This window comes from Nostoc sp. (assembly GCF_036917675.1).
GTDB lineage: Bacteria > Cyanobacteriota > Cyanobacteriia > Cyanobacteriales > Nostocaceae > Nostoc.
In genome coordinates, this window is sequence record NZ_JBALCT010000046.1 from 1 (window position 1) to 57671 (window position 57671).

The 57671-nt window shown below is 42.9% G+C and carries 55 protein-coding genes and 2 pseudogenes (1 of these 57 running past the window's edge); 24 read left to right on the forward strand and 33 right to left on the reverse strand.

The window, feature by feature from the left end:
• Nucleotides 1-390: 390 nt before the first annotated feature.
• Nucleotides 391-978 (reverse strand): ribosome maturation factor RimM, encoded by a 588-nt coding sequence (gene rimM / locus V7K31_RS15780; protein ID WP_335095248.1) that lies wholly within the window; start codon nt 976-978, stop codon nt 391-393.
• A 70-nt stretch (nt 979-1048) separates the two neighbouring features.
• Complete coding sequence (locus V7K31_RS15785; RefSeq protein WP_335095250.1) at nt 1049-2350, reverse strand: valine--pyruvate transaminase; 1302 nt, start codon at nt 2348-2350, stop codon at nt 1049-1051.
• Nucleotides 2351-2633: 283 nt separating this feature from the next.
• On the opposite strand from V7K31_RS15785, the gene V7K31_RS15790 reads away from it, so the two are divergent.
• Nucleotides 2634-3743 carry an S-(hydroxymethyl)glutathione dehydrogenase/class III alcohol dehydrogenase gene (locus tag V7K31_RS15790; RefSeq protein WP_335095251.1) on the forward strand — a complete coding sequence of 370 codons (1110 nt, stop codon included), beginning with the start codon at nt 2634-2636 and terminating at the stop codon, nt 3741-3743.
• Between the two features lie 688 nt (nt 3744-4431).
• Here the strand turns inward: V7K31_RS15790 and V7K31_RS15795 are convergent.
• Nucleotides 4432-6351, reverse strand: a complete 1920-nt coding sequence (locus V7K31_RS15795; RefSeq protein ID WP_335095252.1) for a GTPase family protein — start codon at nt 6349-6351, stop codon at nt 4432-4434.
• A 181-nt stretch (nt 6352-6532) separates the two neighbouring features.
• Between V7K31_RS15795 and V7K31_RS31890 the strand changes: the two are divergent.
• From V7K31_RS31890 to V7K31_RS15825, 7 genes and pseudogenes are all read left to right on the forward strand, one after another.
• Nucleotides 6533-6631 (forward strand): annotated as a pseudogene (locus V7K31_RS31890) (transposase); the annotation flags it as partial.
• A gap of 90 nt (nt 6632-6721) precedes the next feature.
• Nucleotides 6722-6910, forward strand: a complete 189-nt coding sequence (locus tag V7K31_RS15800; RefSeq protein ID WP_335095315.1) for a hypothetical protein — start codon at nt 6722-6724, stop codon at nt 6908-6910.
• Nucleotides 6911-7066: 156 nt separating this feature from the next.
• The gene (uvrA, locus tag V7K31_RS15805) at nt 7067-9955 is read left to right on the forward strand and encodes an excinuclease ABC subunit UvrA (RefSeq protein ID WP_335095253.1); all 2889 of its coding nucleotides are present in this window, start codon (nt 7067-7069) and stop codon (nt 9953-9955) included.
• A 76-nt stretch (nt 9956-10031) separates the two neighbouring features.
• A complete protein-coding gene (locus V7K31_RS15810) occupies nt 10032-10364 on the forward strand; it encodes a DUF6883 domain-containing protein (RefSeq protein ID WP_335095255.1) in 333 nt (110 codons plus the stop codon).
• A 17-nt stretch (nt 10365-10381) separates the two neighbouring features.
• A complete protein-coding gene (locus V7K31_RS15815) occupies nt 10382-10600 on the forward strand; it encodes a DUF4926 domain-containing protein (RefSeq protein ID WP_335095257.1) in 219 nt (72 codons plus the stop codon).
• Entirely contained in the window at nt 10578-10790 is a 213-nt protein-coding gene (locus V7K31_RS15820; RefSeq protein WP_335095259.1) for a type I restriction enzyme endonuclease domain-containing protein, read from the forward strand. The genes V7K31_RS15815 and V7K31_RS15820 overlap by 23 nt, the downstream gene beginning before the upstream one ends.
• A 221-nt stretch (nt 10791-11011) precedes the next feature.
• Nucleotides 11012-11230 (forward strand): hypothetical protein, encoded by a 219-nt coding sequence (locus tag V7K31_RS15825; RefSeq protein WP_335095260.1) that lies wholly within the window; start codon nt 11012-11014, stop codon nt 11228-11230.
• Between the two features lie 210 nt (nt 11231-11440).
• On the opposite strand, the gene V7K31_RS15830 is transcribed toward V7K31_RS15825, so the two are convergent.
• Nucleotides 11441-11593 carry a hypothetical protein gene (locus V7K31_RS15830; protein WP_335095261.1) on the reverse strand — a complete coding sequence of 51 codons (153 nt, stop codon included), beginning with the start codon at nt 11591-11593 and terminating at the stop codon, nt 11441-11443.
• A 384-nt stretch (nt 11594-11977) separates the two neighbouring features.
• Between V7K31_RS15830 and V7K31_RS15835 the strand changes: the two genes are divergently transcribed.
• Nucleotides 11978-13903 (forward strand): alkaline phosphatase family protein, encoded by a 1926-nt coding sequence (locus tag V7K31_RS15835; RefSeq protein ID WP_442941294.1) that lies wholly within the window; start codon nt 11978-11980, stop codon nt 13901-13903.
• 374 nt (nt 13904-14277) lie between these two features.
• Here V7K31_RS15835 and V7K31_RS15840 read toward each other — a convergent pair whose 3' ends face one another.
• From V7K31_RS15840 to V7K31_RS15855, 4 genes are all read right to left on the reverse strand, one after another.
• Nucleotides 14278-14520 (reverse strand): hypothetical protein, encoded by a 243-nt coding sequence (locus tag V7K31_RS15840; protein WP_335095262.1) that lies wholly within the window; start codon nt 14518-14520, stop codon nt 14278-14280.
• Between the two features lie 118 nt (nt 14521-14638).
• A complete protein-coding gene (locus tag V7K31_RS31895; RefSeq protein ID WP_442941295.1) occupies nt 14639-14779 on the reverse strand; it encodes a BrnT family toxin in 141 nt (46 codons plus the stop codon).
• 901 nt (nt 14780-15680) lie between these two features.
• Nucleotides 15681-17420 (reverse strand): diflavin flavoprotein, encoded by a 1740-nt coding sequence (locus V7K31_RS15850; protein ID WP_335095264.1) that lies wholly within the window; start codon nt 17418-17420, stop codon nt 15681-15683.
• A gap of 313 nt (nt 17421-17733) precedes the next feature.
• The gene (locus V7K31_RS15855; protein ID WP_335095266.1) at nt 17734-19458 is read right to left on the reverse strand and encodes a diflavin flavoprotein; all 1725 of its coding nucleotides are present in this window, start codon (nt 19456-19458) and stop codon (nt 17734-17736) included.
• A 109-nt stretch (nt 19459-19567) separates the two neighbouring features.
• Here V7K31_RS15855 and V7K31_RS15860 point away from each other — a divergent pair, with 109 nt between their 5' ends.
• Together V7K31_RS15860 and V7K31_RS31900 are read left to right on the forward strand one after the other, a co-directional pair.
• Nucleotides 19568-20380, forward strand: a complete 813-nt coding sequence (locus tag V7K31_RS15860; protein WP_335095267.1) for a pantothenate kinase — start codon at nt 19568-19570, stop codon at nt 20378-20380.
• Nucleotides 20381-20482: 102 nt separating this feature from the next.
• Nucleotides 20483-20710 (forward strand): annotated as a pseudogene (locus V7K31_RS31900) (hypothetical protein); the annotation flags it as partial.
• Nucleotides 20711-20749: 39 nt separating this feature from the next.
• Here V7K31_RS31900 and V7K31_RS15865 read toward each other — a convergent pair.
• Together V7K31_RS15865 and V7K31_RS15870 are read right to left on the reverse strand one after the other, a co-directional pair.
• Nucleotides 20750-21592 (reverse strand): alpha/beta fold hydrolase, encoded by an 843-nt coding sequence (locus tag V7K31_RS15865; RefSeq protein WP_335095268.1) that lies wholly within the window; start codon nt 21590-21592, stop codon nt 20750-20752.
• Between the two features lie 91 nt (nt 21593-21683).
• Complete coding sequence (locus V7K31_RS15870) at nt 21684-22178, reverse strand: NUDIX hydrolase (protein WP_335095269.1); 495 nt, start codon at nt 22176-22178, stop codon at nt 21684-21686.
• Nucleotides 22179-22935: 757 nt separating this feature from the next.
• Here V7K31_RS15870 and V7K31_RS15875 point away from each other — a divergent pair.
• Nucleotides 22936-23103 carry a hypothetical protein gene (locus V7K31_RS15875; protein WP_012412073.1) on the forward strand — a complete coding sequence of 56 codons (168 nt, stop codon included), beginning with the start codon at nt 22936-22938 and terminating at the stop codon, nt 23101-23103.
• A gap of 200 nt (nt 23104-23303) precedes the next feature.
• On the opposite strand, the gene argH is transcribed toward V7K31_RS15875, so the two are convergent.
• The 11 genes from argH to trmD all read right to left on the reverse strand — a co-directional run bounded on the left by argH (nt 23304) and on the right by trmD (nt 32339).
• Nucleotides 23304-24692, reverse strand: coding sequence for an argininosuccinate lyase (gene argH, locus V7K31_RS15880; protein WP_335095270.1), 1389 nt, complete (start codon nt 24690-24692; stop codon nt 23304-23306).
• 90 nt (nt 24693-24782) lie between these two features.
• On the reverse strand, nt 24783-24989 hold the full coding sequence (locus V7K31_RS15885; RefSeq protein WP_335095271.1) for a hypothetical protein: 207 nt from the start codon (nt 24987-24989) through the stop codon (nt 24783-24785).
• A gap of 107 nt (nt 24990-25096) precedes the next feature.
• A complete protein-coding gene (gene larB, locus V7K31_RS15890) occupies nt 25097-25885 on the reverse strand; it encodes a nickel pincer cofactor biosynthesis protein LarB (protein ID WP_335095272.1) in 789 nt (262 codons plus the stop codon).
• A 94-nt stretch (nt 25886-25979) separates the two neighbouring features.
• Entirely contained in the window at nt 25980-27770 is a 1791-nt protein-coding gene (locus V7K31_RS15895) for an ABC transporter substrate-binding protein (RefSeq protein ID WP_335095274.1), read from the reverse strand.
• 25 nt (nt 27771-27795) lie between these two features.
• Entirely contained in the window at nt 27796-27936 is a 141-nt protein-coding gene (locus tag V7K31_RS15900; RefSeq protein ID WP_335095275.1) for a hypothetical protein, read from the reverse strand.
• Between the two features lie 165 nt (nt 27937-28101).
• A complete protein-coding gene (locus tag V7K31_RS15905) occupies nt 28102-29859 on the reverse strand; it encodes an ABC transporter substrate-binding protein (protein WP_442941296.1) in 1758 nt (585 codons plus the stop codon).
• Between the two features lie 48 nt (nt 29860-29907).
• Nucleotides 29908-30165 carry a hypothetical protein gene (locus tag V7K31_RS15910; protein WP_335095277.1) on the reverse strand — a complete coding sequence of 86 codons (258 nt, stop codon included), beginning with the start codon at nt 30163-30165 and terminating at the stop codon, nt 29908-29910.
• Entirely contained in the window at nt 30122-30469 is a 348-nt protein-coding gene (locus V7K31_RS15915) for a hypothetical protein (protein WP_335095278.1), read from the reverse strand. Before V7K31_RS15915 ends, V7K31_RS15910 begins: the two co-directional genes overlap by 44 nt.
• A 40-nt stretch (nt 30470-30509) precedes the next feature.
• On the reverse strand, nt 30510-31022 hold the full coding sequence (locus V7K31_RS15920) for a hypothetical protein (RefSeq protein ID WP_335095279.1): 513 nt from the start codon (nt 31020-31022) through the stop codon (nt 30510-30512).
• Between the two features lie 53 nt (nt 31023-31075).
• Nucleotides 31076-31561, reverse strand: a complete 486-nt coding sequence (gene ispF, locus V7K31_RS15925) for a 2-C-methyl-D-erythritol 2,4-cyclodiphosphate synthase (RefSeq protein WP_335095280.1) — start codon at nt 31559-31561, stop codon at nt 31076-31078.
• A 52-nt stretch (nt 31562-31613) separates the two neighbouring features.
• Entirely contained in the window at nt 31614-32339 is a 726-nt protein-coding gene (trmD, locus tag V7K31_RS15930) for a tRNA (guanosine(37)-N1)-methyltransferase TrmD (RefSeq protein WP_335095281.1), read from the reverse strand.
• Nucleotides 32340-32866: 527 nt separating this feature from the next.
• On the opposite strand from trmD, the gene V7K31_RS15935 reads away from it, so the two are divergent.
• Together V7K31_RS15935 and cphA are read left to right on the forward strand one after the other, a co-directional pair.
• On the forward strand, nt 32867-33730 hold the full coding sequence (locus tag V7K31_RS15935) for a cyanophycinase (protein WP_334999133.1): 864 nt from the start codon (nt 32867-32869) through the stop codon (nt 33728-33730).
• 177 nt (nt 33731-33907) lie between these two features.
• On the forward strand, nt 33908-36613 hold the full coding sequence (cphA, locus tag V7K31_RS15940) for a cyanophycin synthetase (protein WP_335095311.1): 2706 nt from the start codon (nt 33908-33910) through the stop codon (nt 36611-36613).
• A gap of 258 nt (nt 36614-36871) precedes the next feature.
• Here cphA and tatA read toward each other — a convergent pair whose 3' ends face one another.
• From tatA to V7K31_RS15955, 3 genes are all read right to left on the reverse strand, one after another.
• Nucleotides 36872-37045 (reverse strand): twin-arginine translocase TatA/TatE family subunit, encoded by a 174-nt coding sequence (tatA, locus tag V7K31_RS15945; protein ID WP_335095312.1) that lies wholly within the window; start codon nt 37043-37045, stop codon nt 36872-36874.
• A gap of 546 nt (nt 37046-37591) precedes the next feature.
• On the reverse strand, nt 37592-38677 hold the full coding sequence (locus V7K31_RS15950) for a DNA-methyltransferase (RefSeq protein WP_335095282.1): 1086 nt from the start codon (nt 38675-38677) through the stop codon (nt 37592-37594).
• Nucleotides 38678-38952: 275 nt separating this feature from the next.
• Nucleotides 38953-40383 carry a serine/threonine protein kinase gene (locus V7K31_RS15955; RefSeq protein ID WP_335095283.1) on the reverse strand — a complete coding sequence of 477 codons (1431 nt, stop codon included), beginning with the start codon at nt 40381-40383 and terminating at the stop codon, nt 38953-38955.
• Nucleotides 40384-40477: 94 nt separating this feature from the next.
• Between V7K31_RS15955 and cbiT the strand changes: the two genes are divergently transcribed.
• On the forward strand, nt 40478-41080 hold the full coding sequence (cbiT, locus tag V7K31_RS15960) for a precorrin-6Y C5,15-methyltransferase subunit CbiT (RefSeq protein ID WP_334942835.1): 603 nt from the start codon (nt 40478-40480) through the stop codon (nt 41078-41080).
• 278 nt (nt 41081-41358) lie between these two features.
• Nucleotides 41359-42255: a phosphatidate cytidylyltransferase gene (locus V7K31_RS15965; RefSeq protein ID WP_335095313.1), complete on the forward strand. Its 897-nt coding sequence runs from the start codon at nt 41359-41361 to the stop codon at nt 42253-42255.
• A gap of 227 nt (nt 42256-42482) precedes the next feature.
• Here V7K31_RS15965 and V7K31_RS15970 read toward each other — a convergent pair whose 3' ends face one another.
• Both V7K31_RS15970 and V7K31_RS15975 read right to left on the reverse strand, forming a co-directional pair.
• Nucleotides 42483-42659, reverse strand: a complete 177-nt coding sequence (locus V7K31_RS15970) for a DUF6887 family protein (protein WP_335095284.1) — start codon at nt 42657-42659, stop codon at nt 42483-42485.
• A 156-nt stretch (nt 42660-42815) separates the two neighbouring features.
• Entirely contained in the window at nt 42816-43529 is a 714-nt protein-coding gene (locus V7K31_RS15975) for an LmeA family phospholipid-binding protein (protein WP_335095285.1), read from the reverse strand.
• A gap of 99 nt (nt 43530-43628) precedes the next feature.
• On the opposite strand from V7K31_RS15975, the gene V7K31_RS15980 reads away from it, so the two are divergent.
• Together V7K31_RS15980 and V7K31_RS15985 are read left to right on the forward strand one after the other, a co-directional pair.
• The gene (locus tag V7K31_RS15980; RefSeq protein WP_335095286.1) at nt 43629-44387 is read left to right on the forward strand and encodes a pseudouridine synthase; all 759 of its coding nucleotides are present in this window, start codon (nt 43629-43631) and stop codon (nt 44385-44387) included.
• 29 nt (nt 44388-44416) lie between these two features.
• Nucleotides 44417-45229, forward strand: coding sequence for a helix-turn-helix domain-containing protein (locus tag V7K31_RS15985; RefSeq protein ID WP_335095287.1), 813 nt, complete (start codon nt 44417-44419; stop codon nt 45227-45229).
• A 181-nt stretch (nt 45230-45410) separates the two neighbouring features.
• Here the strand turns inward: V7K31_RS15985 and malQ are convergent, their stop codons facing one another.
• A complete protein-coding gene (malQ, locus tag V7K31_RS15990; protein ID WP_335095288.1) occupies nt 45411-46919 on the reverse strand; it encodes a 4-alpha-glucanotransferase in 1509 nt (502 codons plus the stop codon).
• A gap of 148 nt (nt 46920-47067) precedes the next feature.
• On the opposite strand from malQ, the gene V7K31_RS15995 reads away from it, so the two are divergent.
• Nucleotides 47068-47499 carry an NUDIX hydrolase gene (locus V7K31_RS15995; RefSeq protein WP_335095289.1) on the forward strand — a complete coding sequence of 144 codons (432 nt, stop codon included), beginning with the start codon at nt 47068-47070 and terminating at the stop codon, nt 47497-47499.
• A 109-nt stretch (nt 47500-47608) separates the two neighbouring features.
• Nucleotides 47609-49024 carry a Rid family detoxifying hydrolase gene (locus V7K31_RS16000; RefSeq protein WP_335095290.1) on the forward strand — a complete coding sequence of 472 codons (1416 nt, stop codon included), beginning with the start codon at nt 47609-47611 and terminating at the stop codon, nt 49022-49024.
• Between the two features lie 40 nt (nt 49025-49064).
• Here V7K31_RS16000 and tumA read toward each other — a convergent pair whose 3' ends face one another.
• A complete protein-coding gene (gene tumA, locus V7K31_RS31905; protein WP_442941297.1) occupies nt 49065-49439 on the reverse strand; it encodes an antitoxin TumA in 375 nt (124 codons plus the stop codon).
• A gap of 201 nt (nt 49440-49640) precedes the next feature.
• Between tumA and V7K31_RS16010 the strand changes: the two genes are divergently transcribed.
• The gene (locus V7K31_RS16010) at nt 49641-50114 is read left to right on the forward strand and encodes a hypothetical protein (RefSeq protein ID WP_335095291.1); all 474 of its coding nucleotides are present in this window, start codon (nt 49641-49643) and stop codon (nt 50112-50114) included.
• 698 nt (nt 50115-50812) lie between these two features.
• On the opposite strand, the gene V7K31_RS16015 is transcribed toward V7K31_RS16010, so the two are convergent.
• Complete coding sequence (locus tag V7K31_RS16015) at nt 50813-52507, reverse strand: multicopper oxidase family protein (protein ID WP_335095292.1); 1695 nt, start codon at nt 52505-52507, stop codon at nt 50813-50815.
• Nucleotides 52508-52792: 285 nt separating this feature from the next.
• Here V7K31_RS16015 and V7K31_RS16020 point away from each other — a divergent pair, with 285 nt between their 5' ends.
• A complete protein-coding gene (locus V7K31_RS16020) occupies nt 52793-53017 on the forward strand; it encodes a hypothetical protein (protein ID WP_335095293.1) in 225 nt (74 codons plus the stop codon).
• Nucleotides 53018-53421: 404 nt separating this feature from the next.
• Here V7K31_RS16020 and V7K31_RS16025 read toward each other — a convergent pair whose 3' ends face one another.
• The 3 genes from V7K31_RS16025 to V7K31_RS16035 form a co-directional block, all read right to left on the reverse strand.
• Nucleotides 53422-53790, reverse strand: a complete 369-nt coding sequence (locus tag V7K31_RS16025) for a hypothetical protein (protein WP_335095294.1) — start codon at nt 53788-53790, stop codon at nt 53422-53424.
• A gap of 351 nt (nt 53791-54141) precedes the next feature.
• Nucleotides 54142-54807: a (2Fe-2S) ferredoxin domain-containing protein gene (locus V7K31_RS16030; RefSeq protein ID WP_335095295.1), complete on the reverse strand. Its 666-nt coding sequence runs from the start codon at nt 54805-54807 to the stop codon at nt 54142-54144.
• Nucleotides 54808-54870: 63 nt separating this feature from the next.
• Nucleotides 54871-55128, reverse strand: coding sequence for an Asr1405/Asl0597 family protein (locus tag V7K31_RS16035; RefSeq protein ID WP_335095296.1), 258 nt, complete (start codon nt 55126-55128; stop codon nt 54871-54873).
• A gap of 456 nt (nt 55129-55584) precedes the next feature.
• On the opposite strand from V7K31_RS16035, the gene V7K31_RS16040 reads away from it, so the two are divergent.
• A complete protein-coding gene (locus V7K31_RS16040) occupies nt 55585-56139 on the forward strand; it encodes a Dps family protein (protein WP_292766430.1) in 555 nt (184 codons plus the stop codon).
• A 317-nt stretch (nt 56140-56456) separates the two neighbouring features.
• Here the strand turns inward: V7K31_RS16040 and V7K31_RS16045 are convergent, their stop codons facing one another.
• Nucleotides 56457-56591: a hypothetical protein gene (locus tag V7K31_RS16045; RefSeq protein WP_335095297.1), complete on the reverse strand. Its 135-nt coding sequence runs from the start codon at nt 56589-56591 to the stop codon at nt 56457-56459.
• A 116-nt stretch (nt 56592-56707) separates the two neighbouring features.
• On the opposite strand from V7K31_RS16045, the gene carB reads away from it, so the two are divergent.
• Nucleotides 56708-57671: the beginning of a carbamoyl-phosphate synthase large subunit gene (carB, locus tag V7K31_RS16050; protein ID WP_335095298.1), read on the forward strand. It continues 2303 nt past the right edge of the window; only the first 964 of its 3267 coding nucleotides appear in the window; its start codon is at nt 56708-56710; its stop codon lies off the right edge, out of view.

Below are 57671 nucleotides of genomic sequence, written 5' to 3' on the forward strand. Positions count from 1 at the left end.
TGCCTGTGAGTTCAACGGTCCAGAGAGAAAAACTTTTCTCTCTCGACAATTAATCCACCCTGCCTCCCCGCAAGCGATGAGGGGGCTATGATGTATAGCAACCGCCAAGATGGTTAGGACAACGATAAATTCACAATGTATCCTGTTGAACGCGTCTACCGCCAACTTGTCCTAACGGCTTTGGCGACTGCTATATCTCATTTGATTAGGAAAAGCTATAAGTAGGTAGGTGTAATTAAATATAAGATAAAACCTCACCCTCAATCCCTCTCCGTGAGTTCGGAGAGGGAAGCCGGAGGCAGGGTGAGGTTTTATATTTAATTTGACCCACTTACTTGTTCTAATTTTCTCATGCCTTAAGCATAATTACTAATTATGAATTATTTTGACCTAATTATTAATTTCCAACAACCCAGGCGGTGGTGTAATTTCAATGCGACCAGATTTCAAGTCTACTACTGGTGCGATCGCTAGCACAAATGGAATCAAAACAGTCTTTTGCTTTTTGTGATTTGTCATTTGTTGTTTATCAGTAGCAAATGATTCATGCAACTTGACTTCTAACAAATCATTCCCAGCAGAGATGATATCTACCACCGTCCCAACGAGTTCGCCAGATGCTTGCATAAAGACTTCCAAGCCAATCAAATCGAGGACATGATATTCATCTTCGCCTAATTGGGGGCGATCGCTTGCTGGCACCATTAACTTACAACCGCGTAACGCCTCCGCTTGATCGCAATTTTCCACACCAGCTAATTTGATCACATACAAGTTTTTGTTACTGATATAACGTCCTGCCAATAATTGGATTGGTTGTGGTTCTGTGTCACCTGAACGCAACAACCAACGTTTTCCCGGCACCTGAAATCTTTCAGGGAAGTCAGATACAGGATAAACCCGTAATTCCCCAGATAATCCTTGGGGGGAAACAATTTTACCAATTTCTAGCCAATTATCTGATTTATCATTTGTCATTGGGCATTAGGGTTGGGGGAGAATAATAACTTATAACAGACGCGATTAATCGCGTCTCTACTCCTAACTCCTAACTCCTAACTCCTAACTGTTCACTCCCCACTCCCCACTGATAAACTTCTTCAGCCACTTTTGCTAAACGTTGCATAGCAGTGGTAATTTCCTCATCGCTTCCTGTAAGGCTGATGCGGAAACATTGGTGCTTGTGCGCCCATTCTTCCTCTAAACCGGGGAAGAAGCTAGTTCCAGGGACAATAATCACACCTACTTGCTTGACTCGCTGGTAAAATTCCCAATCACTGATGGGTAAATCCTCTAACCACAACCAAGCAAAAATTGCTCCTTCACCGCGATGGAGAAACCAAGGTAAATTCTTGGGCATTGCTTGTTCTAAACTGGTTTCTAAAACGGTAAACTTATTTTGGTAAAAGGGACGGATGACAGTGTGAGAAATTTCCACTAAAGCACCAGAATTGATTGCAAAAGCTGCGATCGCTTGGCCGTAACGTGAAGAATGGAGACTCATATTTGCCTGAAAACACTCCAGCACTTCAATCCACTTTTCATCCCCAATGGCAATCCCAATCCTTTCTCCTGGTAATCCGGCTTTCGATAAACTCATGCAGTGGAGGATGTTATCACCAAACACTGGTGTCATTTCGGTGAAGTTCAATGCTGGGAAGGGAGGTGCATAAGCCGAGTCAATTAACACGGGTACATTGTAAGGCGCAGCCAGGGCAGCAATCTTTTTCACTTCATCATCAGTGAGGACATTACCAGTCGGATTACAGGGGCGAGAAAAGAGGACACAACCCGTGTTTTCGGTAATCGAAAGTTGACTGAAGTCGGGGCGATATTTAAATCGGTGGGCAGCTGTATCGATATCGAGAGTCGGTTTGTAGGCGGTTAAGGCTTTTGGAACTAAGCAGATACCCCCGTAACCCGTGTAGTCAGGACTGAGGGGCAAAACGATTTGTTTTAACTCGCCGCTAGAGGTGTAGCCACCGAAGCTATTCACGGCGTAGAAGTAGAGGGTTTGACTACCAGGGGTAATAAGAATATTGCGATCGCTCAAGTTTAACCCGTAGCGTTTGTTAAAATCATTAGCGATCGCTTCAATAAATGGTGCATAGCCCTGACTTGAGCCGTAGCGACAAACTACCTCACCATATTCTGGACTAGCGAGAAGCTGTGCAGTACAATCCCGCCATAATTGCTCTACCTCTGGCAAAATCAAAGGATTACCAGCACTCAAATTAATAAACTGCTGCCCTGCACTTGTTCGTAATGTCTCGATAATATCCTTCATGATTGCTCTGACGCCAGTCAGGTTAGACATTTGAGCGCCAATTTGAGTGAGGGCAGGGTTCATAAGCTGTGACAAAATATATAAATTGAGGGGTGGACAAATTATTTGGGGGTTGCTGCTGACATCAAGTTTACATCGTTGCCAAAACAGCTGTTGCCGCCTTTAACCAATTTAGCTACAGAATGATATTTTAACAAAGTGATATTTATCGTTATAGGAGCGATTGTGCTTACTAAATACGATGAAGTGATACAAAAGTGTATCATGCGCTCAATGTGTTTAAGTGAAAGAATTCCGTGCTTCAGCATTGGAGAGAACCTCAAAAAATTATACAGGAGGGCTGACATTGCAAGTTAAAGCAGCAGTAGCTTACAGCGCAGGTAAGCCGTTGACGATTGAAACCGTTCAACTATCGGGGCCACAAGCCGGGGAAGTGTTAGTTGAGGTGAAAGCCTCCGGGATTTGTCATACCGACGCCTTTACCTTATCTGGTGACGATCCCGAAGGTTTGTTTCCGGCAATTTTGGGACATGAAGGCGCTGGTGTGGTAGTGGAGGTAGGCGCTGGTGTCACCAGTCTCAAACCAGGGGATCATGTAATTCCCCTCTACACTCCCGAATGCCGCCAGTGCGAATATTGTCTGAGTTTCAAAACTAATCTCTGTCAAGCCATTCGCTTAACTCAAGCACGCGGTGTCATGCCCGATGGTACCAGTCGCTTTAGTCTCGATGGGCAGATGATTCATCATTATATGGGTACATCCACTTTTGCCAACTATACGGTGTTGCCGGAAATCGCCGTGGCAAAAATTCGGGAAGACGCCCCATTTGATAAGGTTTGTTACATTGGCTGTGGTGTGACTACTGGTATTGGTGCAGTCATCAACACTGCGAAGGTGGAACCAGGAGCGAATGTCGTGGTTTTCGGTTTGGGTGGTATTGGCTTAAATGTCATCCAGGCGGCGCGGATGGTAGGGGCGAATATGATTGTCGGGGTGGATCTTAATCCCAACAAACGCGCTTTGGCAGAAAAGTTTGGCATGACGCACTTTGTCAATCCCCAGGAAGTAGAGGGTGATTTAGTTCCCTATCTGGTTGATTTAACCAAAGGCGGTGCTGATTACAGTTTTGAATGTATCGGTAATGTCAAAATTATGCGTCAAGCATTAGAATGCTGCCACAAAGGTTGGGGCGTAAGTGTGGTTATTGGTGTTGCTGGTGCTGGACAAGAAATTAGTACTCGTCCTTTTCAATTAGTAACTGGACGCGTTTGGAAAGGTTCAGCATTTGGTGGCGCTAAAGGACGTACAGATGTGCCGAAAATTGTTGATTGGTATATGCAAGGTAAGATAAATATTGATGATTTGATTACCCATGTAATGCCTATTGAGCAAATTAATGATGCCTTTGAATTGATGCACAAAGGTGAATCAATTCGCAGTGTGGTGACTTTTTAATTCGTAATTAGTAATTCGTAATTCGTAATTAAAAAGGCTTTGTACTTAATGCTTATGTAGACAGTCATGTTTCAAATAAGGTTTAAATCTCTATCTGAAACATAATTATGAATTAAGTAAGTGGGTCAAATTAAATATAAAACCTCACCCTGCCTCCGGCTTCCCTCTCCGAACTCACGGAGAGGGATTGAGGGTGAGGTTTGATATAAATATTTAATTACGCCTACCTACTTATAAATTTTTAAATTATGTAGACACTACAAGGTATGATAATTAAGTACAAACAAAGCCGAAAATGCTGGTTGTACACTGAACCTAGACAATCTAGAATATGGGGTTCCATTCAAGAATAGACATTTTTTGTCATCTCCGTGAATGGGTAAAATTCTAGCGGTACGAAGGTAGAACATACTTTTTGGTACTTGTTCAAAGTCTGCGGAGGGGCATCTCGTGGACTCAAAATAAAGCTCAGTTAATGTCCGACGGGATACCGGGAGTCACTGAGAAGCCTACATTCTATGCTTGCATCAGTGTAGGAGTATGTCACCATCAGGAGAAACAAATCTGCCACTCTCAACTTTTCCCAAGCAATGTTTATATCCTTTTGAATAAATTCTGAGCGATCGCTTTTATCCGGGTGAGCCTGCCACAGATGATTTAATCGAATAAAAGCGATAAAGCAGACAAATTATTTAGAAATCGATAGATAATACTCAAATCGCTCCCGCAGTTGTTCAACCGTCAAATTTTGAGTCCAGTATTCCACTAGGGCGTGACCAAATGCCCAGGCGTTGCGATCGGGTGAAGCGGAGTTTTCCAGCAGTAGCGGCCAGAGCGATCGCAATTCAAAGTTGAGTGAGTTATGGTTGCCTGTATTCAAGAGCGAGAAAAGCTCATATCCCATTTGAAGTTTGCCAATCACAATCGGCAACTGTTCCACAGGAATTTGCTCCGCCAACATATATGCTAGGGCTGGAGATCCGGTTGAGAGGGTAGAAACAAACTGGAGGACGGGACTTTTAAGTAATGCGGTTAGTCCCTGTGTTGTCGTCATCTGGAAAGTATAGTGGTCGATGATTTTGGCTGCGGCGATAGTGCGGGCTTCTAGGTTACGCAAAAAGCGGGCGAGACGGAGTTGCTTGGTAGGCGCGATCGCATCCACTAATCCCAACGATAGCGCCTCCACTCCCCAGGCGATTCGACTTGTTTTGCTGTCACCTGTAACCACAGGTAGAACTAGATTACAGAAGTTTCCTAGCAGTTTGGCGCGATACTCGGTGGCTTCTCGAATCGCAATTTCTTTGGGGCGATTGCCCCATTCCCAATCATAGGGTGGTTGCCATTCGCGGAGCGGACGCAAACGATCTACTTGAGTAACGATCGCAATCGCTGGTAAATCTGCAACTTCTGCCTTGATATCTTCCAAAAAGTCTACATCCATTTGCAGGGCAGGATCGAGGGCAGGGGTAGCTAACAGCAGCAAATCTGCATTGATGGCATAATCAAGCACCAGATTTCGCAGATCAGCACGGTTGACTTGTTCATAACCAGGTGTATCCCAAAGCGTCAGGGTTTCGCCACTTTGACTCTGCCATTGATAATTCTGAATGCGATCGGTACTGGGTAAAACATCAACGGCTGCGAGATCCGCCTGAAATAGTGTGTTAATCAAGCTACTTTTTCCTGACCCTGTGCGCCCCACCACCAGAATATTCACAGGCTTTTGCTCAACCGCCTCGGCTGGTTGAGCTTGAGTCAGGATTTCTCGGAGTGTTTGGGTTTTTGCTTTAGGTAAAGTTGGTGTGGATACTACGGTTGCTGAAACTGGTAATGTGCTACGTCCGTAGAGTGCGATCGCCTGTCGGCATAAGTTTCTGAGTGCAGCTTCCCGGAATAACTGACTCAAATTCCCCAATAATTGCTGAGTTGCTTGGTTACTGTAACCCTGACTAGCTTGTTTTGCCACCGCCGCCACCGGATTTAAAACCCACTGTGCCCAGTTCCAAGCTTTCCAGAATTTCCGAGCCGATGGTTCCAACTTCCGGTAGACCTCATATCCTTGGTATGCTTGTCCAACCGTTACCTGATTGAGGACTGGGGATAACTTTTGCATCCACTGATCCATATCATCTACCGTTCCGCGAATCAGCCCGTAAGCTTGGGGGACGTAAATGTTCAGCAGGGGATATTGAATTTGAGGATTGTAGATATGAGCGATCGCTACCACCAAATCCTGGCATCGCGTCCAAAAAGTTGGCCAGTCTTCCCAAATCGGGCGATCGCTCTGTGCCGCTTGCAGAATCTCTTGGAGTGCGGTTTCTGCAACCTTTGTGGTATCACTTCCCACTGGTGGTCTTACTATATCCTCTGCTGTCGATTCTAATTCTTCTTGGACTTGGGCTAATACAGCTTCCACCTCGTTGACAGCAGGTAGAGTCCATTTCACCAATAGCCAACGCCAACCAACGAATAAAAGGGTGAACACACCCCAGATCCAACTAATACCCCACGCATGAATTTGCGAACCGGCGGATACTAGTAAGAAAATGATGATAAAAGCGATCGGGATTGCTAAGACGACCCACTGCCACGGTTTTAATCGCACCATTGCCCGATACCTGCCTTGCTTATACTTCTATTGTCAATCTAATACTTCTTTGAAGAATGGTAAATTGCTGGACTCTTTCCTGGGGGTAATACAACGAGAAAGCGTATTAAACATCTATGGGAAGTCCAATAGTAGTTAAAAGTACATCAGGTTAGAGAACTATACAGCACTTCCGTCTGTTATGATTGAAGCTGTCGGTGCTTGAGTTATATGTTTATCACCATACTCACCAGATTTTAACCCAATTGAGTTATGGTGGTCACAACTTAAGTCAATATACGGATGTTTTCACCGATCACAACAAAAATGGTAGATCAAATCATTTCAGTTGCACTTGACTTAATAAATCCTCAACATTTAAGAAACTGGTTTGCTAATTGCTGCTACTGTACCTCATAGCAGCCGGAAATGCTGTATTCTGTTTTATTTCTACAATCCAGCCAAATTGTATGGTATTATTAGCCACTGGTTGTCCGTCACTATCTGGGTAGATGACCTCTGGCTGGGTCGGCGGTTGGATTTGCCATACCATAGCTTCGCCCAAGAGAAGGATATTTAATAGGGATGCTTCCAAATTAGCAGACTCTTAAGGATGTCTGCGGGATGAATTTGGAACGATAACTAACCAAAACAGTACTATTGTTCTATTATAAACCGATTTAAAGATAGTATTATTAAGGACTGTTTCATCAGAAACTCCTTCTTTGCCGCCAATATGTCAGACCAACACCTAGCCGCATCCTTGAACGGACATCTTCCTAACCCCAGCCACAACAGCCAGAATACCATTCGGATTCGGGGTGCTAGGCAGCATAATCTGAAAAATATTGACTTGGAATTGCCGCGCGATCGCCTGATTGTGTTTACTGGCGTTTCTGGTTCTGGTAAGTCTTCCCTGGCTTTTGATACGATTTTCGCTGAAGGGCAGCGTCGTTATGTGGAATCCCTCAGCGCCTACGCACGGCAATTTTTAGGACAGTTGGATAAGCCGGATGTGGAGGCGATTGAAGGCTTAAGTCCAGCAATTTCCATTGACCAAAAATCAACGTCTCATAACCCCCGTTCCACTGTGGGTACGGTGACGGAGATTTACGACTATTTGCGGCTGTTGTTTGGCCGGGCTGGCGAACCCCATTGTCCGATATGCGATCGCTGTATTGCACCCCAGACAATCGATGAGATGTGCGATCGGATTATGGAATTAAGCGATCGCACCCGCTTTCAAATTCTTGCACCCGTTGTTCGGGGTAAAAAAGGCACACATCGTAAGCTTTTGTCAAGTCTGGCATCTCAAGGTTTTGTTCGCGTGCGGATCAATGGCGAAGTACGCGAACTCTCAGATTCCATTGAATTGGATAAAAATTTTACCCACACCATCGAAGTGGTAATTGACCGCCTGGTGAAAAAGCCTGATATTCAAGAGCGTTTGGTTGATTCCTTGTCTACGTGTCTCAAGCAATCGGATGGTATTGCGACCATTCTTGTGAGTCTGCTTGGTGACGACGGACAAGAAAAAGAAGAAGAATTAGTATTTTCGGAAAATTTTGCTTGTCCAGAACATGGGGCGGTAATGGATGAACTATCGCCGCGATTGTTCTCGTTTAACTCACCTTATGGTGCTTGTCCACACTGTCATGGAATCGGGACTTTAAGGAGATTTGCGCCAGATTTGATCGTACCTGACCCGGAAGCGCCACTTTATGCAGCGATCGCGCCTTGGTCAGAAAAAGATAATTCTTATTACTTGGAATTACTCTATAGTATCGCGCAAGCTCATGGGTTTGAGTTACAGACAAATTGGAGCAAGCTGACAGTAGAACAGCAGCAGATTATTCTGTATGGAGAGCAAGAAGAAGGAAATACAAAAGCCCAAAAAACCCAAAACTTTAAAGGTGCTATTCCAATTTTGCAACGGCAATATGAGGGTGGTTCTGAGCTAGTTAAGCAAAAATTAGAGCAGTATTTAATCGATCAGCCGTGTGAAGTTTGTCTGGGAAAACGGTTAAAGCCGGAAGCATTGGCGGTGAAATTAGGTCAATATGGAATTTTAGATTTAACTACGGCATCAATTCGGGATTGTCGAGAGAGAATTGATCAATTCAAGTTGAGCGATCGCCAGTTACAAATTGCTGATTTAGTCCTGAGAGAAATCAAAGCTAGATTGCAATTTTTGTTAGATGTAGGTTTAGATTACCTTAGCCTTGACCGTCCAGCAATGACCCTTTCTGGTGGCGAAGCTCAACGCATTCGTCTAGCAACACAAATTGGTTCTGGTTTAACAGGAGTTCTCTACGTTTTAGATGAACCGAGTATTGGTTTGCATCAACGAGATAATGGCAGGTTGCTCAAAACCTTAACTAAATTGCGTGATTTGGGTAATACATTAATTGTTGTTGAGCATGATGAAGAAACAATTCGTGCAGCCAACTACATAGTTGATATTGGCCCTGGTGCAGGAATTCACGGCGGGAATATTATCGCCCAAGGTGATTTTCAGACGTTATTAGCAGCAGAAGATTCCTTGACGGGTGCATATTTATCAGGAAGACGAGTAATTACCACACCAGCAGAACGCCGCGAAGGAAATGGGCGTAGTTTGGGAATTAAAAATGCCCATCGCAACAATTTAAGAAATATAGATGTAGACATTCCATTAGGTAAACTTGTGGCCATCACTGGTGTGTCTGGTTCTGGTAAATCTACCCTGATTAACGAGTTACTGTATCCATCTCTGCAACACCATTTAACTAAGAAAGTTCCCTTGCCGAGACATTTGGAGAAAATTCAGGGATTAAACGCGATTGATAAAGCGATCGTTATCGATCAATCTCCTATTGGACGCACACCACGTTCTAACCCTGCAACTTACACAGGAATTTTCGATGCGATTCGAGATGTATTTTCCCAAACAGTAGAAGCCAAAGCTAGGGGCTACAAACCCGGACAATTTTCCTTCAACGTTAAAGGTGGACGTTGCGAAGCTTGTAGTGGACAGGGTGTGAATGTTATTGAAATGAACTTTCTCCCAGATGTTTACGTGCAATGCGAAATTTGTAAAGGTGCAAGATACAACCGGGAAACTTTGCAAGTGAAGTACAAAGATAAATCTATTTCTGATGTTTTGAGAATGACAGTTGAGGAAAGTTTAGACTTTTTTCAAAATATTCCCAAAGCGATCGCGCGGTTACAAACTTTATTTGATGTCGGGTTAGGTTATGTCCAACTCGGACAACCTGCGACTACCTTATCTGGTGGGGAAGCGCAACGGGTAAAATTGGCAACAGAACTATCTCGACGCGCCACAGGTAAGACACTTTATTTAATAGATGAACCGACAACCGGGTTATCTTTTTATGATGTCCACAAATTGTTAGATGTGTTGCAACGATTGGTAGATAAAGGCAATTCAATATTAGTAATTGAACACAACTTAGATGTAATTCGTTGTTCTGATTGGGTGATAGATTTGGGGCCAGAAGGTGGCGACAAAGGCGGAGAATTGATTGCTGTGGGTACACCAGAGGAAGTTGCAAAAAATCCCAGGTCTTATACTGGGCAATATTTGCAGCAGGTGTTGAAACAGTATCCGGCTATGAAATCTTAGTCTTTTGCAAGTAAGGTGCATTACATACAGGTCATATCCAGGTCAAAAAAGCGGAGAAGGTTGTAGCAAACGTATTATGAAACTTCCTAACCGTGAATGCGCTATCGTTGAAATAGATAAAATCGCGGGTTACTGTCTCAACCCAAAACATCCAGAGGGAAAACACAAAGCCCGTGTATTTAAATCTGCACTAGACTTAAATTTAGATCATGCAGAAGAATTACAAGCGATCCTTTTACAAGCAGTAGCAAATTATGATGCCATCCCTGGTAAAAGGAATCCATACGGTCAAAAATATATCATTGATTTTCCCCTGAATCGTTCAGATAAACAAGCAATTATTCAAAGCGTTTGGATAGTGCGTAATAATGAAGGCTTTCCCCGCCTAGTCACCTGTTATGTAATCTAAGCAACGAGGTAATACCAATGAAATTATTAGATGTGGTTGCCCTAACCGAAGACTTAGCAGAATTGGGATTGCATCGCGGTCAAGTAGGAACGATTGTAGAAGAATATGAACCTGGAGTTTTTGAAGTAGAATTCAGTGACTTAACAGGAAAAGCTTATGCCGTAGAAACTTTAAATGCTAGCCAGCTAATGAGTTTATATCATCAACCAATTGGTGGGAAAACATTATTGGTTTAACTCCCCTCCCTACGGTACTTTTAAGGTCGGTTTATTTCAGGCAATTCGCACCACCTTCGTTAAACACGCCACAGCCGGGGGTAACAGTCCAGAAGATTTAGATAGTGCGATTCGGCAGATTGTTTATAATGCAGTTGCAACAGTTCAGATGGTGAATATTTTCGCTGCTGCTGGGATACACAATCCTTAAATTTACATCCTCTCTGATGAATTTTTGGCAGATGTGCGTCTATTTCCTCAGCGTCATTTGGCTTTAGAAAGCTAATTTTCTACAGTAAAACCCTCAGAGTGTTTATACACCAAAGGTTTTGTTCGTTCATAAAAAAATTGTCTTCAGTACAGTAAGAATACTATTGCATAAAAAAACTACTGCTATAGAGAATAGATACAGAAAACATTGAGGTGTTAATAATGAGTACAAAAAATGATGACAATAATTTTGGAGAAGCAGCAGGATTTGCAGCAGGTGGTGCTGTGCTAGGAGGTGGTGCTGCGGCTACATTAGGGGGTATTGGTGTACTCGCTCCTGCTGCTGGTATTGCGATTGGTATTGGTGCAGCTCCAGTTGTAGCAGCGGGTGCTGTTATAGGGTTGGCAGCTTATGGCATCAAAAAAGCGTTTAACTGGTAACTTTTAGATCAGTATTTCTCACATAACAAAACCCTCAGAGTGCTTAGTCTTTGAGGGTTTTGTCGAGATTTGGCTGTATAGGTAAAAGAAAATCAACAACTAAACAAACTTGCATCAACGTGAAAAAATTTTCCTAAAGCCTCAGCTTTTTCTAAGGTTCACGCGCTAGCAAAGCATCCAGCAAAATATTTGTATCAAATAAAATTCGCATTACAGATACTTTTGCACCAACCGCTCATCTAACATGGCTTTCACTTCTTCATCTGTAGGTGGCAGGGTGCCAGTCTTCGCAATGCCAATTAAACTCACAGCTAAACCTTTCGGCTTTGACGTTGGCTGGAGTTTTGGTTGGAGCGATCGCACCAATGTATTGATTAACTGCCAACGATCCTCGGCAGATAATCTCAGTGCTTGATCTTAAAGTTCACATAATGTCATGACAATAATTTCTAACAGAGAGCATTTAGTTATCAGAATAAGACGGTTTGCGATGTCTGACGACAAGCCGCTTTGCGTCTACGCCCAATGCAATTTTCTTTCTTAGGCTGTCTCGCCGTTTGCTGCTTGTGGCATTGACTCAATCAAGCTCAGTGAAGGAAATCAACAGCAAGAGATTTTGTTGAGAGTGACCAATAATGATTTCTCGCTGCTCATCTATTGTCTTTAAAGAATACTTATTAAACGCATAACCACAGCTTAACAGTGTACCACTAATCTTAAATTCTAGCAGTTCATTATAGTAACGTCATGTTGGACAAACCTTTTGGAAGAAAATGTTTCAACTATACATCAATTGGTGTAGTTATGATCGGGCTTGCTGGAGTACCGATAGTCTGCACTTTTGCCCAGGCTCAGGAGACTAAGACTATCGAGACTAAGACTCTCACTCCGATCAAGCACGTCATTGTGATTATTGGTGAGAACCGAACCTTTGATCATGTCTTCGGTGCCTATCAACCGCGATCGGGTCAGACAGTATCTAATCTCTTATCCAAGGGTATTATCAATGCTAATGGTACGCCTGGACCGAACTTTCAAGCAGCAACTCAATACAAAGCTTCCGTCACCGATACCTTCTCGTTGAGTCCTGCTAACAGAAAACCCTATGCAACACTACCGCCGCCTAAAGCTGGTGGTGGACAAGTTGCAAGTGACACAAATCCGCCTCCCTTCAAGACCTTGGCTGCTGTCCAAGCTGCCAAACCTGCGCTGCTGCCGGAGGATTTCGGACTCCTACTTACCGGTGCAACTGGATTGTCGAGTGGTACTGTGGATACCCGAATTCGGAACGTGAATAACTTACGAAATGGACCTTTCCAACTGACGCCTGGTGTACCCTATGACGCCTATGCAGCTAGCCCTGTGCATCGCTTCTATCAGATGTGGCAGCAGGTGGATTGTGACATTAGCCATGCCAGTGCAGACAATCCCAGTGGCTGTCTTAAGGATCTTTTCCCTTGGGTTGAGGTGAGCGTCGGCGCAGGCAGCAATGGAAAGCCGTTTTCGACTTTCAGCGATCATGAGGGTGCCACCTCTATGGGCTTCTACAACGTCAATACCGGAGACATGCCATACTTCAAGTCTCTGGCTGACAATTATGCAATCAGCGACAACTACCATCAGCCCGTCATGGGTGGCACCGGCGCAAACTCAGTGATGATTGGTATTGGTGATGCCATTTGGTACAGCAATGGCAAAGGCAATCCAGCTACACCACCGCAAAATGAGATCGAGAATCCCAACCCGCAGCCTGGAACCAACAACTTCTACACACAGGATGGCTATTCTGGTGGCACTTACACTAATTGTTCTAACCCCAACCAGCCAGGGGTTAAACCTGTTTTGAATTATCTGAATTCCCTTCACTACAAACCAAAGTCCAACTGCGCGCCGAATACCTACTATCTCCTGAACAACTACGATCCTGGCTATTTTGGTAACGGAACCGTTAACAAGGGTGTCACTAACAGTGGCTTTGTGATCCCGCCGTCATCTGTTCGCACCATTGGTGATGCATTGTTGGAAAAGAATATTTCCTGGCGGTACTACGGTGAAGGTTGGAACCAATACGTTAAAAATCCAACCAGTAACACCAACGTCTATTGCAACATTTGCAACCCCTTCCAGTACGTGACCTCAATTATGACAAACGAGAAGGTACGGACGGAGCATTTAAAGGATACCACGGATCTAGATAACGATATTAACAACAATCAGCTGCCTGCGGTTTCCTTTCTTAAGCCCGGTGGTTTACTTGACGGTCATCCAGGTTCCTCAAAGTTTGATCTGTTTGAAGCTTTTACTAAGAAGATTATCAAAGAGGTTCAAAGCAAACCCAAACTCTGGAAGGACACAGCAATTCTGATCACAGTTGATGAGGGTGGTGGATATTACGATTCTGGCTACATTCAGCCCCTCGACTTCTTCGGGGATGGAACACGGATTCCTTTAATTGTGGTGTCGCCATACTCTCGCGGTGGTCGTGTTGTTCATACGTATTATGACCATGTTTCGATTCTGAAGTTTATCGAGAAGAATTGGAGACTGTCGCCACTCACCAATCGTAGTCGTGACAATCTACCCAATCCTCAGACTCGCCCCGCAAATGCTTATGCACCGATTAACGGTCCCGCGATCGGCGACTTGATAGATATGTTCAACTTCTCAAGATGACCATATTTACGGCGAGAACGACACTCTGGGTAGGGGTTTCGGTAAGGCAAGTAGAGCGCCGAATCACAACACAATTTTCAAATTAGATGTAACGCGATGTGCAACTTATTCTTAGAACCCCGCTTCCACTCCTCTCCCCCACAGGGAAAGAGGCTTTGATTCTTGCTCCCCAATGCTAGTAGGACTCATATTTGATTTTTGAAATACACGTAGGGTGCGTTAGCCTTTGGCTAACGCACCACTTCAGGTTTTAGGTGCCGTACTCTCGGCGATAACACTATTTTTAACAGAGAGCATTTAGTTATCAGAATAAGATAGTTGGCGATGTCTGACGACAAGCCGCTTTGCGTCTACGCTCGATGCAACTTTCTTTGTTAGGCTGTCTCGCCCTTTGCTGCTTGTGGCATTAACTCAATCAACGCCCTTAACACTTTGTTGACCGATTCTGCTGTGGTGAAAACCTGAGCCACATCTTCATCTAAGACCACAACTGTTAACTGTTGCGTTCCACTACGGGCAGCAAAGCGATTGGGCTTTGCCGAATGATAATCGAAGCGATACTCAGCCTGAAGCTCGTCGTCAGAATTTTGCGATTTTTCTTCATGTGTTTCGTTCATAATCTTCACGTTCCTTTCGAGTAGCTAGACGGGCGCTGATGATACGGATAGCATTGGAACGCTCAGTGAAGGAAATCAATAGCAAGAGATTTTGTTGAGAGTGATCAATAATGATTTCTCACTGCTCATCTATAGAGTGCGCTTGATCATCAAAGATGACTGCCAGAGAATTGCTGAAGACAGTTTTGGCTTCTTCAAAGCTGACACCGTGCTTCTTTAAATTTGCGGCTGCTTTTGATTTATCCCACTCGAACTCCATGACCAGATCATATCCGATTAGCTATACAGAGTTGCTAAAACTGCTCATCTGTAAGGTGAACGATTAGCTGTAGGTTTACCACAACTGTATTCATTGAATATTACTGCGATCGCTCTGGTTAAAAGTTTTCAGGATTAATAGAGTTTTTGCAAAAAAAACAAACCAGTAGTGCAGTATAATTTCCAGCCTTAAAACAAATTAGCCCCAAGCTCTAGCTTGAGGCTATCTTTTCAGTATTCTACATCAAGCAAGTGTTTTTTACTGTACAATAGTAATTAATCCCCTAAAAATTTTTTCTGGGGATTCAAACAAACCAAATACGAGGGAATAATGAACAAACACGTTATCGTGTCTTTTGCTTCCCTGCTTGTGTTGGCTTACATATCTTCCAATGTAGCCAAAACAGCAGCGCATACCGACTCCACTGCTAAATCCGTAATTACAGGAATTACACTCTTGAAACAAAAACGATAAAATGATTAGGCTACCGCAAATAGCTTTTTCATTCATTAAATCATTCAAGCTCGTGAATTATGAAGTTCACGGGCTTTTTTTATTTTCTTCTTATTTTTATTATAGCATCAAATAAAAAAAGTGACTTTTTACTTTTTAGTTAGATATATAAAATAAAGTCACTTTAAGCATGGGAATACGAGTCAAAATTTTGAAAGTAACTTAATTACATGGATTTTTATAAGTTTCAGAATTTTATTATAAAATATATTATAATATTTGCATTTTTATTTCATACATCCAACAAGATCCGCTATCAGACATAATCTGATCCCTAGCAAGTATACCCAAAATTAAAGCACCCCACCCCTAACCCCTCCCCGCAAGCGAGGAGGTGAACAATTGTACTAGCAAAAATCGGCTGGGGTCGGAAATTGGCCATGATTGATTAATAATGAGTTGCGGACTTGCGATGATGCACGGCTGTGATGCCATCATTATCTAACAATTTCCCACTCTCAACAGTTGCATAAACCAACCAATGATCGCCAGATTCCATCCGGTTTTGTACGGAACATTCGAGATATGCTAGCGCATCGGTAAGTATGGGAGAACCGCTTTCAGTTTCTTGGACGTCCACATCAGCAAATCGATCTTCTCCTGGTCCGAACGGTTTGAGGAAGTGTTTCATCAATCCCAAATGATTGCCTTCTTTGAGGATGTTGAGGACAAATTTGTTGCCTGTATGCGTCAGTGTTTCTACTGCGCGTTCTTTGGCTACAGCTATGGTTAAACCAGGGGGACTAAAGCTAGCCTGAGCCACCCAAGAGGCTAACATGGCACTGGAACGATCGCCTTCTTTTGCTGTGAGAACACAAAGAGAACCGACAATCCGACCAACTGCTTGTTCTACACTTGTTGCAGGTTGACTTGGCGATAGCGAAGCGCTGCTGCGAAACGCAGATCGCACTTTTCTAGCTTTTTTCAGTGCTTGAGCAAAATCGGTTCCAGCTTCTTCACACAATTGTAAAGTAGCATCGTTAGGTTTGAATTTTACGCGGATGGTGTCAAAACCAAACCGATAGCCAGCATCTTTTAATTTACCCTCAATTAAATCAACCGCTTCCCCACTCCAGCCAAAGGAACCAAAAACACCAGCGAGTTTATTATTAGTAGCGGTGGATAGTACAATTCCTAAAGCTGTTTGTACGGGTGTGGGTGCATGACCGCCAAGAGTAGGTGAACCGATGACAAAGCCAGCAGATTTTTCGACAGCAAGCCGGATTTCTTCTGGTTCAGTGAATTCGCAGTTAATCGATTCTACGGCAACACCAGCTTTTGTGATCCCACGAGCGATCGCTTGAGCCAATGTAGCTGTATTCCCGTAAGCTGATGCATAAATTAACGCTACTGTCAAGTCAGCAGATGTTTGCTGTTGACTCCATTCCCGATAAGCTTTGGTCAGTTCGATTAAGCCATCGCGTACCAAAGGCCCGTGTCCATTGGCATACATTCGCACGGGAAAATCGGCAAGTTTATCTAGCGCTGTTTCAACTTGACGGGCGTGGGGAGCCATGAGGCAATCAAAATAATAGCGACGATCTTCGTTATATATTTCCCAGCCTTCATCAAATACCTGATCACCACAAACATGCGCCCCAAATAACTTATCTGTGTATAGAATTTCTGTTTGGGGATCGTAGGTGCAAAGTTGATCTGCATAGCGGGGATTCGGAGTGGGAATAAATTGTAAATTATGCCCATTACCCAAATCTAGAGTTTCTTCTCCCCGCATGACAATAATTTGCAAATCTGGATTTTCCAGCGCCGCACGTAAATTTATCGCCCCTGGATTAGAACAAACAAAAGTAATTTGCGGAGCAATTTCCAACAAAGCTTTTAAAGTTATAGCCCGGTTAGGATTTACGTGTCCCAAAATTACATAATCTAACTCTTCGAGATGGAAACGCTGCTGCAACGCTTCTAAATATATTTGCGTAAACGTTTCGCCTGGAGGATCGATAATTGCGGTTTTATCGCTTTCGATTAAATAAGAATTAGCAGTTGTACCCTTAGCAAGAGCATATTCAATTTCAAATCTGAGCCTTGACCAACTGCGCGATCGCAGTATTCTTGTATCTGTAGCTATTGGGTAAACTTGAACATCACGGGGTTTATTTTTTAACATGGGGAGTGGGGAGTAGGGAGTGGGGAGTAGGGAGTGGGGAGTGGGGAATAATATCATGTCCCCTTGATTACTTATTAAACCCGAAGAACCCCACCCCGCCAAAGCTATGCTTTGTCTTCCCTCCCGAAGAGCGAGGAGGGGTTGGGGGTGGGGTTGTTTTATTATGGGTAATTTGGCGGACATGATATTAAGAAGTAGGAATCACCACTTCCTATTCGCTTTTTTAATAATGCTTTCCGACATAAATTTTAGGGTAATGGGGGATCAGAAGTAGGAAACACCACTCCCTACTCCCTACTCCCCATTCCCTCTCTTAATAATGATTACCGACTTTGCGGTGATGCACAGCAGTCAAAGCATCTGGCTTAGAAACCCGTCCGGCGTAGACGGTGCTGTATACTGCCCAATGGTCGCCGCAGTCCATTCTACTGACGACTTCGCACTCCATGTAGGCGAGAGCGTCGTTGAGGATGGGGGCACCATTTTGGGCTGGCTGGGTTCTCACATTTTCAAAGCGATCTGCGCCAGGGGCAAACCGTTTCAAAAAGTGCTTCATTAGTGGTTGGAAATTGCCTTCTTCTAAGATGTTAAGAACAAAGCGATCGCCTACTTGCATCAGTGATTCAATTGCCCGATCTTTGGCGACTGCAATGGAAAATCCCAAGGGTTTGAAGCTGGCTTGATTCACCCACGAGGCTAGCATGGCACTGGATACATCACCTTTTTTAGCAGTAATAATATACAATCCGCCGCTAAGTCTACCCAGTGCTTTATCTAAGTCAGCACCGAGAGATTTCATGGTTTTGATACTGCGATCGCGTGTTACCCATTGAGCTAAGTCTGTACCCGCTTCTTCACACAGCTTGTAAGTGTTTTCTGTGGGCGTTTGTTTAATCCGAATCGCTGGAAAAACTGTTGTCAAACCCAAATTGCGGAATTTACTCAGCAAAGGATCTATCGGCTCATCATCGCCACCACCGGTTTCAAACACGCCAATAGCTTGCTTTTCTTTGGCTGATCCTAAAAGTGTGCTGAGTGCAGCTTGGATGCTAGCAGCGCCAGAAGCTGGAGGTAGACCAACAACTATGCCAGCACAACGGCTAACTAGCTCACGCAGTTCTTGTAAATCGACTTCAGATCCCAAATCGACAATTTCCACAGCGACACCAGTTTTACCGATACCGTTGGCAATTGCACCCGCGAGGCGATCGCTATATCCGTATTCGGAAACGTAAAATATCCCAATTGTTGTTTCTACCTTAGTTTGTGTTTGGCTCCAAGTGCGGTAACGTCCAGTTAGTTCCTCAACATTATGGGATAATAATGGTCCGTGTCCTGTGGCAATCATACTAATGGTTTTTAGTTCCGCCATCCGCTTCAGGGCAGACAAAACTGACCGTGCATTTGGACCCATCAAGCAATCGTAATAGTAATGAAAGTCTGCTTCGATCGCCGCCAAATCATCATCAAAGGTGCTATCTGTGCAATAGTGCAACCCAAAAGCATCACAGGTATAAAGAATTTTGGTTTTGTGGTCAAAGCTGAAGATGGTATCCGGCCAGTGTAAATTTGGAGCAATCACGAATTCAAATTCGTGACCATTGCCCAAATCTAAGCGATCGCCATTTTTCACAATCCGCCGTTTGAATGGCTGATGTACGAAATCTTCAAGAAACTGAATCGCCACCTTAGAACCGACAACGGTAATTTCTGGAGCCATTTGCAGCAAATCTTTAACTAAACCGCTATGGTCTGGCTCGGTATGGCTGATAATCAAATAATCAATATCTGTTGGCTTGATTAGCCCGGTGAGCGTATCAAAATATAGCTGACGAAACTTTTCGTGGGAGGTATCAACTAAGGCAGTCTGCTCCCCACGGATCAGAAATGAGTTATAAGTGGTACCGTTTTGCAGACCAAACTCAATATCGAAGCGATCGCGATCCCAATCTAAAGAGCGAATAGCCGTCGTCTCTTGAGCGATGTCCACAGTCTGTATGGTCAGCCGTTTTTCAGTTTTTTCGGTGAGCGCTACCATAACTCCCTCCTTGACACAATGAGTATTTGTTCCTCTAAGTTTATTGTTACACGCCTTGAATGTTAATTTTTATTAAAAATCCTATGACTGACTTAAAAAAGTTAAAAGTGTGAAACCGCAGAGGCACAGAGAGGAAATTTGGCTAGCGTTGGAAATTGGAAATTCTCGGCTGCATTGGGCATTGTTTATTGGCGAGACGCTTTATTCAACTTGGGATACTGACTATCTTCCTGAGTCTGTTATACAACAGTTGGCTGAATGTCAAACCCTGAATGATTTACTAGAGAAAATTTTTCCAGAAGGTGAATCTCTAACAAACACTCTGCCCCTCTGCCCTCTCCTCATCGCCTCCGTAGTTCCCAGCCAAACTGCTATTTGGCAAATTTACCTAAATACTCGCATTATTACTTTAGACCAAATACCACTAAAAGGTGTCTATCCCTCACTCGGAATTGATCGCGCTTTAGCTTTGTGGGGTGCGGGGAAAACGTGGGGTTTTCCAATGTTGGTGATTGATGCAGGAACAGCGCTAACTTTTACGGCTGCGGATGCTAATCAGTGTCTGATTGGAGGTGCAATTTTGCCAGGAATAGGCTTGCAATTTGGAACTCTAGGTCAACAAACAGGACAATTACCATTTGTAGAAATACAAGATTTTCAGTCTTTACCACCACGTTTTGCACTCAATACTACAGAGGCTATTCAAAGCGGTGTCATTTACACTGTCTTAGCTGGGATTAAAGATTTTCTTGAGGCGTGGTGGGATTTATTTCCTTATGGGAAGATTGCGATTAAAGGAGGCGATCGCACTTTATTAATTAACTATTTGCAAGCCTTATATCCTGAAATCACGGTGTCTTTAATTGTGGAACCGAATTTAATATTTTGGGGAATGCGAGAAATAAAAATGGGGAATAGGTAATATATAGCAATCCTAAATCATTCGTGAGAAGTTAGATCCCGACAACTTTTACGAAGTCGGGGATCTGGATACCGAGAATTTTTACAAATCATATAGGATTGCCTTAACAAACTTAGTCAAATTTGTCTCATACCACTGACTCCTGAAACGATGCGAAAAGTAGCCGAACTATGATCATGGGTCAGAAACCAGGGGAAGCCTAGGGCAAGTAATGACAGCTTGGATGGTGATGTAATTCTTGCATCTCAAGCAATTCTCCAATTGAAGAGTTTTAATCAGGTCATAGTTATGACAACAAACTTGAAACACATATCACGGTTTGAGAGCTAAGGAATATGTGTAGTGGATTGGCAGCAAACTCTGAATGAGCTAGTTTAATTCATTGAAATTATGGCTTTTTAAGATACTTTTAATAAACTCCCGAATCTCGATCGCCACAACCCCAGCAGAAGATTCTGGTAAATCGTTTCCAGCATGGGCAATCATTTTCAACTCAACCTTCGGCATCAGTTGAGCATAAACGCGGCTTTTGGCTAAAGCATCGGGTGTATCTTGACCACCTTGTAAAATCAAAACTGGGACATCTATCATGTAAAGCTGCTTTTGCAGTAATTCCGCCTCAATTTCTGCTTGTCGTCTTTTGAAAAGTAATTGACAACCTATGGGATACGGGAATAGCACCTGACGCAGCTGCAAATCCTGGGCAATTTTTTCATGCCAACCGAAGATTTTAGTTAAGGGAGTTAGCGATCGCAACAATTTTACTATTACTGGTGGATAGCTCAGTAATCGCCGCATCTTTCGGCAATGCTGTTCTTGTCCTGCTATCTCTACACCCTCTGGTGCTAGCAGTACCAGACCATTAACTTTCTCTGGATACTTTAAAGCATAGCTAGCAGCAATCCAACCCCCAAGAGAATGCCCTACTAAGAATACTTTTTCTAGCTTGACAGCTTGCAGGAATTCAGCTAAACACTCTACTTGTAAATCTATCGAATGGTGGATATTCGGATTCTCTGATTCACCAAACCCTAACAAATCAGGTGCGAAGCAATGGAAATCTTGTGCAAGGGACTTCATCACAGATAACCATTGACTGCTCTCATTCCAAGCACCATGTAAAAAAATTATAGAAGTTTTTTCACCGACTTCACGCCAGAATATCAGCCCTTGAGAGAGCTTTCTGCGGGAGTTACGGAATAGTGTATCCATTTTAATTTAGTAGTTAACTTTCAGCACCATAATAAATAGTCATTAGTCATTAGCATCTAACGAAAAACAAATGACTAATAACAAAATATTATTATGCCAATGTTGTCAAGCCCATCAAGTAGTCTTGCAACTGCCGAGTATGATCGTGAGACATCAGTCCTGAAGGTAGGAAATTGGGGCAGAAAGCTTGGATTTCCATGACTTCCAAAGTATCTTGAATCTCCATTGTCCCATGCACCTCGGCTTCAACCACAATACAAATTGAATGGATTCTGGGATCGCGGTCTGGTGCGGAGTAAACTCCTACCAAACGATTAATTTTCACCAATTCTAGCCCGGTTTCCTCCATCAATTCTCGGCGGACTGTGTTGGGAATATCTTCTCCCCAATCCACCATACCTCCAGGCAATGCCCAAAGACCATCATCACGTCGCCGAATCAGTACTATCCGACCATCGGGTAAAATTGGAATGATACTAGTGCCAGTAATGGGATGACGAAATATGATACCCAATACTGTTTGTCCAATACGCCATAAGCTACGTGTGGACTGGACAGCTGCCGGAAAAAAAGCAATAACGTTCAATCTTCAAAATTTATGTATTGTATTCTATGCTTCTCTACCACTTACATAGACTCAACTAATAAAAATTTTATTGAGTTTTGTTTTATACAAAGATGTTTATGGTTTGAGATTTTATTCTCACGATTTACGTAGAATATTATTAATTCTAACATCAAGTTTCAATAGAAGCACTGTATTCATCTATACATAATATTTTTTAATCACAAAAATATTATGTTTATAACTAACATTAGCCTTGCCCAAATCAGTATCACTAATAGTTTTTCAGACACATTAGAAAAACTAATCTGAATAATTAAGTTAGAATCCAAAATTAAGAATTCACAAGAGAAAATTAAGCGGGGTTTGAGACTGCCACCTAATTATTGATAATATTGATTGGTTTATTCCAAGAACAACAACTAGTTAGCTAAGTGGGTGGAAATAAATAAGCAAGATTATGTAAACAAAGGTTAAGGAAGAAATTACGATGATGCTACGCGCCATCGGCACCCACAATCTGTTTACTTTTTTCCACCCACTTAATTTACATCTCTTTAACGTATTCAAATCTAAGAAAAAGTATTTTTCGTCTAGCTGGTGGGGATAATTCTAAATTTTTATTGACATAACAAGATTTAATGCGGTAGACTAGTACATTGTTTAAAGCGTATTAAATGCTGCACTAGGCTACAAGTATATCAATAACATTGGTAGCTGATATTGCCTATGTGATGCCTAGTTGCTACTTTTTTGTTGTTTATTTAATGAGGTGAACATGGCCAAGCGCCGTAACCCGAAAAAAGAAAAGGCGCTACGGAACCAGGCGTATGCCAGAAAGTTTCGTAAACGGACTACGACAGGAAGAATGCAGAGAAGATTCCAACAACGCCCACCGAAGAGTGAAGAAGAAGAAGGCGCAGCAACAGCAGCTGACACTGACTAAGCTGTCTGCTTAAATCCTTTTTAATTTAGATTATTTATTTTTTGGGACTTCCAAATAAAAAAATACTCAAGTACTTCTTGTGGGATGGGCGTCTCACCCACCCGTAGCCAAAGGCGGGCAGGATGCCCACCCCACAAGATAGATAATTTATTTCTTGGAAATCCCTTTAGGGCGTACAAATAAATGTGCGTCCTTATTTATTACTCGACAGCGATTTGAGCGCGGGCGGCTATGAGTGCTTTGCTTACCTGTACAAAGCCAGTACCACCGTAACTATTGCGGGCTGCCACAACTTGACGGGGGGATATCGCCTCATAAATATCTGCTGCAAATGCCGGATGTAGTTGTTGCCACTCTGACAATTTCAAATCTTTCAGGAGTTTACCTGCGGCAATACTAGTTTTTACCACTTTACCTACAAGGTTATACGCTTCTCGGAAAGGGACGCCCCGTGCTGCCAGATAATCTGCTACATCGGTAGCATTGGAAAAATCTTCCGTCACGGCTTGGGCCAAGCGCTGGGTACGAAATTCTAAGCCTTCCCTGAGCAAAATTGTCATCGCTTCTAGAGAAGCTTTGACTGTGTTAACGCTATCAAATAGACCTTCTTTATCTTCTTGCAGGTCTTTGTTATATGCCAAGGGTAGCCCCTTCATAATCACTAACATCGCCTGGAGATGACCGAATACACGCCCTGTTTTCCCCCGCACCAATTCTGGTACATCGGGGTTTTTCTTTTGGGGCATGATACTGGAACCCGTAGCACAGCTATCTTTAAGGGTGATAAAGCGAAATTCTTCGGTTGACCAAAGAATGACTTCTTCTGCAAGGCGGCTGAGGTGAACCATAATCAAGCTAGCAGCAGACAAGAATTCGATCGCAAAATCGCGATCGCTGACTCCATCAAGGCTATTAGCATAAATCTCGTCAAAATTCAAGAGTTTGGCTGTGTAGTGGCGATCGATGGGGAAAGTAGTTCCCGCCAAAGCACCACATCCCAAAGGTGAGATATTGACGCGGCGAGAAACATCTCCTAAGCGTTCCCAGTCGCGTTGGGCCATTTGAAAGTATGCCAAGAGGTGGTGAGCTAAACTCAGGGGTTGGGCGCGTTGTAGGTGAGTATAGCCAGGAATCAGGGTTTCAACGTGCTTTTCGGCTATATCCAGTAAAACACCTTGAAATTCTCGCAATTCGCTTTTGATTTGTTGGATTTGGTCGCGCAGGTAGAGTCTGGTATCAGTACCAACTTGGTCATTACGCGATCGCGCCGTATGCAGCTTTTTACCCACATCGCCGACAATTTCTGTCAGTCGTCGTTCAACTGCAAAATGTACATCTTCAGCATCGACACCAGGCTGAAATGTACCCTGGCGGTACTCTTGGCGAATTTGTTCTAAACCGCCAACCAGTTGCTCTCCTTCTTCTTTTGAGATAATGCCAGTGTGAGCAAGCATTTTGGCATGAGCTTGAGAACCAGTCAGGTCATATTCTATTAATTCAATATCAAAACCTATACTGGCATTAAAACGGGCGATCGCCGGATGCAACCCTGATTCAAATCGCGGACTCCAATTTTCTTCTTTGGTCATAAATTATCAAAAGAGTGGAGGGAGAGTTAAGAGTTAGGAGTTATGAATTTTTCCTCCTAACTCCTAACTTTTAACTCCTAACTTTTAAATTTAACCGTAGCTAGTTAGATTCCGAATCATATAGCCAATGACTAAACCAATCAACAATGCCCACACTTGACCTGTCTGTATAAAGTGGCTCCAAGCTTTTTGCATCTGACCCATAAGGTCTGGATCAGTAATTGTTTGCGCTAGCACCATCAAATTTACAGGCAATTGCCAAAATAACTGAGATATCAAATCGTTGTAGTGGCTCATATTTGGTAATTAAGAAGTTGGGGGTGGCAAATTTCAGTATCAGTTTATTTTTCACATAAATTACTGATAATGTACTGAAATATTGGGTATAACTTTAATGTCTTAACTCAAGATGCAGCCGATGCCAAGCGCAATTTCTCGGCAGTCCGCAAAATTTGCCCCGCCAAAACTGCTGCGCCAAAACCATTATCGATATTTACTACGCCTACTCCCGCAGCACAAGAGTTAAGCATTGTCAATAAAGGTGCTAAACCGCCAAAACTCGCGCCATAACCGATGCTGGTGGGTACGGCAATCACAGGACAACTCGCTAAACCCGCGACAACGCTGGGTAAAGCGCCTTCCATCCCCGCCACGACAATTAACACCGATGCTGACTCAATCAGGTGGCGGTTACTTAATAAGCGGTGAATCCCAGCAACGCCAACATCCCAGAGGCGCTGGACGCAAAAACCGGAAAGTTCAGCAGTGACAGCCGCTTCTTCAGCAACGGGTAAATCAGCAGTACCAGCAGAAAGAATGCCAATTTCACCCTGGAATTGTGGTTCGATAGTAGGGGGAGCGATCGCACAAATTCGCGCCGATTCGTAATATCGCAAACCGCTAACTTTTGATTCCAGTGCGGCATAAACTGCTGGTTCAATGCGAGTTGCCATCACCACCGGATTACGGAGGCGCATCACTTCCATAATTTGAGCAATTTGTTCGGGAGTTTTACCAAGTCCCCAAATCACCTCTGGGAAACCAGTTCTTAGCTGGCGATGATGGTCAATTTTGGCAAACTCACCCACAGATTCATAAGTTAAATCTTTGAGTGAATCTAATGCCGTATCTGGCGTAACTTTACCATTAGCAACCGCTTCGAGGAGCGATCGCAAAGTTTTTTCATCGGTCATTGGTTATTTGTCCTTTATCCTTTATCATTAGTCCTTTGTCATTCTTCCTTTGTGAATAACCAATGCCCCATGCCCAATGCCCCATTCCGAATTCCTAATCAGTTACTTTTAGCTCGTATAGATTCCAGAATGGGCCACCAAGAGCAGTATATTGAATTCCTTGGAAGCGATCGCGCACTGCTTGCAGATTCAAGCTCTCCACTAAATGAATAAACGGCAACTGTTCTGAGGCGATGCGCTGATATTGATCATAAATTTCCTTGCGCTTGTTTTCATCCAATACCTGTGCGCCTTTAATATAAAGGCTATCAATTTCCTTTTCCCAGTCGGAAACCTCCCGGCCAGTCATGGGTGGATCTCCTGGCTGTGGCCCCAAATTAAATGCGTGGGATGCACCGGCAATCCTCCAGATATTGCTAGCGCCGTGTGGTTCAATACCGCCTTCAGCAAATCCTCCCAGATAACAATCCCAATTATGCGTAACCTTGAGTTTTTCTAGATAAGAATTGAAGCTGAGAATTTGTAAATCTACTTGAATCCCAATATTACCGAGATCCCGTCTGATTTGAGAGGCCATATCTCCTCTAACTTTTCTTTCCGAATTCGTTAAAATTGTAAATCTGACTCGGTTGCCATCAGCATCAACAAGCTGATTTTGAGCATTATATTTGAACCCAGCTTGTAACAGTAATTTCTTAGATTTATCTGGCTCATAATTATATACTTTTAACCCTTTTTCTGGAGTAAGAAAGTAGGGACTTTTGATATAAACAAATGAATTTTGTAGTTCACCCAGTCCTCGATAAGCATTTGTTTTCATCGTTTCTCGATCAAGTGCATAGGCGATAGCCTGCCTAAATTCCTTTTTATTAAACCAGCTAGATTTAATTGGGTCTACGAAAGGTTTACCCTGAGAATTCTTAGCTTTACTAAGATTGAAAGCAATAAAACTTGTACTTGTACCTGGGCCGCCGTTATAAATTTTAAACTTTCCCCGTTTTTCTTCTCGCTTCAGCAAACTAAAACCTTCAGGAGGAACTTCTAAATCATCTAACTGCCCAGAGCGAAAACTAATTAACTGGTTTTCAGTAGATTCAATAATTTGCCAAACAATACGTTCAATGTAAGGCTGAGGATTACCCTGAGTATCTTTGCGCCAGTAATATGGATTACGCCGAAATATAACTCGCTGACTGGAAACGTAACTTTCCATAACATAAAGGCCGTTGCCAACAATTTGTTTAGGATCTGTGCCTGTTCCCCATGTTGAGAGAAACTTAGAATGTCCATCAGAGCCAATTGTACGAACTGCTTCCTGTAGAGCATGGGCTGGCATAATTGGGATGCCACCTACATATCTTAAAAAAGGAGCAAAGGGTTCTAGTATGCTAAATTCAACCCGACGCTCATCAATTTTTTTCACCTTTGGCAAACTGCCCTTGTCACCAATTCTTAGAGCATCTTTGGTAGAAGTGGGAATTTTAGGATTCAGGTAGATTTCGTTATAAGTAAAGACAACATCATCAGCAGTCATTGGCTTACCATCTGACCACTTAATTCCTTCTCGGAGGGTGATTACAATCCGTTGACCATCTTTAGAAATTTCCCAAGATTCTGCTAAAGCAGGCTCTAATTTTGTGGTTATAGGATTCTCATTAATTAATGAGTCATAGATGAAGCCAAAAACGCTATATGCCGACTCATTCAGAGCATAATTAAAAGTTGAAGGCTCGCTCAAAACTGCGGTGACTACTTGCGGCACTTGAGCCGCCGCCGTTTTAAAGTTAGCTGGGTTGCAGGCGGTAAGTGTAAGTGCTGTTGCTGAAGTCAGAATTAATGTTAGCCAAAAACGCCTAATTGCAAAAAAGATTGATGGTGATTTCATAGAATTAAATTTACTGGAATTATGTCTAATTATGTCTAATTATGTCAATAAATTCACCCGCAGCTTTATAGGACAAAGATTCAAGTGCGTCTAATCCTATATCTGGGGTAACTTTAGCATTGGCCACTGCTTCAAGGAGCGATCGCAAAGCTTTTTCATCAGTCATTGGTAATTAGCCTTTTGTCCTTTGTGAATATTTATTTACCACTAACCAATAACTATAGGACTTACGCAAAACTATACGCTGTACGGGCAATTCCTGAATTGCCCCTACCTGGAAATCTTTCTTTTCGGCTATTATTTGCCTAAGTCCTGAACTAATGACAAATGACTAATCCGTTACTTTGATTTGTTCAATATTCCAGAATGCGCCGCCAAGGGCAGAGAATTTAATGCCTTCAAAACGATTACGCACCGCTGACATTGAATAAGGATTAACCAGGTAGATAAAAGGTAAATTTTCCTGGGTAATCCTCTGTGTTTCGTCATAAATAGCTTTCACCTTTGCTTCGTCTAATTCTCGTGCGGCTTGAATGTAAAGATTCCCTATTTCCGCTTCCCAAGGAGCAACTTCCCAACCCTGAATCGGCTTTTGTCCTGCTTGGGGTTTCTGATTAAACATATGTAATCCGCCTTCAGGTGCCCAGACATTAGCTCCATCATTCGGTTCTAATCCGCCGGTTAGACCCATCAAAGAAGCTTCCCAATCCAAAGAGTTAGAAGTTTTGTCAGTAAAAGTATTCCATGCCAATGGGGTGAAATCGACTTGAATGCCAATTTTGCTCAAGTCTTGTTTAATTTGCGATCCCATTGCCTCACGAATTTTATTTCCAGCATTGGTAAGCAAAGAGAAACGGACGCGATTTCCCTGAGAATCTAGTAACTGATTGTTGTTGTATTTAAATCCTGCTTTGAGAAGTAATTTCTTCGCTTTTTGCTGATTGTAATCGTAAACTTTTAACCCCTCTTTAGGGGAAAGGTAATAGGGGCTTTGCACAGAAATCGGTGAATTTTGTGCTAGACCCAAGCCGCGAAAAGTGTTATTAATCATCGTTTGACGGTCAATTGCATAGGCTATAGCCTGCCGAAATTGTACATTATTGAACCACTGAGACTTAACCGGATCGACCAGTGGTTTTCCATCCCTTTTACCTTTGTTGAGATTGAACCAAACAAACGATGTACTGGATGTTGGTCCACCATTATAAATTTTGAAATTACCCTGCTTTTCTTGCACCTTTAGCAAAGAAAAGTAATCTGGCGACACTCCCACAGTATCTAACCCGCTAGAACGAAATTGTAGCAACGAGGTATCTGTTGATTCTACAATTTCCCAAATTACCCGTTCAATATAAGGCTGGGAATTGCCTTGAGCATCCTTGCGCCAGTAGTAGGGATTGCGCCGGAAGACCACGCGCTGACTCGTGTCATAGCGCTCTAGTTTGTAAGGCCCGTTGGCAATAATTTGGTTCGCAGGAGTATCAACGCCCCATTTTGTCAGAAAGGTCGGATGCCCATTTTGATCTTTAGTTTTTACCGATTCTTGCAATGTATGGGCGGGCAAAATTGGCGAACCTGTACTCAGTAGAAAAGGTCTAAAGGGTTCCGGTACGCTAAACTCAACTCGGCGTTCATCTACTTTTCGCACAGTGGGTAGCTTCCGACTTTTACCAATTCTCAAGCCGTCTCTCACATCTGTAGGAATCGCTTCGTTAAGATAAATATCGTTGTAAGTAAACACCACATCATCTACTGTTAGTGGCTGACCATCAGACCATTTCAACCCATCTCGTAGGGTAAAAACAATCTTTAATTTATCATCGGAAAATTGCCAGGATTCCGCTAATGCTGGTTCGACTTTCGCAGTTATCGGATTTTGGGTGATTAACCCTTCGTAAATTAGAGGAAAAACATTTGGAGATTCCTGACTGAGAGGATAGTTAAAGGTTTTAGGATCACTGAGAATGCTACTTACCAATTGTGGGACTTGAGCGGCTGGACTTTTAAAGTTAGCTGGGTTACAAGCGGTAAGTGTAAGTGCTGTTGCTGAAGTCAGAATTATTGGCAACCAAAAATATTTAATTGCCATAAATATTTTTCTAAAAAATTTCATAATTTCAATATGCTAATAGTGTAATCAATTTGATTCAGATTGTAGCCAACCAAGGAAGTTTTGAGTTTTATTGAAATACTGAATGCCACTATCTCGTAAAACTTCTATAACTTCACGTCTGCCAAATTCTTTAGAATTAGCGCTTAAAAATAATTTATTTTCATTAGGATGTAAGCCAGCATGAAAAATTATACATTCCAATATTACTCTATCTATAATGTGCTTATCAAAAATTTCTCTATTTAACGTTTCTTGAAAAATACCCGTACTTAATGTAATCATTTCTGATTTGCTGATTAAAAGCTACATCAAAACGTTCTTTAACTTCGTTATTTCGTTCAAAAAAGCTAGTTCTTGATTGCTCTAGGCGAAACAGCAGTAATCGTGCATTATCTGAATTATCTCGCTCTGCTTGATTAATTTGTATATCTAAGTTGCGGAGGAAATCTAGATTATATTTTTCTTCTTGTTCCAATGTTGTTAATGATTCTACAAAACAAATACTTGGCACTGCGATACGTAAAGAAGAGGGTGTATTTTGCAGTAATTCTTGTGCTTGTGAATCTTGCCCTTTAGCAATACTCATCAAGAAATTAGTTTCAACGTAAATTCTCACTGCGAATCAATTAATAAACTTGAGTTGTTCCGTCTTCTAGTAGTTGCAATAAACCAATTTCTGTCATTTCCTTTGTGAAAGGTGGTATTGCAGATTTCCAATGATAGGCCAAATCACGTAGCCAAGCTTCTGTAAGACCTTTAAGGTAAAGACTAAATATCCTTTTGTCGCGGAATTTTGGCTCGTAATGACTAAGCACATCAGCAGTATTAAGACTGATAATCGGTTCTGATAAATTATTGCCATCCCATTGAAAAATCAGAATTTTATTGACATCAACAAGCATAGCAAAGGGAATCGCTATCTTTGCAGCTTGTAAGTAATCAATCAGCCGTAAAATAGCATATTGTTTGGTTTTGGTTTCTTGAAAATTGAATGGTAAACCTTTGACTTCAGCGATGAGAATAATTTGTTCCTCTTTGTCTAAAGCAACAATATCAGGAAAGTCTATATCTTCTATGTTTGTAGCTTGTATGGCTCTAATTTCCCACCAAGTTAAGGTTTGTTTGTCCTTATAAATCATTGATTTTTATCCTCGTGAGTCTTGAATATCTTTATCAGAGGCTAAAACAAAAGTTACTCTGAAGCAACTAGCAAGACAACAGCATAAGCACATATACCTTCTTCGCGTCCAACGGGGCCTAATTTCTCGTTGGTGGTAGCTTTGATGCCAATTTGATTTGGTTGTAATTCTAAAACCGCCGCTAGTTTGTCACGCATATTGTGAATATGCGGTTTTAATTTTGGGCGTTCTGCTACTACTACCGAGTCAATATTTCCGATTTGCCAGCCTCGATCGCTAATTAGCTGATGTACTTGAGTTAATAGTACTAAACTATCTGCTCCCGCCCATTCAGGATCGCTAGGCGGAAAATAATGACCAATATCTCCCAAGGATAATGCCCCAAGCATGGCATCCATAATCGCATGGGTCAGCACATCAGCATCACTGTGCCCCAACAAACCCAGTTCATGGGGAATTTGAATTCCCCCTAAAATCAAAGCGCGATCGCTCACCAGCTGATGAATATCGTAGCCGTTACCAATCCGAATTTTACTCATTAGTCGTTAGTCATTAGTTATTGGTCATTGGTCATTTGTTATTTTTCAGGAGTTAGGAATTATTATTCTCCCCCTGCTCCCCTGCTCCCCTGCTCCCCTGCTTCAATTTTTCCAGGAGATCAGGGCGGCGATCGCCTGTTCTTTGAATTTGTTGTTCGTAACGCCACCGGGCGATCGCTGCGTGATTTCCACTGAGCAAGACATCAGGCACTTTCAAACCGCGAAAATTGGCAGGACGAGTATATTGGGGATAGTCCAACAACCCTTCCTCAAAACTTTCTGCTATGAGGGACTCCGTTTTGGCCACAGTTCCGGGTAAGAGCCGCACTACGCCATTAATCAAAGCCATTGCTGGAATTTCCCCACCAGTCAGAATAAAATCACCTAAAGATACCTCACGAGTTACTAAATGTAGCACCCTCTCATCCACTCCTTCGTAATGTCCGCAAATAACTACTAACTGGTCATAATTTGTCACCAATTCTTTCAAAAGAGGTTGATTAATTGTTTGACCCTGTGGACTCATCAAAATTACTTCTCTTCGGGGTAGAATTGGCAGCGACTCCACAGCAGAAAAAATCGGTTCCGGCTTCATTAGCATCCCAACGCCGCCGCCGTAGGGTTCATCATCTACCTTTCGGTGCTTGTCAGTGGTAAAGTCCCGTGGGTTAACCAGATGCACTTCGGCAATCTGTTTGGCTAAGGCTTTACCCAGCAGCCCAGAATTGAGAACAGAGTTAAAACAGTCAGGAAAAAGCGTAACTATATCAAAGCGCACAGTTATTCGTATTCAAGGACACTAATCTTAAATTTGAATGTCTAGCAAACATCATCAAGCCAAGGTCGGGTCAAATTCCAGTTAAACTTTATCAATAGTATCTAAAACTACCAGACCTCTTGGATTTTAGATGGGAGCAAAAGTTTTTCTAATTACTTAATTTATGTTTAAATGTTGTCACAACTACATTTAAATTAATAATCATATCAAGTTAACAACTTCCAGGATGCATCGAGCCAGCCTCAGAAAAAAGCGTAGTCTTAACTGCTCGTCCCCAACCCTAAAGGGGGAATCTAGCCCCCTAAAGACTATTTTGCCCTGCTGCAAGTGGACAGGTGAAAAACAAGGCGCTGGCTTTGAGGAACGGGAACGAAGACATTTAGACCGAGGCAAGGCGAGAATTTGGAGAGTGGCTGACCCCGTTCCAAACTTCCAAAAAGTGTCCTCTCAAAGAAGCAAAGCCCAAAAATCATGGCTGCTTCTGAACCTTGTTAAATTCACCTGAAGTTGTTGACAGGAGAAACACAATGCCGCAATTACAAGCTAAATCGCTAGAAATGAGGACACCCCAAGCAACTAAAACCGCCGTTCTGGTTATCGGAGGCGCAGAAGATAAAGTTCATGGGCGCGAAATCCTACGAACTTTTTTTGGACGTGCTGGTGCTAGTAAGGCTTATATTACAATTATTCCATCAGCCTCTCGCGAACCCGCCATCATCGGTGGTCGGTATATTCGCATTTTTGAAGAAATGGGTGCTCAGAAGGTAGAGATTTTAGACATCCGCGAACGGGAACAATGTGAAACCTCCCAGATTAAAGCATCATTAGAAGCCTGTAGTGGGGTATTTTTGACAGGAGGAGATCAGCTGCGTCTTTGTGGTGTATTGGCAGATACTCCAGCAATGGAAATTATTCGGCAGCGAGTCAGGGCGGGGCAACTTACCTTAGCAGGCACTAGTGCAGGAGCGGCAGTGATGGGGCATCATATGATTGCTGGCGGCGGTAGTGGAGAGTCGCCAAATCGTTCCCTAGTGGATATGGCAACGGGTTTGGGATTTATTCCCGAAGTAATCGTTGACCAACACTTTAATAACCGTAATCGTATGGGGCGACTGATTAGTGCGATCGCAGCTCATCCCGATCGCTTAGGTATTGGCATTGACGAAGATACTTGTGCTGTATTTGAACGCGATGGTTGGCTACAAGTCATGGGAAAAGGCAGTGTCACCATTGTTGATCCCACTGAACTCACCCACACCAACGAACCCCATGTCGGTGCTAATGAACCATTAACCGTGCATAATTTACGTCTCCATATCCTCAGCTACGGCGATCGCTTCCACTTGTATCAGCGGACTGTATTGCCTGCTGTACACCGAATCTCCAGCTGACGGGATAGAGTATCTGAGGTTACACTGAGTTGACCGCACAGCAGATTATATTTCTTGTTGCAGAAAAATGATAAGAATACCATGTAAAAAGAAAAAACTGTTTGCAATGAACAGTTTAGCGGTCAATTCCAGTAAGAAACTAGAATTTTGGTTCCGAATCTCCATCTACCTATTCCCATGAGAATCCTCAAGATCCAGACCTTACGCGGCCCAAACTATTGGAGCATTCGACGCCACAAGCTGATCGTCATGCGCCTCGATTTAGAAACCCTTGCCGAGACGCCCTCGAATGAAATCCCTGGCTTTTATGAAGGATTAGTTGAGGCGCTGCCGAGTCTGGAGGGTCACTATTGTTCGCCTGGCTGTCGTGGTGGTTTTCTGATGCGAGTCAAAGAAGGCACTATGATCGGCCATATCGTCGAACACGTAGCCTTAGAACTCCAGGAATTAGCTGGTATGCATGTCGGCTTTGGTCGCACCCGCGAAACTGCCACACCCGGAATTTTCCAAGTAGTGATCGAGTACCAGAACGAGGAAGCGGGACGTTACGCTGGACGAGCAGCTGTGCGGCTGTGTCAGAGTATCGTTGATCGAGGCCGTTATCCCAAGGCAGAACTAGAGCAAGATATCCAAGACCTGAAAGACTTCACCCGTGATGCTTCCTTAGGCCCTTCCACAGAAGCGATCATTAAAGAAGCAGAAAAAAGAGGTATTCCCTGGATGTCTCTAGAAGCCCGCTTTTTGATTCAGCTAGGCTACGGCGTGAATCAGAAGCGGATGCAGGCCACAATGACCGACAACACCAGCATTCTGGGCGTAGAGCTAGCTTGCGACAAAGAAGCCACTAAACGCATCCTCGCGGCTGCTGGTGCGCCAGTCCCCAGAGGTACAGTGATCAACTTCTTAGACGATTTGGAGCAAGCCCTGGAATTAGTTGGCGGCTATCCCATCGTTATCAAGCCATTGGATGGCAATCATGGACGTGGGATCACCATTGATATTAGAACTTGGGAAGAAGCTGAAGCCGGATATGAAGCCGCCAGACAGGTTTCCCGGTCAATTATTGTCGAAAGATATTACGTTGGGCGCGACCACCGGGTACTGGTGGTCAATGGCAAAGTAGTAGCAGTAGCCGAACGCGTTCCGGCTCATGTTATTGGCAACGGCAGATCGACCATCGCCGAACTGATTGAAGAAACAAACCTTGACCCAAATCGCGGTGAAGGACATGATAACGTCCTGACCAAGATTGAACTAGACCGCACCAGCTACCAGCTGTTAGAAAGGCAAGGCTACACCCTAAATAGCGTGCCACCCAAGGGCACTATTTCTTATCTCAGGGCAACAGCAAACTTAAGTACAGGTGGTAGTGCCGTAGACCGTACCGATGAAATTCACCCAGAAAATCTTTGGTTGGCACAACGGGTGGTCAAAATTATCGGTTTGGATATCGCTGGCTTAGATATCGTCACTACGGATATTAGCCGTCCTCTGCGGGAAGTGGATGGCGTGATTGTCGAAGTTAATGCCGCTCCCGGCTTCCGAATGCACGTTGCGCCAAGCGTGGGCATCCCCCGCAACGTCGCTGGTGCAGTGATGGATATGCTGTTTCCTAACGAGCAATCTAGCCAAATTCCGATCCTCAGCATCACGGGCACTAATGGCAAAACCACCACTACCCGACTACTAGCACATATTTATAAACAGACTGGTAAGGTAGTAGGGTATACGACTACTGATGGAACATACATCGGTGATTACTTAGTAGAAGCTGGCGATAATACAGGTCCCCAAAGTGCCCAGGTGATCCTCCAAGATCCCACAGTAGAAGTAGCAGTGCTGGAAACGGCTCGCGGTGGCATTCTCCGCTCTGGATTGGGCTTTGAAGCAGCAAATGTGGGGGTGGTATTGAATGTAGCCTCTGACCACTTAGGAATAGGCGATATAGATACCATTGAGCAGTTAGCTAACCTTAAGAGTGTAATAGCGGAAGCGGTATTCCCTGATGGCTATGCGGTACTTAACGCCGACGATCGCCGCGTCGCTGCCATGTCAGAAAAAACTAAGGCTAATATTGCTTACTTCACCATGAACCCCGACTCGGAACTAGTGCGGAAGCACATCCAAAAGGGCGGAGTAGCAGCAGTGTATGAAAATGGCTATTTGTCAATTGTTAAAGGTGATTGGACACACCGGATAGAAAGAGCAGAAAATATACCTTTAACAATGGGCGGACGTGCGCCGTTTATGATTGCCAACGCTTTAGCTGCAAGTTTGGCAGCGTTTGTGCAAAACGTCACGATTGAGCAGATTCGGTCTGGTTTGAGGACTTTTCGGGCTTCAGTTAGTCAAACACCAGGACGGATGAATCTGTTTAATTTGGGGAATTACCACGCTTTAGTGGACTATGCCCACAACGCAGCCAGTTATGAAGCTGTAGGTTCCTTTGTGCGAAACTGGACTACAGGACAACGGATTGGCGTAATTGGTGGTCCAGGCGATCGCCGCGATGAAGACTTTGTTACTCTGGGTAAATTAGCAGCGCAAATTTTTGATTACATCATCATCAAAGAAGATGATGACACACGGGGACGGCTAAGGGGATCAGCCGCCCAGTTGATTATTCAAGGCATCACCCAAGTTAAGCCTGATAGCCGCTATGAATCAATTCTGGATGAAACCCAAGCGATAAATAAAGGCTTAGACATGGCTCCTGATAACAGTCTGGTGGTAATTTTGCCAGAAAGCGTGACTCGCGCTATTAAGTTAATTAGGGCGCGTGGTTTAGCGAAGGAAGAGACACACCAACAAAATCCCGGCACAACTGTCATCGATTCCCAAAATGGGATCACACCTTCTTCTGTTGTTAATACCTTGCTGTAGTCATGAATCAGGAATCAGGAATCAGGAATCAGAATGACTTCTGTGCAACGCGCGTATAACTCGTTGCTGCAAGCGTCTCCCTTTATGGGAAAAACTATATTCAGAAATTTCTCAATATTTAAAATGCATCTTTTCGTGAGTGCATTTTTCCTGAACGCCAGTTGCTCCACTTGGGGAAACCCCAGACGCTCGTTGCGCTAAAGCGTCTCCCCTTGGGAGAAGACTGCACTGGCTCCTCCTATATTCTGACTTCTTTTATCATTGTTTTTCTTCTTCCTGATTGGTTTCCTGACTGGGAGTTTTCATCTCCTCCTTAAAACCTCGTAGGGTTTTGCCCAGTGCAGTTCCCAGTTCGGGAATTTTTTTTGGCCCAAAAATTAGAACAGCGACTATGGTAATTACAGCGATTTCTGGCCATCCCAGTCCAAACATATAAATTTCCTCTAAGGCATCTGTAATTAAATATAGACATTGATGGCTCAAATCTGATGAATTCACCACTGATAAGCGTTCGACCCTCTTGCAAAAATATGGTATAAAAAATAGATGCTATTACGCATTTTTACATATACCAATACCGATATCGCCAAATAAATATCTCAACTGTTATCATTTATTTCAGCTTCGATAGCTTCAGCAATCAAATTTTCTTCCTGTTCAATTTCATTTAACTCTTCGTCAAACACATCAAGTTCTTTCTTCGTAAGGGACTTCCAAGAAATAAATTATCCAATCTTGTGGGGTGGACATCTTGTCCGCCCTTCTCTATGTGCCCTCGTGTCGCCCACCCCACAAGAAGTAGTTGAGTATTTTTTTATTTGGAAGTCCCTGAAGACTCGCCTAGCCTTTCTGTAGAAAATTTCAACAATATTCGTATTATCCCTTTTAATTGCTTCAATATCATCTTTTTATAACTAATTTTTTAGACTCAATTCGACAATTTTCTGAAAATATCTAATTAATTTGAGAGAGCCTTTTTTAAAACAGTCCTAACTGTATTCCGTGGTTTTTATTATGAGCATTTTCTATTGCTATTGGTGGTAAATCTGCTGGGGGTTCAACAACCAAAGGAGCATTTTCTTCAAATCTCAGTTTTGAGCTTCTGATGTAGTCTTCATCAATCTCAAAAGCTAACCAGCGTCTTTGTAAAGTTTCTGCAACTCGACCTGTCATATTAGAACCGGCAAAAGGTTCTAAAACAATATCACCTGGTTCTGTACAAAGGTTGATGACAAACTCTGGTAAAGCTTGAGGGAATCTTGCCGGGTGTGGCTTAAAACCTTCTTGTTTGCAACGCCTTTGGTAATAATCGTTGGAAGCAGTATTTGAGGCAGAAATCACATTTACGGGCTGGACTAAATCTTCAAATAAAATTTCTTGTATAAGAGTCTGTTGACCTATTTCTTCTTTGTCTGTACTACAACGTCCATCAATAATATTTGGGGGGATAGCTCCTCCCCTGTCCTTCCCAAATTTATCGGAAATATCATGACCTGATGGCCTAATTTTGGGTTTATACCCATTCTTCAAAAGGTTTTTCATTGCATCACTATAAGGCTTTAAAACCCTTCTATTATTAGCTTTAGGATGTGGTTCTTTTGACAGCCACCAAATTGTATTTACCGAATCTTTAACTCTTTCCCTACGAACTGTTACCCATTCGGCAGGGGTGGGTAGTTTTGCTGGATTATACCAATATAATTCTTGTGCCAGATAAAATCCAAGTCCACCTTTTTCTTTTGCTTTGCACAAAGCAATAACCAGTTCAAAATGATAAAGAGAACGAACTGGCATCCCCTTAATCCAACTACCACCTATATCAATAACTAGTGAGCCTGTTGGTTTAAGAATACGGTAAAACTCTGCCGCATAATCTTTAAACCATTCAACATATTCATCGGCATCAACATTTCCGTATTCTTTTTTCCGAACCAGTGCAAATGGTGGAGACGTACAAATTAGGTCGATACTTTCGTCGAGTATACCTGCCATTAATTCTAGGCTGTTTCCCAAATAAGCAGCACCAAATTTTGTTTCGTAGTAAGGGTTATAATTAAGTCTCATCTCAATTTTGTTAGTACAATTGTACGGTCTATGAAGACAGTATTATCCATAAAAGCATATAGCGGTTCTCGACCCTTGTGAGGTACAAGAACCCCACCCCCAACCCCCTCCCCGCAAGCGAGGAGGGGGCTATGATGTACCTTATATGATTAGGAAATTAGGAAATGCTATAGGGTAATGTGCCAAGTATCTGTACTAATAATAGTACACAAGTTCTATATCTAGGATGGTAGAGACAGAACTGGACACTTTGAACAAAGCAATGATCAGCGCAACTAATTTCTAATTGGATTGGTAATTGGTAAACCTAACCAATCGCTTAATTCATTAGCTAGCCATTCCAGTTCCGCTTCAGATTTGATAGCACCACTAATACCACCAAGTTGATATTTTTTTACTCCTACCCAAATATCCAATTGTGCTGGAACGGCAGTTATAGTGCCTTCAGAGTCTTTAATAAAATGTTTTGGAATGTAAACCAACTTAGTAATACTTTGTCTTGGCGATGCACGGGGACGATAAAATTTCCAAGGAAACAACTCCCAGGTTAGGGTAATTTGTTCTGGATTCAGGCGTAAGCAGATGCGTCCAAATAAATGAAAGAGAATTTTATACACCATGAAAAAGCCAGCACCCCAAAAAGGAAGTGAAAACAAGGCAAAGGGGATGTTGACAGGAAAAGGTGCCGAGAGTGCGCCAATTGTCCAAAAGAGAATAAATGAATTCCAAGCGATCGCAAATAAACCTGTGAGTACTATTGATGGATCAAAACCAGTCGGTGGAACGAGAATTTCTAGAGAGTCTCCATTTTTCGTTAATTGAATCTTACTCCCATCTGGTTTGCCAACAGCCAAAGTCGGCAAGTTTGTCGGTTGCGGTTTCTCTAAGGCGGCGATCGCTTCGGTAGCAGAACTCAAACGCCGTTCTAAACTTGGTTCAATCATCCACTTTAGCCAATTGGTAAAGCTGGGACTCAGATTAGCTGCTTGTTCAAACTGAATGCGAAAATCCTTTTGGGGTAAATCACCTGGGTAAGTACCCGTCACTAAATAAATTAAGGTTGCACCTAAACTATAAAGGTCAGATGCGGCAACGGTACGTCCGCCAAATTGCTCCTGTGGCATATATCCATAGGTTCCTACCACAGTTCTTGTGCCGCTTTCTGTGGCGAGGACAGTCTGCACTGAGCCAAAATCTACTAGGTAAATTTGACCGATACTATTACCAGAGCGATCGCCCAATAAAATATTACTAGGCTTAATATCACGGTGAATTACAGGCGGATACAGCCCATGTAGGTAAACGAGAATCTCTAAAAGTGCTTTGGCTATCTGCTTGACTTCTGCTTCTGTAAAAGTCCGCCCAGTTTGTAAATATTGCTCTAAACTTTGGGCAGGGATATAAGTTTGTACTAGGGCAAATCCTTTGATGTTTGGTAAATTTACCTCAAAATAGTTTAAATAGTGAGGAATTAAAGGATGTGACAAAGATTTTAAAATTTCAGCTTCCCGCTCAAACAACTTGAGTGAATCCCATTCAAAGTCACCACCAAAAGAGAGTAACTTGATGACAACTAATTCTTGAGTTTGCAAATCACGAGCTAACAACGTCCGCCGCCCTGATTTTTTTCCTAATAGCTGCTGGACTTCGTAGCGTAGACGCGTAGTGTCTTGTCCGTGAACATCACCTAATATTTCGCCAATCATTATGGTTTCTGATAATGCTAGGGTTGAAAAGTTTTTAGCGCTTATGGCTTTTCAATTTGGCAAACCGATATCTTTAGTATAATTGCGTAGTTCTATGCCCTCCCAACTTTGGCCTTATATTACCCCTGGTATTCCCGATGAATTATTTGAACATTTGCCAGGAATTCCCCTGAGCCAGCGAGAAGTCCGACTACTATTAATTGCCCAACTGCGACTAAAATCAGATTCTGTGTTATGGGATATTGGCGCAGGGACGGGTACAATTCCGGTAGAGGTGGGGCTATTGTGTCCAGGCGGACAGATTATCGCTATAGAAAGGGATGAAGAAGTAGCTAATCTGATCAAGCGTAACTGCGATCGCTTTGAAGTAAAGAATGTCGAAGTAATTGAAGGTAGTGCCCCAGAGTGTTTGCATGACCTGAAAGTTACTCCTCACCGCGTTTGTATTGAGGGAGGACGCCCCATTCAGGAAATTTTGCAAGCAGCTTGGCATTATTTGCCGCCATCCGGTCGGGTTGTAGCCACAGCTGCTAATCTAGAAAGTCTGTATGCTATTTCCCAGAGCTTTTCCCTGTTAAGGGCTAGAAATATCGAAGTCGTACAGTCTGCGGTGAACCGCTTAGAGACGCGCGGCTTTTCTCAAACCTTTACCGCCGTTGATCCCATTTTTATCCTCAGTGGTGAGAAACTGGATTAGGAAATGGGGCATGGGGGAGGCAGTGTGATCTTGGGGTTTCCCCAAGTGGAGCAACTGCCGTCATGGGGCATTGCAAGAGGCGGCAAGGGAAGGAGAAAAACGGAGATGAGGAAGTAGGGGGAGCAGGGGAAGCAGTGGAAGAAAGGGAAGCAGTGGAAGAAAGAATAACTAATTAATTAATGCCCCATGCCCAATGCCCCATGCCCCATGCCCCATGCCCCATGCCCCATGCCCAATGCCCAATGCCCAATGCCCAATGCCCAATATTTAATACTTCTATGCCTTGGTCTCGGATTATTAGTGGAATTGTTGCGATCGCTCTTGCTCTTTCTGTTACCCTTTTGGGGGGCTGGTACTTTACCATCATGTTTGCAATTGTGGTCTTCTTGGGTCAACAGGAATATTTTAATTTAGTGCGAGCCAGAGGCATTACTCCTGCTGCTAAAACCACTATGGCTGCTAGCCAAGTATTACTAATGATTTGTACCCTTGATGGCAGTTTAGCTGATGCTGTGATGCCAATAGCTGGTACACTTATTTGTTTTTACCTGCTATTCCAGCCCAAATTTGCCACGATCGCTGATGTTTCCGCTTCTATTATGGGGCTATTTTATGTAGGTTATTTGCCGAGTTACTGGGTGCGGTTACGAGCAATTGATAGTGCTGCTTTTAGCAATCTCCCTTTCGGAGGTTATTGGCCTACAACCTGGACAGATTTCTGGGAAAAGGCAAATTCCGCTTCTTTAGGACAAGGTTTTACAGCAACACTGCTGACTTTTTTATGTATTTGGGCAGCCGATATTGGTGCTTATACCATTGGCAAATTCTTTGGGAAAACACGTCTGTCTGAGATTAGCCCGAAAAAAACTGTAGAAGGTGCTGTCTTTGGCATCATCTTCAGTGTTGCCGTAGCGATCGCAGGAGCCTATTATCTACACTTGCCCAGATCCCTCTTCACTGGTTTAGCATTAGGTTTGCTGATTGGCATTGCTAGTATTTTAGGGGATCTTACCGAGTCTATGCTGAAGCGGGATGCTGGAGTCAAAGATTCTGGACAGTTAATCCCCGGTCATGGTGGTATTTTAGACCGTACTGATAGTTATATTTTCACAGCTCCTTTGGTTTACTATTTCGTGACATTGCTATTGCCATTGATAACAGATAGCGGGACTTAAATAAAAGTGAAGAACAAAAAAGGGTAGAATGATTATCTAGAATAGCTTTCACGTTGAAAAAGCCTGATGAAAGAAACCACTCCCGCCGCTGCGATCGCACCTCTCCACAAACTAAAAAAACCCTCGCTGCTTGAGGGAACATAAGGGTTTTAGACCCTCAAAACCAAAAACCCCACAGATGTACTCTGTAGGGCTTTATCGTACGTTGTAGGGCATTAAGAGCGATTTTAGGATACCAGTCTTTTTTTAAGCTCTGCCTCTAGCTGTTCATCAGTACTGACCACTACCCGCCCTGGTTTAGATATCATAATACTGAGGAAATGTTGAAATGCTTCTTCATCCTGGGGGTTGGCTTTGACGTATTCCCGCAGTTCTTTTTCTGACAAATTTAAATAATCACTCATCCGATAATCTCCTCTCCATTGCTAAGAATCTCTAGCTGAATTGGGCATTGGTTGGTTCTTCTTCTCCTGCTCCCTGCTCCCCACTGCCCTTATTTCGAGAAGCGTTATATTATTTAAGATAAGTAATTGGTATTTTTAGTTTTTAATTTTTAATCATCAAGGATTAACGTTAATCCGCCCACGACACACCACCTTGCCTGGGATCAGCGTTAGTTCTTGGATATCGACATCTGAGCCAAGATCCAGATTGTACTCATGATTGTCCTCTAATATATCTCCTTGGTCAGGCTTGATTTGGATATGTGCCACTTGCAACTCATGGCCACTGAGTAACTGTAAGCCCAGACAAATCTCTAGAGGTGTGGTTTCACTATTGGTTACTCTCACGCCCCGCAGTATAATTTGATTGTTATCAAGGATAATTTCTTGCCAATTAATTAGTTGTGACTGTGGGTAATATGTTGGTAAAACCTTAACCAGTAAATCGCTCAAAGCAGTAGATAATAAGTCAGATGAGAGAGAAGCATTGAGATCCTTCTCGTCTACGATTAAATCGCCAACCACTGGTACTGTTTCTAACAGTCGTAGTGGCTGTCCCTTAAGTAGCGAGCCGATATTTATCCGAATATTTTCTGCTATTAATTGAATTTGTGTAATCAGGAGACCTTGATAAACTGCATGAGTAGCAAAAATAGATACCGAGGGGATGCGCCCAGAGAAAATTTGGCGATCGCTCGCTTTAATCTCCACTTCTAATTCCGATATTTGGCTCACTTGCGCTCTCAACCAGAGCTTTAGTGCTGTTGTGAGTCCCTGCGTAATTATGCGGATTTTATTTGAATTTGTGGTTTGGGAATTTTGCTCTTGCATCTAACCAATCTAATTAAACAAGCTTTAAATGTAACATTTATGCCTACTCGCTACAAAATGCAAATATCATTTAATTGTTAGTAAATAAGCAATTTCCACATGGAGGCACGGTTACAAAAAATTCTCGCTCAATGGGGTATCGCCTCACGTCGTGAAGCCGAAGAAATGATTAGGGACTCACGGGTGCAGATCAATGGGATATTGGCACATTTAGGTCAAAAAGTTGATCCCGAAAAAGATGCGATCGCAATCGATGGTAAACCCCTACCGAAAAAGCACCGTCCGGCTTTAATATATCTATTGCTACACAAACCTGCGGGAGTGGTTTCGACTTGCGACGACCCTCACGGCAGAACGACAGTTCTAGATTTACTACCGAAAGAATTACGAGAGGGTTCAGGTATTCACCCAGTTGGACGTTTAGATGCAGACTCGACAGGAGCATTAATCCTGACAAATGACGGAGAACTGACATTTGGACTAACCCATCCACGTCACAGTATTTCCAAGACATATTGTGTTTTGGTCAAAGGACATCCTCCAGAAGCAGTGCTGCAAATGTGGCGTCAGGGTGTGATGTTGGAGGGTAGAAATACCAGGGCTGCCAAGGTACAGCTAATAGAACGTTGTGCCGAGCAAAGCGTTTTAGAAATAGTCTTGCAGGAGGGAAGAAATCGCCAAATACGCCGGATAGCCCAACAGTTAGGATACCCAGTAATCAAGCTGCATCGGACTGCTATCGGTTCAATTCAGTTACAAACTTCAAAAGAACCATTTTTAGATGAGGGTAAATATCGTTCCCTCAAAGATCATGAGATTCACTTTTTGCAAAAGCAGATAATCCAACCTAATTATTGATTCAATGGAATTAAGGAGCGTCACTAGCCATGAAATGGCCAAGAAAGAAGAATAATCACCAGCCATCACTTTCATTAGAGCAACAACGCTCTGAAAAATTGGCAGAATTAGGCGCTAAACTTTTGGCATTGCGTCAAGAACAGATTCTATCTCTAGAGCAAGTGGTTGTATTAACCAGGATTCCCCGGCGATTATTACAGGCGATCGAAGAAGGTAATTTAAAGGAACTGCCAGAACCAATCTATATTCAGGGTTTGATCAGACAATTTGCCGAAGCACTCGGCTTGAATGGAGTAGAATTTTCTAGCACTTTTCCGATCGCTTCTGCACAAGTGAACCCTCAAGGTATGGAAAATATTTCACCCCTTAATCAACTACGTCCGATTCATCTTTACTTTCTTTACATATTCCTAATCGTCTGCTCTGTAAATGGCTTATCTCAGTTATTAAATAACGCTGTACTACAAGCAAGTAATAGCCAAAACCAGCCATACCCACAACAAAAATCCGTTGTTAAACCAGAACTAGCCCAACGAAAAGAGTCAGTTGAGGTTCAACCGATCAGCGATCGCCTTAACGGTGTCCACCAGGGACAGGCTGTACAGATTGGTGTCACTTTGAAAGCGTCATCTTGGATTCGCGTAGTAGCTGATGGCAAAACCGAGTTTGAGGGTATTCTGCCAGAGGGAACTCACCGAACTTGGAAAGCCCAAGAGCAACTGACAGTGAAAACTAATAATGCTGGTGGTGTGTTGATGAGCGTCAATCAAGAAAAAGCCAAGGAAATGGGAGAGCCTGGGAAGGAGGAAGAAATTAGGATTGCTGCTAAACCTAAGTTATGAGATGAGGGAGAAATCAATTCAAAATTCAAAATGACGAACGCGGACTCGCTCTTTGTGAGGCTAACAAACTTCAAAATTAAAGAAAAAGACTGAGGAAGATGAGGGAGATGAGGAAGATGGGGGAGTGTTTTTTCCCTTGCTGCCTCATCTCCCCATCTCGCCACTCCCTACTCCCTACTCCTCATTGTGCTTGCGGGGCGCGTCCATTGAGTCTCGTAAGAACTTTTAAGCGATCGCCTAATTCTTCTGTCAACGCTGCTGCTTGATAGCGCCACTCCCAGTTACCCTCTGCAACACTAGGAAAATTCATCCGCGCTTCGTTTCCTAATCCCAAAACATCTTGCAAAGGAATAATCGCTTGGTTGGCTATGGAACTCAAAGCTAGGCGAATTAAATCCCAATGAACGCCTTCAGGACTAATACAACCTAAATAAAGCAACAGGTTTTGTTTTTCGTTGTCGTTAGCTGAATTAAACCAGCCTAAAGTTGTGTCATTATCGTGAGTGCCGGTATAAACTACAGCATTTCTTGGGTAATTGAATGGTAAAAATGGATTTTCGGGATCAGAACCAAAGGCAAACTGCAAAACTTTCATCCCAGGAAATTCATACTTGTCTCGTAGCGCATCAACCTCTGGTGTAATTACTCCCAAATCTTCCGCTAAGACGGGTAGCTTGCCCAACTTCTGCCTAATCACTTCAAAAAAAGCATCTCCAGGCGCTTTGATCCATTTACCATTCATGGCATTTTGTTCACCTTGAGGCACAGACCAATAAGCCTCGAAGCCCCGGAAGTGGTCAATGCGAATTATATCTACATAATCCAGCATTGCCTCAAAGCGCTGTACCCACCATTTAAAGTCTTGTTTTTGCAATTCCTCCCAGTTATAAACCGGGTTGCCCCACAATTGACCGGTGGAGCTGAAGTAATCTGGTGGGACTCCTGCCATTTGGGCAGCAACTCCTGTCTCTTCATCTAAGCAAAACATATCGGGATGCGCCCACACGTCGGCACTGTCGTGAGCTACGTAGATGGGGATATCGCCGATAATGTCAATACCGCGCATGTTGGCGTAGCTTTTCAGGTCTGACCACTGCCGGAAAAACTCAAATTGGACAAACTTGTAATAAAAAATCTCTCCGTTGAGCCGATCTTCTGCCTGAGCTAATGCTTCTGGTTTGCGCTTGACAAGTTCTCGCTCCCATGTATGCCAGTTTGCATTGTCGTTGGCATCTTTCAGCGCCATAAATAAGGCGTAATTATCTAGCCAATAGGCTTTACTGTCACAAAAACCTGCAAACTCTTTATGCTGAATCGGCGTAGCATTCGCTTTAAAGTTTTCACAGGCTTTTTTGAGTAGCCCAATTTTAATCGGCACAACCTGGTTGAAGTCTACCTTTTCTACCGCAAATCCTGGTAAATTTGCAAAGTCTTCTTCAGATAGCAAACCGTCTTCTAAGAGTTTTTCTGGGCTAATCAGCAGAGGATTTCCTGCCATTGCGGAGTAGCACATATATGGAGAATTGCCGTATCCAGTGGGGCCTAATGGTAAAACTTGCCAATATTGTTGATGGCTCTCTTTGAGAAAATCAATGAAGCGATAGGCTTCTAAGCCTAAATCTCCAATACCAAATCGACTGGGAAAGGATGTAGGATGCAGCAAAATGCCACTGGATCTAGGAAAAGGCATATTTAACCTGAATTATGGGAAGAAGCGATCGCATCAATCTATCACGGAACAGTATTTGCAGGGTAAATCAAGTAAACTCATGTTGATTGTCATTTGTCTTTGGTTGATTAACTAATGACTAATGACCAATGACTAATGACTAATAACTATGACTTACCGAAATCCTACACCGACAGTTGATATCATCATTGAATTAGTAGACCGACCTCATCGGCCAATAGTGTTAATTGAAAGACATAATCTACCTTTAGGTTGGGCTATTCCTGGTGGTTTTGTGGATTATGGCGAATCTGTGGAAGTGGCGGCGCGGCGAGAAGCTGAGGAAGAAACGGGTTTGCAGGTGGAGTTGGTTGAACAATTACTGGTGTATTCTGACCCCGACCGCGATCCGCGTCAGCATACTATTAGTATTGTGTTTTTGGCGACAGCTACGGGGGAAGTTGTGGCTGGGGATGATGCTAAGGGTGTAGGAGTTTTTGAGTCTTGGCGAGTGCCTAGTAATTTATGTTTTGACCACGATCGCATTTTGCGCGATTATTGGCGATATCGGCATTATGGGATACGTCCGAGGTTGGGGTAGGAGGGACGAACCGCGAAGGCGCGAAGGGCGCGAAGGAAGAAAAGAGAGGAATATCTGTGACACAAAGTTTTTGTGATTATACTGTGTCAATGGTATTTAAAGGTGCATTATGAATGCTGAAGAACTGTTGGAGAAATACGCCGAAGGACAACGGAACTTTCAAGGAGCAGTACTCAAAGAAGTAGACCTGAGAAATACAGACCTGATTCAAATAGACTTATCTAATGCCGACCTGACTGGTACTAATTTTAAATGTGCAGATTTAAGTAAGGCAAACCTAACAGAGGCAATAATTAACGGAACCGATTTTAGTAAGGCATGTCTGACAACCGCAAATTTCAGTAAAGTGAACGGTAGAGAAATTTGGGGCAAGAATACTCGGATACAGCCGTCAGCAAACTTTAGTGGTGCAAACTTAAGCAGTGTTAACTTAAGTGGAGCAAATTTGAGTAGTGCAAACTTGAGTCACGCCAACTTAGACAAGGCAAATTTAAGTCATGCAAATCTAAGTGGTGCAAACTTGAGTCACACCAACTTAGACAAGGCAAATTTGAGTCATGCAAATCTAAGTAGTGCAAACTTAAATCACGCCAACTTAGACAAGGCAAATTTGAGTCATGCAAATCTAAGTAGTGCAAACCTGAGAGAAGTGTTCTTAGCAGGAGCAGACTTGAGTAATTCAACACTCAATAGTATAGATTTTAGTGGAGTTTCCCTAGTAGGAGCAGATTTGAGTCGAGCTAACTTAGAGGGCGTAAACTTTCAAAAGGCAAATCTACAGGATGCCAAACTGCAAGCAGTAAATTTACAGAATTTTAATCTATCAGGCTTAAATATGACTGGATCTGATTTGGCCGGAGCAAATCTTGCACAGGCAAACCTTAGACAATCTTGTTTCCAAAGGGCAAATCTGGAGAGAGCAGTTCTCCAAAGAGCAAATTTGACAAACGTAAATTTGAGGGAAACCAATTTGACCAGAGCAGACTTGACTGATGCTGCTACTTATGGATGGCTAATTGAGGATGCTGACTTCAGTCGTGCAATAATGCCAGATGGAGAAGTCTACAAACCGATCGCTTCTGAGGTGGAAATCGGTAAGCAGGAAACATCGTTAAATAAAGTATTATCTATGACTCGTAAAGTAATTCGTACTGATAACGCACCCGCTCCAGTCGGTCCTTATAATCAAGCGATCGCAGCTTCTGGTCAATTTATATTCATAGCTGGACAAATTGCCATCGATCCCCGCCTTGGTGATGTCGTCTACACTGATGATGTCAAAAAGCAAACCGAGCAGGTAATAGCTAATCTGGAAGCCATCCTCATAGCATCTGGGGCGACTTTTCAAGATGTGGTGAAAACCACCGTATTTTTAGCTGATATGAATGATTTCGCGGCGGTGAATGCCGTCTATGCTAAATATTTCCCGGAAGATACAGCCCCAGCGCGGGCTTGTGTTCAGGTATCGCGCTTACCTAAAGATGTCTTGGTAGAAATTGATGCGATCGCTGTGATTAGTGGTTAGAAGGAAGGTATCAATCTATCAATATATAGGAGGTAAATCACTAAAATTCAGCCGGGGAACGGGTTTTGTAAACAAGCTGCAAGCACTCCTCAAAATCATCCCCTTGCCAGGTTCCTGCAAATTTTAGCAAGTCTTCTGCTTTAGAGCCTCTAAGAATTGGTGTTGCTTCCTGTATTTCCGGTTTCGTTTTCTGATTGGAAGTATCATCATTTTTTTCCGTTGACAGAGCTAGATAATGTTGGTAATTTCCTGCCCATTCGACAAACACTTCATCGTCAGAAGTTTCTCCTTGGCTATATTTGGCAAAAAAATCTTCTGAATTCATTTGGTACTTTATTTCATAGGTATTTAATTGTTTGGTAAGAGCAATCAGCGCATCTGGTGGAGATGTATATTCGATGATTTGTTTCCGCATTGATTTCTACATTCAGTTTCATTAGTTTATACTATAGCCATTTTCAATCCGGTGAGGTACAGGTCTGTAAAGAGACCTAACCCCCTAACCCCCTTCCCGAAGCGGGAAGGGGGAAAAATTCTTTAATTACCTATTAACAATAGCGATCGCCTCCATAATTTTGGGAATACTGAAACTAAGTATCCTAAAGGAGTATTAAAAATGCCAGAAAATCGCATCAGTGCCAACTTAGCCCCAGCAGACAAAGAAGCAGTCATGCAAGCGATCGCTACAATTAAAGAAAAGTTACCATTTTTGGTTGATTTGACCCCTGAAGATCGGCGAACAATGCTAAAGATGGGAGATAAAAGTCGGGCTTTTGTCAGCAAAGCCTTAGAAGTGGCGACACAAAACCCTAACTTTTTGCCTCGTTCTTTTGATTTAGAAGAGATGCGCCGGGATTTAGGGATATTTGAGGACTTGTATCCGGTGCTTTTGTCTCTAACGCAACTGCAAGAACTGGTAGATGATACCTGTATAGCTGCTGCTAGCGAAGCCTATGCCGCAGCATTAGCAATTTATAGCTATGCCAAAGCTAGCGGTGATGTCGCAGGTTTAGATGGAGTAATTGATGAGATGGGACGCAGGTTTAACCGCCGTTCCAAGAAAAAGCAACCCGAAGTCCCAGTTAGCTAAATTCTGAAATAGGCAATTACAGCAGTTATCAATTTGGTAAAATACATATTTTTTGTAGGGGCATAACATTGTTATGCCCCTTTCGCGTCTTGAATCCAAAAATTTTTAAAACCCACGCAGGCAAGTTTTGTCTGTATAGCCGCAATTTGTATAGCATATCTCGTTTATCTAAAATAGACTTTGACCTCTCTCCAAACCTCTCCCCTTGTAGGGGAGAGGCTTTAAATCTTACTCCCCTTCCCTTGTAGGGAAGGGGCTGGGGGTTAGGTCTATATTAGACTCCACGGAGAAGCGCTAAGTCGCCAAAGCATTTTTGAGCCTCAGAAGGTCAACATCGAGCCTCAGAAGGTCAACACCGAGCCTCAGAAGGTCAACACTGAGCCTCAGAAGGTCAACACTGAGCCTCAGAAGGTCAACATCGAGCCTCAGAAGGTCAACACCGAGCCTCAGAAGGTCAACACCGAGCCTCAGAAGGTCAACATCGAGCCTCAGAAGGTCAACATCGAGCCTCAGAAGGTCAACATCGAGCCTCAGAAGGTCAACTTTGAGCCTCAGAAGGTCAACATCGAGCCTCAGAAGGTCAACTTTGAGCCTCAGAAGGTCAACATCGAGCCTCAGAAGGTCAACCTCGAGCTTAAATCAAGGTTACACGTAAAAATTACCCCTGCTCATTTGATGATGATCTGACTATTTTCGCGTTACTTACTCTTGACTTCAATAGATGCCATCATACCCTTGTCTTCGTGTTCCAAGATATGGCAGTGGTAAACAAAAGTACCTGCAATACTTGCACCATTCTGAACGCCTCGGAAATCCATTCGCAGTTTCACACTGGGAAACGGGGTGTTTGGCTTACCGTTCCAGATAGGTACATTGATTGTGTCGCGCATCATCCCAATCTCACTTGCATCGGAACTGTTCAAGACGAGGAAGTGGACTTGGTGGATATGGAAAGTATGGATTACCAAACTTCGGTTTTCCACGATCCAATCCTCAGTCGTTCCCTCCTGAACCGTGATATCGGGAGTTTTGAAGTTTGGATCGTAAACTTTAGGCTTATTTGGCTCTACTGTGATGTAATACTGCTCTGGTAGTACACCAGCAGCTGTTTGAGAGAAGTAGAGCTTGCGCTGCTTTACAGACTGGTTCTGATTTACTCCAGAAAAGCGATCGCCCGATACCTTGCTTAAGTCAACGCTTAACTCAGGATTTGAGGCTGAAGCAGATGATGCCGCTTGCATTTGAATTCTAGCTATCGTTCGTTGTGGGTTATTATAATTTTGCGCCCCTGTGTTATATTTCAGCGTCAAAAACTTGGCATCCTTCACCGACGCTTGCGGACCATTGATTATGAACTCTGCCCTTCCGCCTGGGGGTAGCAAAATGTGGTAGACAGATTTAGTCTGGTTCTGCAACTGACTATCAGCATTGATCGGAACACCATCCATCCCTACTAATTCAAGCGGTTGAGCAATGCTATTGTATTGGAGTTGCAAGTCAAAGAAGGTATCCGCCGCCGTATTAGCCACACGCCAAAACTGTTTTTGATTGGGTTTCATTTGAATGATCGCTGGCGGATCATAAATACCCCCACCTTTATACCTAATTGGAACTGAGTTGATGGAAATATCCCTGACTGGTTGCTGAAAGTCAAAATATTTTAATAGCTGCGTATCACGTAACACAAACACCCGTTCTGGAAGTTGAGCAGCTTGCTTGTTATACTTCCCGATGCCTTCAAAAATAATCGCACCTGTTAATCCACTCAGCACTTGAGCTTGGCTCTGCATATGGACGTGTGGGTGATACCAATATAGTCCCGGTGGCTCTCCCTGTGGAATACTGACATTGTACTGGAAAGTCTGTTTCGGCTCAACCACCGTCCGCACAACTTCGTCCTGATGGCATTTTGAAGATATACTCAAGCCATGAAAATGCAGGTTGGTTGAATTTGGGGGTGCCATTCCTCCAGGATATTGGCGCTGACAGTTTTGGTCTTGTGTTCCTTTTGCTTGACCTGGTAATTGGTTAGTCAATCTCAGTACTAAGTTTGCCTTACCTGGACTCAGCCTAAGCGTTGGTGCTTGCAAGTTACCATTGGCAACATAGCAGTTTTGCTTAGGGGAAATGTTGACAACCGTAAAATTTGCCGGATTGGTGGCATTAGGATTGCGGATTTCTGGTGGGTTTTTGACAATGCTTCCCGCAGGTGGTTGAGCGCAAACAGAAGATATGGATGGGGTTTGTGCCCTGACTTGCAACGCATATATCACAACAATAAGAGCAAAAAAAATACTGCTAGCAATCTTTAAGAGTTGCCGCAGTTGTCTTTGCTTCAATACCCCTGGAAGTGCTGCAAGCTTTAACACTATTCGTCTAATAATTCTGCTCATGAATGGTTTGGTTTTTCCCTCAAAGAAGTTAAGTAGCACTTGCCATGTATATTTTCCAGGTATGCAATAAACAGCTAAATAAGTGGGCGAGAAAATTCGCAAGTATATAACGAAATCTAAATTCGGCAGATACCTTACAAATTAGTTATTTCACCGTTCTTACAAAACTAAATGCATATTTGTTTTATCGTGCCTACGTACTTATTTAGATTGAAATAAGCTAAAAAAGATTTCCTATTGGTGTAGATTACAGACAAAATTAATCTATTAAAATATGGTTTATAGATGCAAGCTATTTACTATAACTTTATGGAAACTTCAAATGTGAGTGGAAAATATAGACATAAAACAACATCTGTGACACTCATTAATTACCGCTTCGTTTGGATAGCAAAAAGACGCAAAAAGGTATTAAGAGGAAACTTTGGATCACAAGCTACATTGCGATCGCTCAACTCAACTGGATTAAAATATAAAGCGATCGCCTTTACAACTGTGCGCTTCTCATGAGAGGGTGTAGGCGATCGCTCAATGCAATTCTGTATAAATATAGCGCTTAGAGCTTGCGTCAAATACAAGCGATGCCTGGGTTGGGCTACACCTACGTAATAGTGTGCCGCTACCGTGTATAGGACACCTAAGGGGGAAAATTCAAAGTCCCTCTGCTTTTAGGCTACGGTGTACACACAAGTCAAAAAAAGCTCGATTGACCATTATCTCGTTCCCATGCAAAGCTAGGAATGGCTGATTAGGGGCTGCTGCTTCCAGTCAAAATTGAGTCGGAGCCTCAATGAATGCGTTCCCAGGCTCCGCCTGGGAACGAGTCAAGCCTCATCAAGCTAGTTTTTTAGGACTTGTGTGTACACCGTAGCCTTTTAGGAGAGAGGTTTTCCAGATATCGTGAAAAGTCAGGTCTAAATCCACTCAAATCCCTGTGGAGCTAAAAATTCTTTAGCTGGTTCCAAAATATCTTTGCTTAAAATCAGGGTGACTTTTGGGGAACTAAGATATAAACGAAAACGCTTAATAATAAATAGTTGGTTAGCAGGTTCAATTTTTTTAATAGCACTCCAAGGAATCAACAAAGGCGAAAGTCCTAAGCTAAACAAGGGGAAAATACTCAGATAAATCCCTTGAGGAGTTATACCAACATTTAAAGTTCCTTTGTAGTACACCAAACCCACAGAACCGCTTTGCATTCGGGAGAAGTTTTGTGGCGGCGCTTCTTTGGTGCGGTAGAGTTTAGCAAGGCGATTCCAGTCATGACGGAATAGAAAAATCATGACTATGGTGACAAGTGGAAAAAAAACAATGTATATCCACTGAGGGGTATGTGGCATTTCTTTTTAAGTAATTGATGATTGACGCTTCAACTGTAAGCGATGTCTAACGACAAGCCTCTGTGCGTCTAAGTACTCACCAATCAACCACGTTCCCTTGAATCTTGACAAATTATGGGAGCATCTCGGTTAAAAATTGCTCAATAGAAACCCTATTAACTCAAAAAACTGGCTTGAATTCAAGCCAGTTTTTTGAAGCTATTGCAACTTCTAGCAATAGCTTAATGCCGAGTATTAACGGAACACACTTGAGAAGATATTATTGAACTTTCTGATTAAAATGTCAAGATTTCACTACTTATTTCCGTAAAATTTACCATTAGATATCGCTACTTCCCTTAAATTTTCAGGCTGTGCTGATAAACTCTTGTCACCAAAATGCTGATTCATCAGCGCGGGGACAAGTGAGGCTTGAATTCGGCTATGGCGGGTTTTATCTGGCATTACTAAGTTAGGCCCAGCTTTACAGTTCTTCATACAACCAGTGCCCTTGATTGTAACTTGGTCTTCTAAACCGCGATCGCTTAAAGCCGCCTCCAACGCCTGACAAACTGCTTTACCACCGCGTTTGATGCAATCAGACTTTTGACACACCAAAATCGTGGCTTTAGTTTGAACTGGTTTTACCTTGACATTATCAATAGATGGGGGTTCTTCTACCAGAGTCGTCGTGTGAACTCTCTCCATCTCAGAACGCGCCGCCATTACACGTTCAGCTTTCAGTATAACTTTGTCTTTTTTTATATCGTATTCTTTATAACCAACAACTTGTAGCCAAGTACCTGGTGGTAGGCGCAAATCACAAGCAGCCCGTAAATGTTTAGCTAGTTTAATGTAAGACTCACCCTCATGAGTCGCCAATAGTAAGCCTTTAAGCTTATAGCCATCTTTAATAACAAACTCTATAAACCTGCCTTCAAGGCAAAATTCTGATACTTCCAGACTCTGAGATGCACGCATTTTTTTGACCTCCTTTTAACGAATACAAGCTATCAAGTGAGAATTCTCAGCAGCAGCCACAGATTAGAACTGTTGGTAACGACTATACCAGCAGCACTCAAGAGTCCAAATCTGGTCTTGACGGGAGGCTGTAAATCGCCGATTCACACTCCAAAGTTGAATAGCTGTCAGAGGAGAGCCAATTTCAACTTTCAATGGCTGGTTAGCCGCACAACTACAGGGAATGTCTAACTCCTTTAGGCGTTGATAGACTTGCCATCTGTCTGCCCAACTCACCTCTACAAGGTGCTTTATTTCTATTTCTGAACTAGATGATTTCAAGAGAATTGCCCTCAAAGTGCAACAAACTTGCAGTAACTGCAACGATTTAACTTCCTGCTTTTTGAAAGTTTTAAGAGTTTAGCCTCTTAATACCAGCATACATTAAGTGCAAATAATTGTCATTAATTTTGGAAAAAGAAAATTATTGCCGCGATCGCATATTGAGTACGAGATGACCCAGACAAGGGGTACAAGGGAGAAAACAGAGTAGAATTTTCTCCCTTGTACCCACTGACATTGGAACTATGCACACTTAAACTTTTATGTCAAGAATAATGATAGATATATGCAACTTACTCAGCGTATCATCATCCAGCAAACAATAAATTTGAGAATTTTGGTCAGCAAAAATACAAAATATTGTGATGGCGAATCGGCTTGCTCTTAATTATTAAAATGTTAATATGTAAAGAATAAGCAGTTAAAATCTATAACTGCTAAAGAACGAGGAGAACAATGTCTGAAACGCAAACTTTGTTACGGAATTTTGGTCATGTATATGACAATCCCGTGTTGCTGGATCACAGCGTAACTGCTCCAGTTACAGAAGGATTTAACGTTGTATTAGCTAGTTTCCAGGCACTATACTTACAATACCAAAAGCATCATTTTGTAGTTGAAGGCTCAGAATTTTACTCTCTGCATGAGTTTTTTAACGAAAGCTACGACCAAGTACAAGACCACGTTCATGAAATTGGAGAACGCTTGGATGGACTAGGTGGTGTGCCAGTAGCAACCTTCAGCAAACTAGCAGAATTAACCTGTTTTGAGCAAGAATCTGAAGGCGTATATTCCTCTCGCCAAATGGTAGAAAATGACCTAGCCGCAGAACAAGCAATTATTGGCGTAATTCGCCGCCAAGCTGCTCAGGCAGAGAGTTTGGGGGATCGGGGCACACGCTATCTCTACGAAAAGATTTTGTTGAAAACCGAGGAACGTGCTTATCATTTGTCTCACTTCCTCGCCAAAGACAGCTTAACATTAGCGTTTGTCCAAGCTGCTCAAAGCTAAAACTCTCATAATCTAGATTTGTCTACCTAGACTGAAAGCGAAACTTGGCAGCACTAACTCTTAAAATATTATAAAAAATGGCAGAGAATGGCATCCCTATTTCTCTGCCATTTTTAATCTAAGTAAACATATTTGTATAATATTTAATATTAAAAATATTTAGCAATTAGCTAGTTCATAAATATTTATAATTAAGAAATTTATTTATGCTGAATAATCAGATAAATATATGCCAAAATAAATCACCATCTGTCATCAGCTTAAATAATAAAGATTCGCAAAAGCTTTAGAAATTTGAGCATCACAATTAAATAAAATTAGAAATACAAAATATTCGTTGGGCATTGGGCATTGGGCATGGGGCATTGGTTATTGGTTATTTTCTTTGTCTCCCTCGCTCCCACCCTGCGGGAAGCTAAAGCTACATCTCCCCCATTACCCCTTATCCCCACCTTCCCACTCCCTCTCTGTCATCAAACTTAGAAAACTTAATAATAAAAAGCCCGACAGGGGGTAAAGACCCTTAAAATAATCAGGATTTGTATTATCGTACTCCAACGCAACTACTATGCCCCGCCGTGACGACCTTCGGAAGATTCTCCTGTTAGGCTCTGGTCCAATTGTGATTGGACAAGCCTGTGAGTTTGACTACTCTGGCACTCAAGCCTGCAAAGCGCTGCGAGAAGAAGGCTATGAGGTGGTTTTGGTCAACTCCAACCCTGCAACGATTATGACCGACCCGGAAACAGCCGATCGCACTTACATTGAGCCGTTGACACCGGAATTGGTCGAAAAAGTCATCGAGAAAGAACGCCCTGATGCTCTCCTACCGACGATGGGAGGACAAACCGCCCTCAACCTCGCCGTTGCTTTAGCCAAAAATGGGGTGTTGGAAAAGTACGGTGTTGAGTTAATCGGCGCTAAACTACCAGCGATCGAAAAAGCCGAAGATCGGAAACTTTTTGGACAGGCAATGGCAAGAATCGGCATAGCTGTGTGTCCTAGCGACACAGCCGAATCTTTGGAAGAAGCCAAAGCTGTTGCCCGCCAAATTGGTACTTATCCCCTAATTATTCGTCCAGCTTTCACAATGGGCGGAAGTGGCGGCGGTATTGCTTACAACAAAGAAGAATTTGAAGAAATGGCACAGGTTGGTATAGATGCCAGCCCGGTTTCGCAAATTCTTATTGACCAGTCTTTACTCGGCTGGAAAGAATACGAACTCGAAGTGATGCGTGACTTGGCAGATAACGTGGTGATTATCTGCTCCATCGAAAACCTTGACCCTATGGGCATCCACACCGGGGACTCGATTACCGTCGCTCCCGCGCAAACCCTCACTGATAAAGAATATCAAAGGCTGCGGGATATGGCAATTAAAATCATCCGCGAGATCGGTGTAGAAACTGGCGGTTCTAATATCCAGTTTGCTGTCAATCCGGTTAATGGGGATGTAGTTGTAATTGAGATGAACCCCCGCGTTTCCCGCAGTTCAGCTTTATCTTCCAAAGCCACGGGTTTTCCGATCGCTA

Coding starts and splice junctions, on each gene's coding strand:
- V7K31_RS15965 (WP_335095313.1), top strand. CDS start 41,359: ATGCCTTGGTCTCGGATTATTAGTGGAATTGTTGCGATCGCTCTTGCT.
- V7K31_RS15825 (WP_335095260.1), top strand. CDS start 11,012: ATGAGTACAAAAAATGATGACAATAATTTTGGAGAAGCAGCAGGATTT.
- V7K31_RS15835 (WP_442941294.1), top strand. CDS start 11,978: ATGTTGGACAAACCTTTTGGAAGAAAATGTTTCAACTATACATCAATT.
- V7K31_RS15795 (WP_335095252.1), bottom strand. CDS start 6,351: ATGGTGCGATTAAAACCGTGGCAGTGGGTCGTCTTAGCAATCCCGATC.
- V7K31_RS15980 (WP_335095286.1), top strand. CDS start 43,629: ATGGAGGCACGGTTACAAAAAATTCTCGCTCAATGGGGTATCGCCTCA.
- V7K31_RS16030 (WP_335095295.1), bottom strand. CDS start 54,807: ATGCGTGCATCTCAGAGTCTGGAAGTATCAGAATTTTGCCTTGAAGGC.
- V7K31_RS16020 (WP_335095293.1), top strand. CDS start 52,793: ATGCAAGCTATTTACTATAACTTTATGGAAACTTCAAATGTGAGTGGA.
- argH (WP_335095270.1), bottom strand. CDS start 24,692: ATGACCAAAGAAGAAAATTGGAGTCCGCGATTTGAATCAGGGTTGCAT.
- V7K31_RS15810 (WP_335095255.1), top strand. CDS start 10,032: ATGAAACTTCCTAACCGTGAATGCGCTATCGTTGAAATAGATAAAATC.
- V7K31_RS15885 (WP_335095271.1), bottom strand. CDS start 24,989: ATGAGCCACTACAACGATTTGATATCTCAGTTATTTTGGCAATTGCCT.
- V7K31_RS15920 (WP_335095279.1), bottom strand. CDS start 31,022: ATGATTTATAAGGACAAACAAACCTTAACTTGGTGGGAAATTAGAGCC.
- V7K31_RS15905 (WP_442941296.1), bottom strand. CDS start 29,859: ATGGCAATTAAATATTTTTGGTTGCCAATAATTCTGACTTCAGCAACA.
- V7K31_RS31895 (WP_442941295.1), bottom strand. CDS start 14,779: ATGGAGTTCGAGTGGGATAAATCAAAAGCAGCCGCAAATTTAAAGAAG.
- V7K31_RS16040 (WP_292766430.1), top strand. CDS start 55,585: ATGTCTGAAACGCAAACTTTGTTACGGAATTTTGGTCATGTATATGAC.
- V7K31_RS15850 (WP_335095264.1), bottom strand. CDS start 17,420: ATGTTAAAAAATAAACCCCGTGATGTTCAAGTTTACCCAATAGCTACA.
- V7K31_RS15875 (WP_012412073.1), top strand. CDS start 22,936: ATGGCCAAGCGCCGTAACCCGAAAAAAGAAAAGGCGCTACGGAACCAG.
- V7K31_RS16025 (WP_335095294.1), bottom strand. CDS start 53,790: ATGATTTTTCTATTCCGTCATGACTGGAATCGCCTTGCTAAACTCTAC.
- V7K31_RS15995 (WP_335095289.1), top strand. CDS start 47,068: ATGACTTACCGAAATCCTACACCGACAGTTGATATCATCATTGAATTA.
- V7K31_RS15985 (WP_335095287.1), top strand. CDS start 44,417: ATGAAATGGCCAAGAAAGAAGAATAATCACCAGCCATCACTTTCATTA.
- V7K31_RS15910 (WP_335095277.1), bottom strand. CDS start 30,165: ATGATTACATTAAGTACGGGTATTTTTCAAGAAACGTTAAATAGAGAA.
- V7K31_RS15840 (WP_335095262.1), bottom strand. CDS start 14,520: ATGAACGAAACACATGAAGAAAAATCGCAAAATTCTGACGACGAGCTT.
- malQ (WP_335095288.1), bottom strand. CDS start 46,919: ATGCCTTTTCCTAGATCCAGTGGCATTTTGCTGCATCCTACATCCTTT.
- V7K31_RS15950 (WP_335095282.1), bottom strand. CDS start 38,677: ATGAGACTTAATTATAACCCTTACTACGAAACAAAATTTGGTGCTGCT.
- V7K31_RS15900 (WP_335095275.1), bottom strand. CDS start 27,936: ATGACTGATGAAAAAGCTTTGCGATCGCTCCTTGAAGCAGTGGCCAAT.
- ispF (WP_335095280.1), bottom strand. CDS start 31,561: ATGAGTAAAATTCGGATTGGTAACGGCTACGATATTCATCAGCTGGTG.
- V7K31_RS15895 (WP_335095274.1), bottom strand. CDS start 27,770: ATGAAATCACCATCAATCTTTTTTGCAATTAGGCGTTTTTGGCTAACA.
- cphA (WP_335095311.1), top strand. CDS start 33,908: ATGAGAATCCTCAAGATCCAGACCTTACGCGGCCCAAACTATTGGAGC.
- larB (WP_335095272.1), bottom strand. CDS start 25,885: ATGACCGATGAAAAAACTTTGCGATCGCTCCTCGAAGCGGTTGCTAAT.
- tatA (WP_335095312.1), bottom strand. CDS start 37,045: ATGTTTGGACTGGGATGGCCAGAAATCGCTGTAATTACCATAGTCGCT.
- V7K31_RS15970 (WP_335095284.1), bottom strand. CDS start 42,659: ATGAGTGATTATTTAAATTTGTCAGAAAAAGAACTGCGGGAATACGTC.
- uvrA (WP_335095253.1), top strand. CDS start 7,067: ATGTCAGACCAACACCTAGCCGCATCCTTGAACGGACATCTTCCTAAC.
- V7K31_RS15915 (WP_335095278.1), bottom strand. CDS start 30,469: ATGAGTATTGCTAAAGGGCAAGATTCACAAGCACAAGAATTACTGCAA.
- V7K31_RS15815 (WP_335095257.1), top strand. CDS start 10,382: ATGAAATTATTAGATGTGGTTGCCCTAACCGAAGACTTAGCAGAATTG.
- rimM (WP_335095248.1), bottom strand. CDS start 978: ATGACAAATGATAAATCAGATAATTGGCTAGAAATTGGTAAAATTGTT.
- V7K31_RS15975 (WP_335095285.1), bottom strand. CDS start 43,529: ATGCAAGAGCAAAATTCCCAAACCACAAATTCAAATAAAATCCGCATA.
- tumA (WP_442941297.1), bottom strand. CDS start 49,439: ATGCGGAAACAAATCATCGAATATACATCTCCACCAGATGCGCTGATT.
- V7K31_RS15935 (WP_334999133.1), top strand. CDS start 32,867: ATGCCGCAATTACAAGCTAAATCGCTAGAAATGAGGACACCCCAAGCA.
- V7K31_RS16010 (WP_335095291.1), top strand. CDS start 49,641: ATGCCAGAAAATCGCATCAGTGCCAACTTAGCCCCAGCAGACAAAGAA.
- V7K31_RS15865 (WP_335095268.1), bottom strand. CDS start 21,592: ATGGATACACTATTCCGTAACTCCCGCAGAAAGCTCTCTCAAGGGCTG.
- cbiT (WP_334942835.1), top strand. CDS start 40,478: ATGCCCTCCCAACTTTGGCCTTATATTACCCCTGGTATTCCCGATGAA.
- V7K31_RS16000 (WP_335095290.1), top strand. CDS start 47,609: ATGAATGCTGAAGAACTGTTGGAGAAATACGCCGAAGGACAACGGAAC.
- V7K31_RS15785 (WP_335095250.1), bottom strand. CDS start 2,350: ATGAACCCTGCCCTCACTCAAATTGGCGCTCAAATGTCTAACCTGACT.
- V7K31_RS15955 (WP_335095283.1), bottom strand. CDS start 40,383: ATGATTGGCGAAATATTAGGTGATGTTCACGGACAAGACACTACGCGT.
- V7K31_RS15855 (WP_335095266.1), bottom strand. CDS start 19,458: ATGGTAGCGCTCACCGAAAAAACTGAAAAACGGCTGACCATACAGACT.
- V7K31_RS16015 (WP_335095292.1), bottom strand. CDS start 52,507: ATGAGCAGAATTATTAGACGAATAGTGTTAAAGCTTGCAGCACTTCCA.